The organism is Heyndrickxia sp. NPDC080065, assembly GCF_050281185.1.
Classification (GTDB): domain Bacteria; phylum Bacillota; class Bacilli; order Bacillales; family Bacillaceae_C; genus Heyndrickxia.
On the sequence record NZ_JBNNWS010000008.1, the window covers coordinates 1 to 57671 of the forward strand.

Here is a 57671-nt window from a genome sequence, read left to right on the forward strand (position 1 = left end):
TCGTGAGATACGCTGATGACGCTCTCATCTTTGTAAGGAGTGAGACAGCAGCACACAGAGTGATGAAATCAATCGTGAGATTTATAGAAGAAAAACTAGGATTAATAGTCAATGTGCAGAAGAGCAAAATCTCTCGCCCAAAAGATTTAAAATTCTTAGGATTTGGGTATTATTACGATACTAAAAACATGAGGTATCAAGTAAAACCCCATCTCAAGTCAATACAGAAGTTTCAAAGGAAGCTTCGAAAATTAACAAAGCGAAACTGGAGTGTTCCGCTAGACTTCAGAATTTTAAAACTAAAACAAGTCATATTTGGGTGGGTTAATTACTTTAGAATCTCGAATATGAAAAAAGCAATGAGTGGAATAGATAAGAAGCTTCGCTCCAGAATTAGAGTCATTATCTGGAAGCAATGGAAGGTACCAAAGAAACAAATAAAATCGCTTATTCAATTAGGGATTCCTGAGGAAGAAGCGAAAGGATTAACCTTCTGCCGAAGAGGTTACCGGTACATTGGACTATCAAAAGTTGTCCAAAGAGCAATCTCAAACAAAAAACTAAAGCAGAGGGGACTTCCCTCCGCCTTAGAACATTATCTAAAAGTACACACTGTAATATAAATTGAACCGCCGTATACGGAACCGTACGTACGGTGGTGTGAGAGGGGCGAAAATAATTAAATTATTTTCCCTCTACTCGATTTTGACTTACAGCAGTCAAGAATAAAAAGTTATAAATTGATAAAACATAAAAAAAAACAAAAAAGGGGATCTAGTCATTGAAGAACTTTAAACCCATACAATTTAATTTTTTAAATAAAAATTCAACTAAAGAAAAATTGACATCTGCTGAAATGGGGAAACTTTGGGCAACTTATATGGGAAATAGTATGTCCAGAAATGTTCTTAAATATTATCTTAAACATATTGAGGATCAAGATATCAAAAATATTTTAGAGTTAGCCTTAAATTTAAGTGAGTCATTCGTGTCAACAATTAAAGAAATATTTATTGCGGAAAGCTTTCCGATCCCAGTCGGAATTACCGAGGATGATGTCGATTTAGATGCCCCAAGATTATTTTTTGATGAGTTTTATCTTCATTACTTGAAATATGCTGGTAAAGCCGGCCTTAGTATATATTCAATTGCCATTCCCTTAGTTACAAGAGAAGATGTAAGAGACTTCTTTATTTACTGTCTTAACTCTACAGTAAAACTTTTAACTGAGGTCAATATTTTATTAATGGAAAAAGGATTTTTAATAAAGCCTGCACCTATTCCTATTCCAGAAAAAGTAGAATTTATAAAAAAACAAAACTTTTTCAAAGGCTTTTTTGGAAACATTAGACCTCTTCATGCTTTAGAGATTGCACATCTTTACGATAATATTGAGAATGATGTTACAAGCAAAGCGTTAATTATAGGGTTTAGTCAAGTAGCTAAAGACAAACAAGTTCGCCAATTTTTTTTAAGAGGAAAGGATATAACTAACAAACATGTTGAACTCTGTTCAGAGCAACTGCATAAGGAAAACTTACCATCTCCTATATTCTTGGATCATTTAGTGAGTACTTCTACTACTACCCCATTCTCAGATAAATTGATGTTATCTCATAAAATTGACATGTTTTCAATGAAAGTAAGATCCTATGCGAATGCCCTATCCCTTAACGGAAGACTTGATTTAGCTGGAATGTATTCAAAATTTTTGATGGACAATGGACTATATGTTGAAGATGGAACAAATATTATGATTGAACATGGATGGTTTGAGAAACCGCCGGAAGCCGTGGATAGAGATAACCTTTTTGAATGACGACAGAAAGCAAGGATTTTAGTTTAACGGGTTCGGTTGATGGGGAGAAAAATGCTATTAACTATGTAAATAACAAGCTAATTAGCATATATTTCAACAGTAAATTGATAATAAAAATGGAAAGTAAAAACGCTCAGATTTTTCTGAGCGTTTTTTGATACTTTTTACCAAAATAAACTAAGAGAAGCGAGAGAAAAACGGATGAGGTCAAAAAAATACAGTATGTGTTTGCATTAAAATATTGCTTGTTAACGTGTATGGACATAAAAGAAGTGATGCTATCAATATACTGCCAGTCTATAAAACCATAATCTTTTTTGTATGTTTCTGCCAAAACATTTTTATATCTTAGAAATGAACTCCTTTGATAAAGAATTGAAATCACCAAGTGAATTAAGGTAGCTAGAATTCCAACTAATAATACAACAGGTTTAATATTATGATAATTAAAAATTTTTGTCCATAAATATACTAGACAGCAAAACATAATAACAATAATACCCAATAATAAAATTGCTGGGTTCCCATTCCCTGATGTTTTACCAGGTTCGGGATTCATTAAATTACATATCCAAAATATCGGTATCGCTATGATGATTATTCCTATTATGAAAAATATTTTTCTTTTTATAAAAAGCCACCCCCATATCCCTTTATACGTCTAGCCTGCTTCGTTTAAGAACATCATTTCATATTTTAACACGAATTTTCCAATTTCCTTTTAAAAATAAGTTCGCTTGATAAAGGGAACTACCTTGGACAACCCAATCCACAATAGTTTTAGCATGGGTTTTAACAACACCGCATAAATTTATGCGCTGGCATCAATTTGTATGCGTGTTGAAGTGTTAATTATTATGTTAAATTCGTTTTATCGTTGTTATAACAACAAAAAGGGGGACACCAATTCATATACGAATTGTGTCCCCAATTAGGTTGTTAATTAACGTTTTCTCCCCAATAACCGAACCCGTTAATTTTAGTTTCTTGCTTTTTTTTATTTTGAATGATAGTATTCTAAGCAATTAAGAGAAATGAAAAATGGCGGGTTGTTATTTTGAGGATAGAAGACTGCCAAAAATAAAAATGGAAAAAACTTGATTAACAAAAAAATTGATAAACATTAAAAATTAAATAAATTATCCTTCGGGGCAGGGTGAAATTCCCTACCGGCGGTGATGAAGCTCAAGCTTCTTAGTCCGTGACCCGGTTGACATTTGTCAAACGGTGGATCTGGTGAAACTCCAGGGCCGACAGTTAAAGTCTGGATGGGAGAAGGAAAAATAAAATGCAATTGGTATAGGACCATAGTCTCTACCTTTATTTACTTATGCATGAAAAATAAGGATTGATATACGTCAATACCTCTATTTTGTTATTCATGAATAGTGATAGGTGAAGTCTATCTTCAACCTTTATTTAATTATTGCCTTTTTAAGAACCCCTGAAGTGAAATGATTTTTACTTTAGGGGTTTTTTGTATTTTAAATACTTTGTAAGGAGTACAAATGATGAATGATCAATATTATATGAAGCTTGCTTTAGACCTTGCAAAGAGCACTCTCGGACAAACAACTCCAAACCCAGTTGTGGGAGCGGTAATTGTCAAAAACAATCAGGTAGTTGGGATGGGTGCCCATTTAAAAGCTGGTGAATCGCATGCTGAAGTTCATGCGTTACAAATGGCAAAGGAAAATGCTATCGGCGCCACCATGTATGTAACTCTCGAGCCTTGTAGTCATTTTGGGAGAACTCCGCCGTGTTCTGATTTGGTGATTAAATCCGGCATAAAAAGAGTGGTAGTGGCAACAACGGATCCCAATCCAAAAGTAGCAGGAATGGGAATTGATAGAATGCGAGCGGCAGGTTTAATTGTGGAGGTAGGATTGTTCAAGGACGAAGCGGATCAATTAAATCAGATATTTTTCCATTTTATTCAGACGGGCTTACCTTTTGTAACATTAAAATCCGCTACTAGTTTAGATGGGAAAATAGCTACTAGAGAAGGAAAAAGCAAGTGGATAACTGGTAAAGATGCAAGGGATGATGTTCATTATTTTCGACATACACATGATGCGATTTTAGTCGGAGTGAACACAGTTTTAAAAGATAATCCTAGTTTAACAACAAGACAAACAGGTGGAGGGAAAAGTCCTGTAAGAATCATACTAGATACCAATTTGCGAACCCCTCTTGATTCGAAAATAATCGAAGAATTGCAGGCGGAAACATGGATTGTCACTGGTTCAAATGTTGATGAAAAAAGGCTGGTTCCATATAAAACGAAAGGAGTTCATATTTTGAAAATGGTTACTCCATCCATCGAAATAAAAAGTATGTTAAAAAGAATTGCTGAAATGGGTATCAGCTCTATATTTGTTGAAGGTGGAGCAGAAATTCATGGAAGTTTTTTGAAGGAGCGTGCATTTCAACAGGTAATTACTTATATCGCTCCCAAGTTGATAGGTGGCCGGCTTGCTCCTACCTCATTTGGTGGGGAGGGGATCGCTGAAATTGATGATGCCATCCAATTAGAAATTAAAGAAATTAAGGTCATTGGCAAAGATATACGATTAACAGCAATACCTTTGTAAAGGTGGTGAGAAGTACTTGTTTACAGGAATTATTGAAGAAGTAGGGACAATCAGCAGTATTAAGCAATCTGGAAACGCAATTGAATTAAGGATTTATGCAAAAAAAATTCTAGAAGATGTTCAGTTTGGAGATAGTATTTCGGTTAATGGTGTCTGTTTAACGGTTACTACATTTTCAAAAAGCGAATTTCAGTTGGATGTAATGCCTGAAACAATCAAATCAACTAGTTTAAAACAACTAAAAAATGGTTCTAAAGTTAATTTAGAACGTGCGATGTCAGCGAAAGGTAGATTTGGCGGACATTTTGTTTCAGGACATGTGGATGGAATTGGAATTATTAAAAGAATAAGGCAAGTAGATAATGCGCGCTACTACGATATTGAAGTCGAAGCAGCATTGCTTAAATATATGATACTAAAAGGTTCTGTTGCGGTTGATGGTACTAGTTTAACTATATTCGGGGTTAGTGATCAGTCATTTACTATATCCTTAATACCCCATACATTATCCGAAACCATCCTTAATGAAAAAGGTCTTGGTGAAGTGGTGAATATCGAGTGTGATATGCTCGGAAAATATATGGAGCATTTCCTTCACACCCGCCTCACCAATTCTCCAAAAGTTAATAATGCTTCAATTTCTTATGACATGTTAAAAGAAAATGGATTTGTTTAAGGGGGTATTTCAACAATGTTTGATTCAGTAGAAGAAGCTATAGCAGAGTTAAAGGCAGGAAAAGTGATTATCGTTTGTGATGATGAAAATCGTGAAAATGAAGGCGATTTTATTGCATTAGCAGAAAAAGCAACTCCTGATGTGATTAATTTTATGATTACACATGGCAGAGGACTTGTTTGTGTTCCAATAGAAGAACAGCTATCAAAAAAACTCCAACTAACTCCAATGAATGATCATAATACCGATCAATTTGGAACAGCTTTTACCATTAGTGTGGATCATATTTCAACAACTACTGGAATTTCAGCATTTGAACGTTCTGCAACGATAAAGCAGCTAATGAACGAGGAGTCCAGAGCTTCTGATTTTAAGCGGCCAGGTCATATTTTTCCCTTAATTGCGAAAGAGGGTGGTGTGTTAATTAGACCTGGACATACTGAAGCTGCAGTTGATTTAGCTAAACTGGCTGGAGCATCGCCTGCTGGTGTTATTTGTGAAGTAATTAATGGGGATGGCACAATGGCCAGAGTACCTGATTTAAAATTGATTGCAAACAAGTTTCATTTGAAAATGATTACGATCCAAGCTTTAATTCAATACCGAAAAGAAAAGGAAAGTATGGCAAGTTCTAACTAAAAACATATCAAAGGAGAAATAAAAATGGGAAGCATATATGAAGGAAATTTAGTAGGTACAGGACTTAAAATAGGCATTGTCGTAGGAAGATTTAATGAATTTATAACAAGCAAGTTACTCGGTGGTGCTTTAGATGCTTTAAAAAGACATGGTGTGAATGAAGAAAGTGTAGATGTTGCTTGGGTTCCAGGTGCATTCGAAATTCCTTTAATCGCCCAAAAGATGGCGAAATCAGACCGGTATGATGCGGTGATTACTTTAGGGACAGTGATAAGAGGTTCAACACCGCATTTTGATTATGTTTGCAATGAGGCGGCAAAAGGTGTGGCAGCTATTTCATTAAATACTGGGATTCCAGTGATTTTTGGCATATTAACGACTGATTCAATCGAACAAGCCATTGAAAGAGCTGGAACAAAAGCGGGGAATAAAGGCTGGGATGCCGCTGTTTCCGCGATAGAAATGGCTAATATTACTAAATTGGTTTGAAATATGAATTTCTAAAATATTTTTATTAAACTCCTCAAGTTAACTTGGGGAGTTTTCTATATAATTTCATAAAAGTCCTTTCATACTAGAAAAATTGTGGAATTCGAAAACTGTAACTTCTTTGTCACCCTTAATATTTGTTAGTATTCTATACTCATTATTAGATTAATTACAGCAGAGGACGAGTCACAAAGATGCAGAGGTTAAAATGAAGGCGGTTTGTGATAATTATTACATTCATTATTATAGGATTTCAGTTTCATAGTTATTCTTTACATATGGCTCTTTTCTTATACTATGTTGCTATTTGTAACAAAGTAAAAATCGGCAGTAGGATTTTTACGGTTGTTTTTGCGTTTATATAATTAGTATGGGATGAAGAAAAGAGCACGAAACCAATTTAGTTAAGTATTGAGCTATTTACGAAAAGCAACAATCTTTACGAAAATAGCCTTACATAACAATTAGCAAAAGTGGTCGAACCTGTGGAAATTTAAAAAGGGAGTGTCAAAATGAGCAAGAAATCTATAAATTCCTTATTATGTATATTATTATTATCAACTGTTTTGTATGTAGGCTGGGTTTATGTATCAGTAAAAAATGCTGTTTCAACAATGATTGGACCAGTTGGAAGTGATTATCAAGTTGGATTTTTAGATAAAAATACTGATATGCACTTGAAGAAAAAAGGATGAAATTATATAATTTTACAAAACACTAATTGTAAAAATTTAATAATCTACCCCCATTTAAACCTCAGATAAGCAGCTAGAATTTTAGGTTAATGGGGGTAGTTCGATTTATTTAATCATATATTTAGTGTAAAAAACAACAGGAGGTTTGCTATGCCTTCCATTCTATTATTAGAGGACGAAATGTCTATTCGAAGCTTTATCAGCTTAAATCTTAAAAAGGCTAATTTAACGGTCTATGAAGCAGAGACAGGAGAAGCTGCACTAGACATTTTTCAAAAACATAAAGATATTGATATTGCCCTTCTAGATGTTATGCTGCCAGGGATTGATGGATTTGAGGTTTGTAAAGAAATTCGGAAGCATGATAAACGTATGGGTATTATTATGTTAACTGCAAAAGCACAGGAAGACGATAAAGTTAATGGACTTGACACTGGTGCTGATGATTATATTACCAAACCTTTTAGTATTCGGGAATTAGAAGCAAGAATTGGCTCATTATTAAGGAGACTAAAAGCAGTAAAACGTTCTGTACCTGAACAACAGGTCATATCAACCCCTCCATTTTCTTTAGATATAAAAAAGAATACACTATCTAAAAATAATCAAATAATTAATTTGACCCCAACTGAATTCGATTTAATAAAATATTTAATGGAAAATGAAAATCAACCAATTTCAAGGGACCAATTATTGGACCAAGTATGGGGAAAAACATTTGTGGGAGATTTGAAGATTGTGGATGTTAACATCCGTAGAATCAGAAAAAAAATTGAAGAATGTCCATCTGAACCAAAATTTTTAAAAACATATTGGGGAGTAGGATACATATGGAAGTACGATAAAAAACTTTAAAATTAATGAAAATTAAACCTAAATATATATTGGATTAATGCTATTTTTGAATAAATATAGTTGTGGTATATCTTTTTTTCTATTGTTTTTAGTGATAGACCTAATATTTATTTTCTATCGTCTCAAAGCCTAGTATCTCTTTAATAAAGATCTAGGCTTTTGTGTTTTTAGTAACTTAATATAAAATAGTTACTTAGGTGATCGTTCTTTGCTATACTGCAATATAAATGGACAGAAAAAAGGTGACTTAAATGAGTAATAATCATAAATCAGATTCTGCAAAGAAAATACAATCAAGTCGGCTTTGGCTTGTGATTGTCTTAGGTGCATTATCTGCTTTCGGACCTCTCTCTATTGATATGTATTTACCTGCATTACCAAAATTAACAACAGAATTAAGTACGAATACATCGGTTGCTCAGCTAAGCCTGACAGCTTGTCTGATTGGGCTTGCATTAGGGCAACTTTTTGTAGGCCCACTAAGTGATGTTCGTGGACGAAGAAAGCCTCTTATTTTAGCTCTTGTCATTTATTCTATTGCTTCATTGCTATGTGCTTTTAGTCCATCTATATGGATGCTTATTGTTTTACGTTTCATCCAAGGTGCTTCTGGAGCAGCTGGGATTGTGATTTCAAAAGCTTCTGTGCGTGACATGTATTCTGGATCAGAGTTAACGAAGTTTTTTTCGTTATTAATGTTAGTTAATGGAGCTGCACCAATTCTAGCACCCATCGCAGGAGGACAACTCTTAAGCTTTGTTTCCTGGCGTGGAGTATTTATTGTACTTTTTATTATTGGAATCCTAATGTGGTTAGCCGTTACAATTGGGTTGCCAGAAACATTGCCAAACAATCGTCGATCAAAGGGGGGGCTTAATCAAACTCTTTCGACCTTCCGTATCTTAGTGACTGATCGGGAATTTATGGGATATGCAATGTCTCAAGGCCTCGTTTCTGCAGCGATGTTTGCTTATATATCGGGTTCACCATTTGTATTGCAGGAAATATTCGGAGTTTCACCCCAAATGTTTAGTATTATTTTTGCTATAAATGGGATAGGGATAATCATTGCCTCACAAATTACGGGCCGGTTGGCTGGAAAAGTTTCTGAATTAAAGTTATTTATCGTTGGCATTAGTTTGGCTGCAGTAGGTGGGGGTGTACTGCTTCTCGTAGTAACATCCGGAGCAGGTTTAATAGCAGTTATTCCATCCCTTTTCATAGTTGTATCAAGCGTAGGTGTAGTGGGGACAACATCATTTTCATTAGCTATGCAAAATCAAGGAGAATCTGCAGGTAGTGCTTCGGCATTACTGGGCTTGTTACCGTTTATTTTCGGAGCGATTGCGGCACCATTAGTAGGTTTAGGGGGAAGTCATACAGCATTGCCAATGGCCATTGTTATAGCAGTTTGTGATATTGGAGCTTTGGTGTTTTATGCTCTATTGATTAGGAAGAAAAAAGAGAGAACGGTTCATCAACATTCTCTTTAACTAAAGCTTTCTAATAAAAATATGAGTCTCCTGAGTGAGGCTCTTTTTTTTAATGTAGGAAAGAATAAAATTTACTAAGGTTACTAGACGTGAAAAGTGTCTGCTGTGTCTAGCTCTAGCGCTTGCACTTTTCTTATTCGAACATTTCAATAAAATTCTTTGCACTTTTTGATAAGTAGCGATCCTTATTCCATATTAAAGCAGATTCTCCTTTGATTGTGGCATCTTCAATATCAAGTATTTTTACATTTGGTGTTTGAAAAGAAAATAATGTGTATTTTGGAATGATGGTTGCACCGACTCCTGTAGAAACGAGAGATAAAATCATGGAGACATCCGGGCATTCGCAAACTACCTTTGGATCAAACCCATGACGCCTGCATTCATCAACTACTAATTCATACTGACCTGAACCTTGGATACGATGCAATAATAAAAGAGGAATGTCTTTTAAGTGTTTCATCACAATCTTTGAATGGGAAAATTCGGATTTATTTCCCCATTCCTCTGGAATAACTGCTACATAAGGATCCTTCGATAGACGGATGAAGGAAAAGTCGGTTAAATCCATTGGTAAACGAATGATACCAACCTCAATCTCCATATTTTTTAATTGCTGACCGATCACAAATGAATCTCCTTCTCTTAACTGAAGAGTTACAAGTGGAAATTTCTTTAAAAAAGCACGTATTCTTTCTGGGAAAAATGAAAAGCATGATTTAGATGCACCTAAGGCCAGAACCCCTCTTATTCCTTCTTCTGTTTCCTGGACTTCAGTAATTGTTTCTTCAAATTGACGTAATAGCTTTTTCGCATTTTTATAGAGAACGATTCCAGGCTTGGTTAATTCTAACTGTTTTCCGTTTCTTTCTAATAAAGTTACACCAAGTTCTTGTTCGAGAAGCTTGAGCTGATGACTTAAAGGAGGTTGGGCCATATGGAGTTTTTTTGCTGCACGAGTAATTTGCCCCTCCTCAACAATGGTTGAAAAGTAACGTAGCTGCCTAATATCCAATTTCAAAACCTCCATTTTTTAATCATGCCCTTATACTAAGCTCTGCCTGATTAAAAAGTACAAAAGACATTCATACTTTTTAAATATGGAAATCAAATTTTTAAAATATTATAAATATATTCTAACATATGCTACATTCAAATTGTAAGGGTTTTCAATATAGGGATAAACATTAAAAAATAATTAAGGAGTGTTGTAGACATGACATTGCTAGACGAGGCGAAACAAAAATTAAGAGGCTCAATCGCACCGATTGTTACCCCTTTTCATTATGACTATACGATTGACTTTGAATCATTTGAAAACCTTATAGATTGGCATATTGATAGTGGGACTCACGCAATATCTGTAACAGGTACAACAGGGGAGCCCAGTTCATTATCGATAGAAGAGCGAGTTCGTGTAATGGAGACTGCAGCGAAAAAAATTGGCGGAAGGGTGCCTTTTGTTCCTGGAACAGGATCCACTAACCATCAAGAGACTCTTTATTTAACGAAAAAGGCTCAAGAAATCGGTGCAGATGCAGCACTAGTAATTGTTCCATACTATAATAAGCCGTCACAGCATGCGCTTTATAAGCACTTTAAAACAGTCGCTGATTCAGTTGATATCCCCATCATTGTGTATAACATCCCCGGAAGAACAGCTACAAATCTTCATGTAGATACACTTGCGAGACTAAATGAAGACTGTCCTAACATCATCGGCGTAAAAGAATCCAATAAAGATTTTGAACATGTAAACCGAGTTTTATTGAAGTGCGGAAGAGATTTTCTTCTCTATTCTGGAATTGAACTATTATGTTACCCAATGCTGGCAATCGGCGGGGCTGGACATATAAGTGCAACCGCAAATGTCGTTCCCGGAAAAATTGCAGAATTGTATAATTCCTGGACAAAAGGGGATATGAAGGAAGCTTTAGACCTTCATTTTGAATTAATGAAGCTAAATGATGTCCTATTTAAAGATACGAATCCAGCCCCATTAAAGGCTGCATTAGGAATGATGGGAAAAATCAAACCAGTATTGCGAATGCCTATGGATTTACCTACAAAAGAATTGCAAGACGAAATTCGTGAAGTATTGCAACAACATGTAACCTTACCAGATGAGATAGTGGCAAAGGGATAGGAGGATAGAAATGAATTCAGTAAATAATATCCAGCTTTATATTAATGGTGAATTTGTAAATGCGGCATCTGGAAAAACATTTGAAAATATTAACCCGTATACAAATGAAATAATTAATCATATTGCAGAGGGGGATGCAGCAGATATCCAAGCAGCTGTGAAAGCGGCAAAAAATGCTTTCCATGGTGATTGGGGCAAACTGAAGGTAAGTGAGCGCTTATCGTATATTAAAAAAATTGCTGATCTAATTGATGAACATATTGAAGAAATCGCCCCCTTAGAATCATTGGATACTGGGCTTCCAATCAGTCAAACAAAAAATATGGTAGCTCGCTCCGCACAAAATTTTCGATTTTATGCGGAAATGGTTTCGAATCGTTTGGTAGGTGAAGCTTATCAAGTTGATGGAGAATTCATCAATTATACCATTCATAAACCTGTGGGCGTAGCAGGTCTGATTACTCCATGGAATGCCCCTTTCATGCTTGAAACATGGAAAATTGCCCCTGCTTTAGCAACTGGAAATACGGTTGTTTTAAAGCCTGGTGAATGGTCTCCATTAACAGCGAACCGACTGGCTGAAATTATTGATAAAGCAGAGCTTCCAAAAGGTGTATTTAATATTGTCCATGGCTATGGAGAAACAGCAGGAGCAGCACTTGTTGCCCATCCTGATGTGAAATTGATTTCGTTCACGGGAGAAACAACCACTGGTTCAGAAATTATAAAAAATGGTGCTGATACATTAAAACGTGTTTCAGCAGAACTAGGTGGAAAATCACCAATTATTGTTTTTGAAGACGCTCACTTCGAACGTGCACTAGATGCGTGTACATGGGGGATTTTCTCTTTTAATGGTGAAAGATGTACTGCTAATTCAAGACTTTTTATTCAAGAATCGATCTATGAAAAATTTGTTGAAGCATTAAAAGAAAGAGTTCAACAGATTGTAGTCGGTGATCCATTAGACAAACAAACAGAGGTAGGACCGTTAATACATGTAGACCATTTAAATAATGTAAAACAATATCTTGAAATAGCGAAACAAGAGGGTGCAGAACTATATAGTGGTAAGATTCCCGAGCATTTGAAAAATGGAAATTTTGTACCGCCAACATTACTTTTAAATGTTACAAATGATATGAAAGTAGCCCAAGAAGAAATATTTGGTCCAGTCATGGCGGTTATGAAATTTAAGGACGAAACAGAAGTAATTAAATTAGCAAATGATACGAAATATGGACTCGCTGGCTATGTTTGGACAAATGATCTTCAACGTGGACACCGTGTAGCACAAGGTATTGATGCAGGGATGCTTTGGATTAATTCGCAAAATGTTCGTGATTTACGTATTCCATTCGGAGGAAGTAAATATAGTGGAATGGGTCGAGAAGGGGGACACTACGCTTTTGATTTTTACACCGAAACACAGGTAATCCATGTTGCCCTTAGTGAACATCATATTCCACAGTTTGGAAAAAAGAAAAATTAGAGGAGAGACGATAGATGCCGGCTAAAACAGGAAAAGAATATATTACACGATTAAAACAGGCTAATAACAATATTTATATCCATGGTGAGAGAGTAAAAGATGTGACAGAACATCCATCATTTAAAAATGTCATTCAATCTATGGCACGATTATATGATCTTCAATATGAAAAAGCAGATCAAATGCTTTATACGTCTCCAACTAGTGGAAATAATGTGGGGATGACCTTCCTTCAACCAAAGACCATCGATGACTTAATAGCTAGACGAGTAGCAATTACGGAGTGGGCAAAAGTCTCGGGAGGAATGATGGGGCGTTCACCAGATTACTTAAATGCCGAGGTAATGGCAATGGGCGCAGCATATGATTTTTTTGCTGAAGCCGATCCGAGACTTGTTGAAAACGCAAAAAATTATTACGAATATGCCCGTGAAAATGACATCAGTTTGACCCATACGTTGATTCATCCTCAAGTGAATCGTGCGAAAGCACAACATGAACAGAAGGATGCAAATGTAGCTCTCCATTTAGTAGAGAAAAATAAAGATGGAATCATTGTTGATGGAATACGACTGCTTGCTACACAAGGTGGAATCACAGACGAAATTCTTGTCTTTCCTTCCACCGTTAAAAAAGCAGGAGAATTGGATGATCCATATTCTCTAGCGTTTGCGATTCCGAATAATACACCAGGCTTGAAGTTTATAAGCAGAGAGTCATTTGATTATGGGAAAAATCAATGGGATCACCCGCTGTCATCTCGATTTGAGGAAGGAGATGCAATTGTATCATTTGAAAATGTCTTTGTACCTTGGGACCGCGTTTTTGTCTGTGGCAATTCCTCGATTTGTAATCGAACCTTTCGGGAAACAAATGCGGTTGTCCATATGGCTCACCAAGTAGTAGCAAAAAACATAGTGAAAACTGAATTTCTTCTTGGATTAGCTCTTTCGATAATGGATGCAATAGGAATTGACCAATTTCAGCATGTTCAGGATAAAGGAACAGAAATTATGCTTGCTCTTGAAACGATGCGCAGTCATTTATACAGAGCAGAGCATAATGCTAAACCCGATAAATGGGGAACGATGACACCTGATTATGCTGCACTTGATGCGGCACGAAATTGGTATCCAAGAATGTACCCGCGACTAGTAGAGATTTTACGTATTCTTGGAGCATCAGGATTAATGGGAATTCCAACACAAGCAGATTTTCAAAATGAAGATATTGGTGCTTTAATTCATAGAGGTTTACAAGGCAAAAACCTTGAAGGTTATGAACGTGTTCAATTATTCAGGTTGGCATGGGATATGACGATGAGTGCCTTTGGAAGCAGACAAATGCATTATGAATATTATTTCTTTGGAGATCCAGTTCGAATGGGAATGACATATTTTGATGGATATGAGAAAGAGTCATATAAGGAGATCATCCGAGAATTTCTTGGTCAAGGAAATCTGGGCAAATCAAATATTTTAAATGTTTAATAACGGGGTGATGGATGTTGAATTTTAATATTATTCGTACTGCCAGAGCAATACTGAATGTTACAAATTTAGAAGAGTCCAGGCGTTTTTATGTTAATGCTCTTGGATTTGTTGAAACTGAAAGCGATGATACTCATATTTATTTACGCGGGCTTGAAGAGCATGTTCATCATAGTTTAGTACTGAAAAAAAGTGATCACCCTAGTGTAGAGGTGATTAGTTATAAAGTATTTTCTGAGGAAGATTTAGAAGCATTATCTGTTTTCTTTAATAAAAAGGGATTAAAGACAAAATGGCTAGAGCCAGGTGTTCAACATGCGATAGGAAGGACATTAAGGGTTCAAGATGTGTCGGGGTTACCTGTAGAATTTTTTGCGAAAATGGAGACGGTTGATCGATTACTTCAGCGATATGATTTATATAAAGGAGCGAAGGTTCAACGAATTGACCATTTCAATTGTGCAGTGACAGATGTTGAGAAAGCTTACAATTTTTATATTAAAGAATTGGGATTTGCTTGTTCAGAATACACAACAGCAGATGATGATAAGATTTGGGCTGCATGGCTGCATCGTAAGCCAACGGTTCACGATGTAGCTTTTATGAATGGAGTAGGTCCACGATTACACCATATAGGCTTTTGGTTAAGCGATCCAATGAGTGTTATTCATACATGTGATGTACTAGCATCAATAGGCTATGGAACAAGTATAGAAAGAGGTCCTGGACGTCATGGCCTATCAAACGCATTTTTCCTTTATTTGCGTGATCCAGATGGGCACCGAATTGAACTTTATAATGGTGATTACTTAACAAGTGATCCAGATTTTAAACCTGTTCGATGGGATATCGATGACCCGATGCGGCAAACATTTTGGGGACATGCAGCACCAGATTGTTGGTTTAATGAGGCATCAACTGTATTAGATGTTAATACCGGAAAAGTAGTCGATACAAGTGATCCTCTTTTAGAAAAGAAAAAACCATCGATCATCATTTAAATAATGGTTATTTTAATGATTATTGTTGATAAAATCGCCTGTAGGGTAGGCGTGAAGCGATTTCTATACGGAGTATAACTAGCTGAACGCATACCCTACAGGGCTTTTTCAGAAACAACAACATTGTCTAACAAAGCCTAAATAAAAAGGAAGTGGTGAGATGAATAAAATACGGTTCAAGCTCCGCGGCAAACAGTCGTTAGAAGAAGCAACTATAGATGATCAAGGATTTTCTCTCCTAATCAATGAATCTAGTTACAATATACATCAGCTGCCGTGGGATGTTCCCGTTGATGGAACAATTTATGGAACTTTATATAATTATAAGGAAACCCTTAAATCACAAGCTGACCAATTTTATGAAGAGCCTTACAAGGTTCCACCGAAAGCACCAATTTTATATATTAAGCCAGCGAATACATTCATCGGCTATAACATGCCAATACCGCTTCCGAAAGGCGTGCAAGAACTAGAAGTAGGGGCAGCACTTGGGATTGTTATCGGCCGGACTGCTAAAAAAGTAAAACAGGATAAGGCTTACGACTATATATCTGGTTACACAATTGTGAATGATATTAGCATTCCTCATAAAAGCGTATATCGGCCAGCTATAAGTCAAAAATCAAGAGATGGATTTTGTCCGATAGGGCCATGGATTGTTGAAAAACAAGAGGAAGTCAATCCAGATAATATGGGAATAAAGGTATTTATTAACGAAGAGCTGCGTCAGGAAAATACAACAGCTAATTTGGTTCGCAATATACCATGCTTAATTGCTGATATTACAGAATTTATGACATTAAATGCTGGTGATACTTTATTAGTCGGAATACCGCCAAGTCCACCTTTAGTTAAAGCAGGAGATCGAATTAGAATCGAAATTGAGCATATAGGTTACTTGGAAAACACAATTGTTCATGAGGATGAGTTGGTTTTGGGGGTGAAAGTGTGAAAAGGGCACGGGTCGCATATATGGGTTCTGTCCATGATGCTTATGAAAAAGATGGGGAACTTAGATTAGATGATGGAAGAATTGTTTTCCAACATGAAGTGGTTTGGCTCCCGCCAATTATCCCAAAAACAATATTTGCTCTTGGTTTAAATTATGCAGATCATGCAAAGGAACTTGACTTTAAGGCACCTAGTGAACCATTAGTTTTTCTAAAAGGTCCAAATACATTAATTGGTCATCGGGGACAAACCCGACGTCCTGCCGATGTCACCTTTATGCATTATGAATGTGAGCTAGTAGCGGTTATAGGAAAAAGGGCACGAAATGTAGAAACTAAAGATGCTTATGAATATGTTGAAGGATATACAATCGCTAATGATTACGCCATTCGCAATTATTTAGAAAATTACTATCGTCCAAATCTACGCGTAAAAAATCGAGATACATGTACACCGATTGGACCATGGCTTGTAGATGCTGCAGATGTCGAAGATCCAATGAATCTTATCTTACGAACATATGTAAATGGTAAACTGACACAAGAAGGATCAACAAAAGATATGATTTTCAGCATCCCTTATCTAATTGAATATTTAAGTAGTTTTATGACGTTAAATCCTGGAGATATTATTTTAACCGGAACACCTAAAGGAGCTGTTGACACGAAAGTTGGGGACGAAGTTGTGACGGAAATTGAAGGTATTGGACGTCTGGTTAATACAATTGTAGATGAAGATGAGGCACATTGATATAACGGTAATTTATATACATGTGGGGTGAAGAAGCAATGCCACATTTCATTATCGAGTACACTGATAATATTAAAGCTCAGACCAACATACATGATCTGCTAAAGAAAATAAATGGTGTATTAATTTCAAGAAGCGACATTTTTCCAGTCGGTGGAATCCGCTCAAGAGCAGTCGAACTGCATGATTATGTAATTGCGGATGGGGGCTATGATGATGCGTTTGTTCATGCATGTTTAAAAATCGGTGCGGGACGATCTCAGGAAGATAAAAAGGCAGTTTGCAATGAGATTTTTGAAGTAATGAAATCGCATTTTGCACAATTGTATCAAGAAAGGTATTTAGCTTTATCTCTTGAGTTGATTGAATTTAGTGAAACAGGAACATATAAATATAATAATATTCATTCGCGATATAAGAAAAGCGGAGGCGCCTTGCCCATCGACGTACGGACTGGAGGGACTTCGACTGAGATAAAGGAAACACGATGAGGCCGTGAGGGCGAATCGATGTTGACTTATCGTAGGGAGGAGTCCTGAAGTACGCTAGTCGATAGGCGCTGGAGCTAGACATAGCAGATACTTTTCTTGTCTAATATCCATAGTATACTTAATACTTTCTTACCTTATAAGAAATAAATAAGCCTCCATCAACTAAAAAATAGCTTAAAATCACCTGTATGGTATGTGTGAAGCGATTTCTTTACGTAGTAAAACTAGCTGAACGCATACCATACAGGATTTTATTAGAACCAACACCATTGTTTAACAAAGCCAAAGAATAAAGGAGGGCAAAAAATGGATGATCGAGTATTTCGAACGGCAATGGGGAAATTTGCAACAGGAGTAACCGTGATTACTACCGCTACTAATGAAATAGTCCATGGAATGACAGCAAATGCATTCATGTCAGTATCGCTTAATCCAAAATTAATCCTCATTTCCATCAATAACAAAGCAAATATGAAACAGTTTATAGAAGAATCGGGGAAATTTGCAGTTAATTTTTTATCAAAAGAACAACAAGATGTTTCAAAGTGCTTCGCAGGTCAGTTGATTGAAAAAAAAGAAATAGAATTTCAATGGCTCCATGATATACCAATTCTTCCCGATTCTCTAGTAAACATTGTCTGCAGTTTATACGATACCCACCAAGGGGGAGACCATACGCTTTATATCGGAGAAGTAAAGGATATATGCATCCAAGAAGGTACGCCACTGACATTTTTTGAAGGAAAGTACAATTCTATAGCTTAATATAAGAAAAGCGCGAGCGCCGCAGCTCTAGCGTACGGATTTCGTAGTCTTCTACTGAGATAAAGGAGACACGGCGAGGGACGAGTCGATGTTGACTTATCGTAGGGAGAAGACGGAGAAATCCGCTAGCCAATAGGCGCTGGAGCTAGACACAGCAGACACTTTTCATGACTAATACCCTTAGTAAATTTTATACTTTCTTACCTTCTAAAAAATCCTTGAGTATATAGCTACTCAAGGATTTTTTACCTAAATAATGGATTAAGCAGATGATATTTCCTAATTTCTATTCTAATTGGAGTTTTATTAACAAGATAAGCCATAAAAGCATTTAAATTACTATTCTTGAAAACTATTTTAATATAGTAAATTCAGGCGGCGTAATTATTTTTTGGAAGTTACTAAGTTTAAAGAATGAGGATTAAAAGTGGTTTATTAGTCTTGTTCAAAAGGTAAACTCTATTATGAAAGTTTGCAATTTTGCTTTTTCTAAAAATTTGGTTGACTATCTAATTATTTTTAAATTATGATATTTTTATACTGAAATAATTATATCAGACTAGGGGGAGAAAATGTGGACACAACTTTAGAAAATCAACTAGCGTCCAAAAAATCAAAAAAGCACCCACCTGGATTATACTTGTTATTTTTGACAGAAATGTGGGAACGTTTTAGTTACTTTGGTATGAGAGCTATTCTTATTCTTTATTTAACTAAATCATTAGTTAATGGTGGTTTAGGAATGAACGGAAGTACTGCACTTTTGATTTACGGCTATTTTACAGGTATGGTTTATTTAACACCACTTATTGGTGGATATTTATCTGACCGTTTCTTAGGACAAAGATTAGCAATCACTATTGGTGGGATAACAATGGCGCTGGGAAATTTCGTATTGTTTGCTCATCAAAGCTTAACAGCTGTTTATATTGGTTTAATCTTATTAATTATCGGTAACGGTTTCTTTAAACCAAATATTTCTACTGTTGTTGGTGGATTGTATTCTGAAGGTGATAAACGTCGTGATGCCGCATTTACGATTTTCTACATGGGAGTAAACATTGGGGCCTTTTTCTCACCATTAATCATTGGACTGATTACAGATAAATGGTTTGCTATTCAAGCAAATGGTGTAATCGAACATGGTTATAAATATGGTTTTCTTGCTTCTGCTATTGGAATGGTCATCGGACAAATATTTTTTAATGCATTAGGAAATCGATATCTTGGTGATATTGGTAAAAAACCAACTGGCAAGCCTGCTGTATCAGCTGCAGGAAAAAATGTGAAAACGAAGTTAACAAAGAGAGAAAAGCAAAGAGTTGGAGTAATTTTTATTCTTGCAGCATTTGTTGTATTCTTTTGGGCAGGATTTGAACAAGCTGGTGGGGCAATGAGCTTATACACTGATAAGTTTGTTGATCGTTCTATCTTCGGATGGGAAATTCCCACCTCTTGGTTCCAATCGGTAAATCCGTTATTTATCGTTTTATTAGCACCACTTGTTTCGATGCTGTGGGTCAAGCTATCTAATAGAAAAAAAGGTGATTTGGCTGTCCCAACTAAGATGGCTTTTGGTATGATCCTATTGGGATTAGGTTATATAGTTTTATTATTGGCAATTATGAAAACAGGCAGTAATGAAAGTAATATCACTGCAAAAGCAAACATTTTATTTATTGTGTTTACTTACCTATTCCATACAGTTGGAGAACTCTTCTTATCTCCAGTTGGATTGTCATTTGTCAGCAAAATTGCACCAGTAAAATTTGCATCACTATTAATGGGGGTTTGGTTAGGAAGCTCAGGTGTTGCAAACATATTAGCTGGCCGTCTAGGTGCATATACAGAATCAATGGGATATTTTGAAGTCTTTGGTTTAATTGGACTTGTAGCTATTGTCCTCGGTTTATTGCTACTCTTAATTTCCAGAAAACTTGTGAAAATGATGGGTGAGGATGAGCTAGAAAACGAGACAAAAGAACAAGAAGATAACGTCAAAGATGGTGTTTTAGGAATAAACTAAAAATTGATTTAATAAGGGGTGCTCTTTAAGAGCATTCCTTTTTTTGATGTTGGTTTCACAATAATCTAAATTGAATGTAATTTCCGAAAAAACAATTGACAACATTTAAAGAGAAAGTTATTCTGAAATTAATATAACGTAAATATGTATCTACGAGATAAAAACGTCATATAAAGTAAAGATATGTTTTTTACAATCTAGCGCAAGGAGGAATTTATGATTGAATCTGAAGATCGTTCAATAATTAAACTTCAACAGCTGCAAGGTTTGAAAAACACAGTTAATCGGGTTTATGAGCAAGTACCATTTTATCAGCAAAAATTTCTCGAACATCATATCACACCTCAAGATATACAATCCTTAGATGACATTCAAAAACTTCCCTTTACAACGAAACAAGACTTGCGTGATCACTATCCATTTGGACTATTTGCAACAAGTCAACACGAAATAGTTCGCCTCCATGCCTCATCAGGAACTAGCGGGAAACCGACAGTGGTTGGGTATACGAAAAAGGACATCGCTGATTGGTCTTCCATGGTTGCAAGAGCCATTTCTATAGCTGGAGGTAAATCTGGTGATATACTTCATAATGCTTATGGGTACGGCTTATTTACTGGTGGACTTGGCCTCCATTATGGCGGGGAAGAATTAGGTGTTACAGTTATCCCGATTTCTGGAGGAAATACCGATCGACAAATTCATATGATTCAAGATTTAAAACCAACAATTCTTTGCTCTACTCCCTCATATGCACTAAATATAGGAGAGAGAATGCTTGAACTTGGTTACAATCCTCGGGAAACTTCATTAAAGATTGGTATTTTTGGTGCAGAGCCGTGGTCGGAGAAAATGCGGACAAAACTTGAAGACTTATTTAATATAAAGGCTTGCGATATATATGGTCTTAGTGAAGTTGTTGGACCTGGTGTTGCAATGGAATGTTATGAAGGTCAAAATGGACTACATATTGCAGAGGATCATTTTCTAGTTGAAGTCATTAATCCAAGCACTCTAGAGCCGGTTCCTGAAGGTACAGAAGGCGAATTGGTTTTTACAAGCACACAAAAGGAAGCGCTTCCAATTATTAGATACAGAACCGGAGATATCGCAAGTATTACCACTGAAAAGTGTATTTGTGGCCGTTCGACGACAAGAATGTCCCGAATAAAAGGCCGTATTGACGATATGATAATCATCAGAGGGATAAATGTTTTTCCTTCAGAAATAGAACATCATCTTATTCAAATAAAAGAAATTGCACCACATTATCAAGTACATCTTCTTAGAACATCCTCATTAGATGAAACCCAGCTTCACGTTGAAATAAATGAAGACCTGTTTCAAAAATCATCCCAGAATCTTCAACATCCTTTAATACAAACACTTCAAGCAGAAATATACGAAAAAATGAAATCTCATTGTCTAGTATCTATGAATATAATCATTCATCCCCCAAAGGGGATTCCAAGATCCGAAGGAAAGGCGGTACGAGTTGTTGATCATCGCAAAAAGCTTCAAGAAAGGAGATAGTCATGAGTATTGTTGATATAAACAAATTGACAGAAGAAGAAAAGCTAGAACAGTTTATGGGAAAAATAAACAATGGTGAGAAAATTGAAGCCGACGATTGGATGCCAGATGATTATCGGATGGTGTTAATTAAACTGATTTCCATGCATGGTATAAGTGAAATTATGGGAGCATTGCCGGAAAAAGAATGGGTACCGAAAGCACCTTCATTACGTAAAAAGCTTGGCATTATGGCGAAGGTTCAAGATGAGATGGGGCATGGACAGCTTTTACTTCGTGTTGTAGAGGATCTCCTTCAGCCGTTAGGTAAAACCCGAGAAGATATCATGGAAGATTTATTTACCGGTAGATTGAAATTTCATAACGTTTTTCATATGGAGGCACCAACATGGGCCGATGCCGGAATGATCGCCTGGCTCGTTGATGGAGCTGCGATTATGACACAAACAAATATGCTTCAAGCATCCTATGGTCCATACGCAAGAGCTTTGCAAAGAATTTGTGCAGAGGAAGTATTTCATGCCCAGCACGGTGAATCCATTATTATGGCACTTGCGGAAGGGACTGAGCAGCAAAGAGAGATGCTGCAGGATTCTTTAAATAGATGGTGGGATTCTCTTTTAATGTTTTTTGGTCCTGCAACTGCACAAACAACAGGATCATCTAAACAAGATCTTACGATTAAATACAAAATACGTACAAAAACAAATGAACAATTACGCCAAAATTTTTTTACAAAATACGTTCCAAGAGTCCTTGCACTCGGTTTGAAGCTTCCAGATGAAACGATGCACTTCGATCAAGAAGAAGGTGTATGGATATATCGACAACCAGACTGGAATGAATTCAAAAAGATCATATCAAATAATGGTCCGAAATCGAAGTCTCGACTCGAACTCCGACTAATGGCATATGAGAATAATCGCTGGGTGCGTGAGGCGTTAGGTTAAAAGATATTAGTTTGAAAATAAAACTGTAATTGGTTTTAAGATAAGAAAGTTAATTCTGTCTAGCGCAAGCAGCCATCGGCTAGCTGATTTCTTCGTCTTCTCCCTACGATAAGCGGGCATCGGCTCCTGAACTACCTCGCCGTGTTTCCTTTATCTCAGTCGAAGACTACGAAGGTGAAATTGGTACTTCAAATTTCACTCATCCGTACGCTAGAGCTGCGGCGCTTACGCTTTTCTTATAAGGAGTGATTCATTTGCACGAAAAGCACAATTCCAATGACTTTTATGAGGTGTTTGAAGTTTTTAGTAGACGCACCTTTAAGTCAGATATGCTACATCAATTTAGTTTGCTTGCACCGAACCAAGAAATGGCCTTTGTTATGGCACAAGAAAATTTTATGCGTCGCGAACCAGTTGTAGACATTTGGGTAGTGAAAAGATCCGATATTCGGAAAGCCAGTGCCGAGGAAAAAAATTCTTTTTCGCGGATAGATAATAAGGATTATCGATTAACTAAAGGATATGGCTATTTAAAAAAGAAATGGCGTCAATATGAGCAACAAATATTAGATGAAAAGGAAATTATGTCATGGGGAGGAGACCAGCGTGGATCGGCAGAACGTAAATGAAAATAATGAATACAAAAGCGTACTAATCGAACTTTTATACCAATTAGCCGATGATGATTTCATTCTAGCATATCGAGGGTCTGAATGGCTCGGGCTAGTTCCGCATATAGAAGCAGATATTGCATATGCATCTATCAATCAGGATACAATGGGTCACGCTGTTATGTATTATGAGCTGCTAGAATCTCTAGATGAAGGATTAGCAGATGAACTTGCTCATTCTAGAAAAAGTGCTGAACGAAAGAATGCTATTTTACTTGAAATGGCAAATGGTACAGGAACGTACTTAGAAAAGCCAAAATATGATTGGGCATTCACTGTAGTGCGTCATTATTTCTATGACACTTATAAAAAACTAAAACTTGAAGCTCTAAAACAATCATCCTATGAACCTTTATCCCATGCTGCGATGAAAATGAAAATGGAGCAATATTATCATATTATGCATTGGAAGGTATGGTTTAATCAGCTTTGTTTAAGCAAAGGAGAAGGGAGAACGAGAATGCATGCTGCCATTCAAAGGGTATGGGATGAAATGGAAGGACTGCTAACATACGGTCCGAAAAGCAAATTAATGTCGGAATTTGGACTAATTGAAGAAGAGAGTTTGTTTAAACAACGCTGGGAAGTAGAAATGAGGAAGGTGTTTGAGGAAGTATCCCTACCTTATCCAGGGGAACCCCAAATGAAAAAAGGAAATGGAAGGGATGGATACCATACTGAGGATTTAAACCAGGCTCTATCAACTTTAAGTGAAGTGTATGAATTGGATCCACAAGCATCTTGGTAAGGGAGGAGGCAGCTTTGCTCCTAAAAAACGAATTATTTTTAAAAGTGGAAAATTGTTTGAGAAATGTAAAGGATCCTGAGATTCCGTCGGTCAGTGTGATCGATTTAGGAATGGTTGAAGAAATCAATATTCAGGATAACAAAACGGTTCTAATAAAGGCTTTGCCTACATTTTTAGGATGCCCTGCATTAGAAATTATTAAAAAAAATATCATTGAAGAGGTTCAGAAATTAACTGAGGTAACTGCTGTTGATGTGGAGTTTATTTATCATCCACCATGGACTTCCGATCGAATTACAGATGAAGGAAAAGAAAAGCTAAAGTTATTCGGTATAGCCCCACCGCCGGAGTTTATTGTTCAAAGTAACGAATGGAAAGTTGAATGTCCGTATTGCGGCTCGTATTACACAACGATGGAAAACCTATTTGGACCGACCGCTTGCCGAAGTATTTTGTATTGTAAAATTTGCAAAAACCCATTTGAAGCAATGAAACCAATTTCTAATTTAATGTAAATGAGAGGAGAATGCACAATGTACAAAATGATCGCTTTATATAAAAAACCAGAGGACACAGCAAGCTTTGATGAACATTATTTTAATAGTCATATTCCATTATCGAAGAAAATACCAGGACTGAAGAAGGTAGAAGTTACAAAAATGTCTAGTTCCAGTCCGTATTACTTAATGTGCGTTATGTCCTATGAAAGCAAAGAGGCTTTTAAAGAAGCTTCAAAGACACCTGAATCAAAGGCATCTGGAAAAGATGTGATGGAATTCGCTGGGGATCTAGTAACATTTATGTTTGGTGAAGATACGAATGATTAATTATCAACACATTCAGGTTGAACAGTTTGAAAAGATTGGAACGATACGTTTAAATCGACCGAAAGTATTGAATGCATTGAACCGAAAAATGGTTCATGAAATTGTCAATGCGTTTATAGAAATGGATCAGGATGATGATGTGAAGGTCATTGTGTTATTCGGAAATGGGAAGGCATTTGCCGCTGGGGCGGACATCGGTGAAATGGCTCAAAATGATGCGGTTGATCTTGAATTGTTAAATCAATTTGCCGATTGGGATCATCTAGCATTAATAAAAAAGCCAATCATCGGAGCAGTGCATGGTTTTGCATTGGGTGGAGGTTTTGAGCTAGCACTAGTCTGTGATCTTCTATTTGCAGCAGAAGATGCGAAGTTTGGATTTCCCGAAATTAATTTAGCGGTTATGCCGGGTGCTGGGGGGACACAGAGATTAACGAAATTAATGGGGAAAACAAAAGCGTTAGAGTGGCTTTGGTCCGGTGAAATGATGTCGGTAGAAGAAGCCGTTCGTTTTGGGATTATTAATAAGATCTTTCCTAAGGAGTTAGTAGTAGAAGAAACGATAAAGTATGCGAAAAAGCTAGCGGAAAAACCTGCACTTTCAGTACGCTTTATCAAAGAAGCTGTTAATAAAGCTATCGACTATTCTCTTTATGAGGGAATGCAATATGAGCGTAAAAATTTTTCACTATTATTCTCATCAGAAGATCAAAAAGAAGGCATGAGAGCATTTCTTGAAAAAAGAAAGCCCGAATTTAAAGGGAGATAAGGGGGATTACATGTACGAGACAGTAGTATATGAAGTGAAAAATCGTGTAGCTTGGCTTACATTAAATCGACCGGAAAAACTAAATGCATTTAACGAACAAATGAAAATAGAGGTAAAAGAAGCTCTTAAAGAAGCAGCAAAGAATACAGAGGTTCGAAGTATCGTGATTACTGGAGCTGGTCGTGCGTTTTGTGCAGGCCAAGACCTTCAATCAGTAAAGGAAGATACAGACTATGGTGATCTGTTAAGAAAGTATTATAATCCGATGGTACAACAAATGGCGTCAATTGAAAAACCTATAATAGCTGCTATTAACGGAACAGCTGCTGGTGCAGGGCTAAGCTTAGCTCTCGCATGCGACTTTCGTCTAGCCTCTGAGAAGTCTAGCTATATTGAAGCATTTATCCATGTTGGTTTAGTGCCTGACTCAGGTAATATGTATTATCTTCCTAGAATCGTAGGCCATGCTAAAGCGTTGGAACTGGCGATATTAGGTGAGAAAATTTCAGCAAATGAAGCTAAAAATGTTGGTCTTGTAACACAAGTCATATCAGTCGAATCATGGGATGAGGAAGTTACAGCTTTTGCTGAAAAGTTAGCCAGTATGCCTACAAAAACAATTGGATTAATCAAGCGCTATTTAAATCAAAGTTGGGATTCTAATTTACAAGAGGTTTTAGAAAAAGAAGCATATGCACAAAAGATTGCCGGCCAATCCTCCGATCACAAAGAAGGAATTGCCGCCTTTTTAGAAAAAAGAAAACCTCTTTTTAAAGGGAATTAAAATGTTTATAGCGGGTATTTGTGAACAATATCCGCATCTCTCAAAAAAGAATTTACCGAGAGGATGGTTGGATTGATTCAAAATATTGCGGTTATAGGTTCAGGGGTTATGGGCAGGGGGATTGCTTATGTTGCAGCACTGGCTGGGTTTTCGGTCCATTTATATGATATAGATGAAAAATCATTAGTAACAGCTAGAGATGAGATCGGGAATATTTTTCAAAAAGGGATTGCTAGAAAGAAAATAACTCCGCAAGATAGACAAAGTGCTGAAAATAGGCTCGTTTATGTACATGATTTAGGGGAGGCAGTAAATAAAGCTGACCTAGTAATTGAAGCTGTCCCTGAAAAAATAGAAATAAAGAAAAGTATTTTTGAAGCGATTGATCAATTATCTCCAGCACATTGTCTTTTTGCTACAAATACTTCAACGATGAGTCCAACAGAAATTGCATCCTTTACAACACGACCGCAAAAGGTTATTGCTATGCATTTTTTTAATCCTGTACATAAAATGCCATTAGTCGAAATAATTAAGGGCTTAGAAACGGATGATGAAACTGCAGAAATTATTAGGGGAATTGCTGAAAAAATGGGGAAGGAAACCGTTGTTGTTAATGAATTTCCCGGATTTGTAACAAGCAGAATTAGTGCATTAGTTGGGAATGAGGCATTTTATATGCTGCAAGAAGGGATCGGCAAACCAGAGGATATTGATAAAGCAATTAAGCTTGGCTTGAACTATCCTATGGGGCCTTTCGAATTAGCTGACTTAGTGGGTCTTGATACAAGATTGAATAACTTAAATTATTTATATCAAACATTAGGTGAAAAATATCGTCCAGCACCACTTTTGGTTCAATATGTGAAATCTGGTAGACTTGGAAGAAAGACTGGGATTGGTGTTTATGATTACACCTCTGGAGGTGATTCACGATGATTACCGTTGTCATAGTTGATGCAGTCCGTACACCAATAGGAAGATATAAAGGGACATTGAAAAATGTTCGCCCAGATGATCTTGGTGCCGTTGTTATTAAAGCCTTACTGGAAAGAAACCCGAACATTCCAATAAATGAGATTGAAGAGGTTGTATTTGGAAATGCCAATCAAGCTGGAGAAGATAATAGAAATGTTGCGAGGATGTCTACACTTCTTGCTGGACTGCCAGTCGAAACCGCTGCAACAACGATTAATCGTTTGTGTGGGTCTGGTTTAGATGCGGTGAACTATGCAGCTAGAGCGATAGCTGTAGGTGAAGGAGATATTTTTATCGCTGGAGGCACGGAAAGCATGTCAAGAGCCCCTTTTGTCATGGCGAAACCGGAGCAAGAGTTTCCGAGAGGGAATATGGAATTGTTCGATACAACGATTGGCTGGCGTTTTATTAATCCTCGTTTAAAAGAAATGTATGGAACTGATTCGATGCCTGAAACGGCTGAAAACGTGGCCAAAAGATATCAGATTACTAGAGAAGAACAGGATCGATTTGCATGGTTAAGCCAAATGAAAGCAAGCAGAGCAATGGAACAAAATATTTTCGACCGAGAAATTGTACCTGTCCCAATCGTCGATCGAAAAGGAAATGTTACTGAAGTTGTTAATGATGAACATCCGAGGCCCAATACATCCATTGAAGCTTTAGGGAAATTAAAACCATTATTTATGGATGGAACCGTAACAGCAGGAAATTCATCGGGAATTAATGACGGAGCTGCAGCTTTGCTCATGATGAGTGAAAAAAAGGCAAAGGATCTCGGATTAACAACTTTAGTTAAATATAAAGCAACAGCTACTGCAGGACTTGAACCAGCTGTAATGGGTCTCGGTCCGGTTTATGCTACTAGAAAAGTATTAGCACGAACAGGGTTGACTATTAAGGATATCGGTTTAGTTGAAATTAATGAAGCATTTGCTTCGCAATCAATAGAATGCATTAGACAGCTAGAACTTAATCAAGAATTTGTAAATGTTAATGGTGGAGCAATCGCATTTGGTCATCCGCTGGGTGCCAGTGGAGCCAGAATTTTAACAACATTGATTTATGAAATGAAACGAAGGGGTACAGAAGTTGGTTTAGCGACTATGTGTATAGGTGTTGGCCAAGGGATTGCCACGATTGTTGAAAATGTTTAGCAGCTGTTCACCAAACATGAAACATACAAAAAAAGGAAGGTAGTTTTTAGATGAACAGCAGTCTTAATACAAGATCGATGATTTTTACAATATACGGGGATTACATTCGGCATTATGGTAATGAGATTTGGATCGGTAGTTTAATTAAATTATTGAAAGTATTTGGACATAACGAGCAATCTGTCAGAGCAGCTGTATCAAGGATGAGTAAACAAGGCTGGGTTGAATCAAGAAAAGAAGGAAACAAAAGCTACTATTATTTAACACCCCGCGGTGTCGATCGTATGGATGAAGCAGCAACCCGGATTTTTAAATTAAAACAGGAAAAATGGGATGGGAAATGGATAATGCTTACCTACTCTATTCCAGAGGAGAGACGGACTATTCGTGATGAATTAAGAAAGGAGCTAATATGGAGTGGCTTCGGTGCAATTGCGAATAGCTGTTGGATTTCCCCTAATCATTTAACTAAACAAGTAAATACGCTTATAGAAAAATATGAAATCAGTGAAAATGTTCATGTATTTTTGACGGAATATCAAGGCCCGCATGAACATCAAAGGCTTATCCAGGAATGTTGGGATATAGCCGAGATTAACTCCCAGTATAAAAGATTTATAGATGGATATCAGGAAAAATATGAAATAGCAAAAATAAAAATTCAAAGTGGAAAAATGACACCTGCTGATTGTTTTGTCGAAAGAACAAAGCTTGTCCATGAATATAGAAAATTTTTATTTATCGATCCAGGATTACCTGAAGAATTACTTCCAGAAAAATGGCTTGGAAATCAAGCAGCCCTACTATTTTCTGATTATTACAGGGAATTAGCAGAACCGGCAGGAGAATTTTTTGAAACGGTTTTTAGAGAAGGAAATGAATTGAAACGGAAAAATAAAAAATATGATATTTTCCAGCATCCTTTAATATTGGAAGATTAGCGAAAAAAAGAGGGGACAAAATGAATACGCTAGTAGAACTACTTGGAATAGACCTTCCTATCATACAAGGAGGGATGGGAAATATAAGCAATGCTAAACTTTCTTCATCAATCTCTAATGCAGGTGGTCTTGGAACAATCGGAGTAGGTACGTTAACTCCTGATGATGTAGAAAAGATGATTAATGAAATACAAGGACTTACTAATAAACCTTTTGCTGTTAATCTTCCTATAAAAGTAACTCCATTTATCCATGAAATGGTTGAACTGATATTAAAATATAAGGTGCCAATCGTCTCATTATCTGCTGGTAATCCGGCACCTTTCATCTCAAAATTACATGAACATGGTGTGAAGGTAATGGTTGTTATTGGTGCAGTAAACCAAGCGGTGAAAGCAGAACAAGCAGGAGCGGATGTCATTATTGCTGAAGGTTATGAAGCCGCAGGGATTAATTCACCATTTGAAACAACAACCTTAACATTAATCCCTCAAGTTGTAGATGCAGTAAAAGTTCCTGTTATTGCAGCGGGAGGTATTGCAGATGGAAGGGGGCTTTTGGCTGCATTAGCACTTGGTGCCCAAGGGGTTCAAATGGGAACTAGATTTGTGGCTACACAGGAAGCACCTTTTTCAAAAGAATATAAAAACAAAATAATAAATGCAAATGATCATAACACACTTATCATTGGTCGATCTCATGGACAGATAAGGAGAGTGTTAGAAGGAGATTATGCATCGAACCTCTTAAAAAATGAAGGAGAGTATTCTAACCAAGAATTTGCAGAGTCTACCAGTGAAAAACATCATCTACTAGGAGCTATTGAAGGCGACGATAAAAAAGGCTTTATGAATAGCGGCCAAATTGCAGGACTAATCAGTAATGAACCAACCATAAGTGAACTTTTTGAAGAGATTATGCAGGACTGTCGAAAAAAGTTGAAAAACGTAGTAAATCAAATCAATTTATAAGCAGGAACATATAGCTAATTTGAAGAAATTATCACAGTGAATCGACAGTTGTAGAAATTTCGGAACATTTTGAAAATGCGATCTCAAGTACTGTAACGATTCGATTTTTTACAAACACATTTTTAAGGAGGTATCAAATGATAATTAGGTAAACAGAAATTCGTATTTGTTTTTACTTTGTTTGTTATTTTGAAAGAAGATTATGGGGGGAAATGGGATGAAAATAGGTTGGAAAAAAAGTGCTATCGTTTTATTTAGTGCAATTTTATTAACTGCATGTGGCACACAAAATGATAAGAAACCTGCTGGAGGAGAAGCGAATGGCGATTCAAAGCCTTCTGAGAAGACGTATAAGATCGGCGTTACCCAAATCGTTGAACATCCTTCCTTAAATGCAGCTTTTGATGGCTTTAAAAAAGCGATTGAAGAATCCGGCTTAAAAGTGGAATACGATATTCAAAATGCACAAAATGAACCGAGTAATAATTCTACCATTGCCAATAATTTAGTCAATTCAAAAGTGGACCTCATCTTTGCTAATTCAACACCAAGTGCCCAATCAGTTGCAAGTGCCACCAAAGACATACCAATCATTTTTACCTCAGTAACAGACCCAGTTGGTGCTGAACTTGTTTCCTCAATGGATCAGCCCGGAGCGAATGTCACTGGAACAATTGATACTCACCCAGATGCAATTCCAAACACATTAAAATTTATGAAAGAACAACTTAATATTAAAAAAATAGGAATGGTTTTTAACTCGGGAGAACAGAATTCTCGCGCTCAAGTAGATAATGTGAAAAAGCTTGCTAGTGGCTTAGGTTTAGAAATTAAAGAAGCTCCTGTTGCCTCGTCGGCTGATGTGAAACTAGCAACTGAATCACTTGTTGGGAAAGTAGATGGATTATATATTATTTCTGATAATACAGTTGTATCTGCACTCGGATCAGTCGTATCAGTTGCTAATGAAAATAAATTGCCTATGATGGCAGCGGAATTTGATTCGGTGAAAGGGGGGGCACTTGGTGCATTCGGTTTTGAATACTTTGATATCGGCTATGAAGCAGGTCAAATGGCCGTCAAAGTTTTAAAAGGAGAGAAAAAGCCGTCAGAAATGCCTGCTCAATTACCTCAAAATTTAAAATTGGTGATCAATCAGGAGACTGCTAAAACCATTGGAGTTGAGGTCAAGGAGGATTGGAAAGCCGAATATAGTAAGTAATAGGAGATGATTCAATGTTTTCGTTTTCGACCATTTTTAGCTCAGTAGAGCAGGGAATCATCTATGCAATCATGGCACTTGGTGTGTATCTTTCATTCCGAGTGCTTGATTTTCCAGATCTTACAGTGGATGGTAGCTTTGTAACCGGTGGTTCAGTAGCGGCAACAATGATTGTCTTAGGCTACAATCCGATTCTAGCTACTTGTATGGCCATCGTTGCTGGTTTTATTGCAGGATGTATAACTGGGATATTACATACAAAAGGGAAAATTAATCCTCTGTTGTCTGGAATTTTAATGATGATCGCTCTTTACTCCATAAATCTACGGATTATGGGTACGTCCTCTAGTACTTCTGTGGGGAGGCCTAATATTCCTTTATTAAATTCAGAAACGATTTTAACAAAGTTTATTCACTTTTGGCAGCCTTTAGGCATTGATCAATGGCTGAATCATGTTATTGGCTTAATAGGTGTTCAAAATATACCTACAACATGGGGAATTGCGATTTTAATGCTAATTATTACTTTGGTCATCAAATTGATTACCGACCGATTTTTACAAACGGAAGTAGGCCTTGCATTAAGAGCAACTGGGGATAATCAAAGAATGATTCGTAGTTTTTCAGCGAATACGGATTCATTAATCATTTTAGGCTTAGGTATTTCGAATGCGCTGGTAGCCCTGTCAGGGGCATTAATTGCCCAATATGGAAAGTTTGCAGATATTAATTTGGGAATCGGGATGATTATTATTGGTCTTGCCTCGGTTATTATCGGTGAAGCGATTTTTGGCACGAAGACGGTAGTTCGTACCACTTTTGCGGTAATTGTTGGAGCAATTATATATAGAGTGATCCTAGGCTTAGCATTTCAAATCAATATTTTAGATACAGGTGACATGAAATTAATTACTGCTATTATTGTAACCTTAGCATTGATCATACCGAAAATTCTTGAAAAGCGAAGGGAAAAACGAAGAAAAGCCAAAAGATATGCTGATCGGATGTCACAGATGCTCGTGAAAAAGGAGGATGATCATATTGCTCCGCCTCGAACAGATTAACAAGATTTTTAATGAAGCAACACCAGATGAGAAAGTGGCATTAGATCAAATAAATTTAACTTTAGATAAAGGGGATTTTGTTACTGTTATTGGGAGTAATGGTGCTGGTAAATCGACATTAATGAACATGATTTCAGGTGTATTAACACCTGATGTTGGAACCGTCAAAATTGATAACAAGGATGTTACGAGATTACCAGAATTTAAGCGCTCGAAATTTATCGGCAGAGTATTTCAGGATCCGATGGCTGGTACAGCTCCATCAATGTCTATTGAGGAAAATCTAGCAATGGCATTTTCCAGAAATAAATCTCGTTCGCTTAGGAAAGGAGTAGATAAGAATAGGAGGGAGTTTTTTAAAGAATCATTGAAAACTCTCCACCTAAATTTAGAAAATCGCTTAAATGCTAAAGTGGGTTTATTATCCGGAGGAGAACGTCAAGCCCTTTCATTGCTAATGGCCACTTTTACTCAGCCATCCATTTTGCTTTTAGATGAACATACTGCTGCACTTGATCCTTCTCGGGCAAGGTTGATTACAGACCTGACAAAACAATTAGTAGAGAAGGATCATTTAACAACCATTATGGTTACTCATAATATGCAGCAGGCCCTTGACCTGGGGAATCGCCTTATTATGATGGATAAAGGTCAAATCATTCTCGAAGTTAAGGAAGAAGAAAAAAAGAAATTAACGATTGATCAATTAATGAAGGAATTCCAAAAAATCCGTGGTGAAAGCTTGATGAGTGATAAAACACTTCTAGCGTAAATTCTACGAAAAGTGATAGTTCTATTGCTTACACTAATAACTAACGAGACAGCTGATGAGGAAGGTTAACATTAAACCTTCCGCAGCTTTTAGTCAAAGTAGTCGCAGCTAGATGACGAAAGAAGAATGGAGTGATGAAATGAAAGAAGGAATGGAGATCGGGCAAACAGCAATGATAGAATTTGAGGTTACACCTGAGATGTTTGCTGGGTTTGAAGGGAATGTCGTTCATGAGGCATATTCGACGGTTTCAATGGTATACCATATGGAATGGGCATCTAGAAAAATCATCTTTCCTTACTTAGAAGAACATGAAGAGGGGATAGGCGGTGCAGTTAATGTTAAACATATCGCACCTACAACTGCCCACACAAAGGTTCAGGTAAAAGCTACATTAATAGAATTAAAGAATAATATTGTAATTACAAAAACAGAAGCTTGGAATGAAAAAGGACTAATTGGCCAAGGGGAAGTTAAGCAAGTAATTCTTCCAAAGGCAAAAATTAAACAAATGTTAAATGCATCAAAAAAAGAAACTGAATCTGAGATTAACTTCTAGTAAGGGAGACTCTAAAATGGACATATTTAAAGAGATATATGATCATGAACAAGTTGTCATTTGTAACGATCCAAAAACCGGTTTAAAAGCGATTATTGCAATACATAATACAACTTTGGGACCAGCTACTGGGGGCTGCCGAATGTATCCGTACCAAACGTTTGAGCATGCTTTAAATGACGCACTTCGACTGTCTAAAGGAATGACCTATAAATGTGCAGCAGCTGACGTTGATTTCGGTGGCGGGAAAACGGTAATTATAGGGGATCCAGCCAAGGATAAAACACCTGAATTATTTCGGGCATTGGGGCAATATATCGATTCATTAAATGGCCGTTATTATACAGGGACAGATATGGGAACTACTCCAGAGGATTTTGTTCATGCAATGAAAGAAACCAATTGTATTGTTGGAATACCAGAAGAATATGGAGGAAGTGGAGATTCTTCAGTGCCAACAGCCCAAGGAGTCATATACGGAATAAAAGCAACAAATGAAATACTCTATGGAACCAATCAAATTGGGGATAAGACCTATTCGATTCAAGGATTGGGTAAGGTGGGTTATAAAGTAGCTGAAACACTACTTGAAGAAGGAGCATCATTGTATGTTACCGATATTAATTCCGAAGCAATCGACGCCTTTTTACATCGGGCAAAGGAAATTGGTAATACTCACGTAAAAGCTGTCTCAGGAAATGATATATATGGTGTGGATGCTGATGTATTTGTGCCTTGTGCACTTGGAGGTATCATCAATAATGAAACAATTGATGTGTTGAAGGTAAAAGCGGTGGTTGGTTCAGCAAATAATCAGCTTTTAGAAGATCATCATGGTGATATACTCATGAACAAACAAATTCTATATGCTCCAGACTATATCGTAAATGCAGGTGGACTTATTCAGGTATCTGATGAATTATATGGTCCTAATAAAAAGAGAGTGATGGAAAAAACCAAAGCAATCTATAATTCTTTGTTAGAAATATACCGTTATTCCGAAGATGAAAATATATCAACTGTAGAATCTGCTAATCAATTTTGTAAACAGCGAATAGAATCTAGAAAGCATAGGAACAGCTTCTTCTCACACCAAAAACGTCCTAAGTGGGAAGTGAGGCATTAAAAAAGCAATAACTAAAAGGCGGTGGGAATTTTGGATTGGTGGATGATCTACTCAATATTAAGCTGTTTACTTGTTCTTGTTCTTGTCCTTACCTATCAAAAAAGGAAACGAGAAAATAAAAAATTCCCAAAAATACAATTTGTAATATCTTTGATTGTTGGGATAGGAATATTTGTTGTTATCTTGAGCAATCTCTTATAGCAAATGTTAAGATTTCTTTTCGCCTCGAGTGACTAGGCATGGAAGCAGGACAATAATAATCACTAGGAGGGAGTATAGAATGGAACAATTTCAACTGATTCGTTATCTTGATGAAAATGGGAATCTTTTAAATAACGAAGTTTCGGAAGCGCTTTCATATGGATTTATTAAAGAATTATATGAAAGGTTAATCCTAGTTAGGACATTTGACCGTAAAGCGATTAGTCTTCAAAGGCAAGGGAGATTAGGAACTTATGCTCCATTTGAAGGACAGGAAGCTGCACAGGTTGGGAGTGCACTTGCATTAAACGGTGATGACTGGCTTTTTCCAACTTACCGTGACCATGCAGCAAGCATTACGTTTGGACACTCATTAAAAACGATTTTTCTATATTGGAATGGAAGATTAGAGGGCTGTGTACCACCGGAAGGGAAGCGAATTTTTCCACCAGCAGTACCAATTGCGACACAATTGCTCCATGCTACAGGTGCGGCAATCGCAGAAAAAAGAAAAGGCACCGATAATGCAGCGATTGCTTATTTTGGTGATGGGGCAACCTCTGAAGGGGATTTCCATGAAGGATTAAATTTTGCAAGTGTATTTAAAGCTCCGGTCGTGTTTTTTAATCAAAATAATCAATTTGCTATTTCAGTCCCAATTGAAAAACAAATGAATTCAGAAACAATTGCTCAAAAATCAGTTGCTTATGGAATACCGGGTGTTCGTCTAGATGGAAATGATATATTAGCTGTTTATTTTGAAACGAAGAAGGCATTAGACCGTGCAAGACGTGGGGAAGGACCTACCCTAATCGAAGCGGTGACATGGAGATATGGTGCACATACTACAGCAGATGATCCGACAAAATATCGAAATCAAAATATAAGTGATATCAAACGGCAAAATGAGGATCCACTTTTACGTTTGGAAAAATATATGAAAAACGAAGGGATTTGGGATGAAGAGTGGAAAGAGGAAGTATCTCGAGCTGCAGTAATAGAAATTGAGAAAGCAGTAGAAGAAATGGAGGCATTTCCAAAACCAAACATTGATGATTTATTTGATCACGTATTTGCTGAGCCGACCTGGACAATAAAAGATCAAAAAGAGCAATACTATGAATTTTTAGGAGGCGCTAGTAAATGAGTGTAATTGCAGAAAAAACGCAAAAGTTATCCCTAGTGCAAGCAGTGACAGATGGCCTCCGTACCGTGATGAAGGATCAGGAGGAAGTCATTGTGCTAGGTGAGGATGTAGGAAAAAACGGTGGCGTATTTCGAGCAACAGAAGGACTCCAGCAGGAATTTGGTGAGGACAGAGTCATTGACACCCCATTAAGTGAAGCCGGGATTGTTGGTACAGCAATTGGCTTAGCTATTAATGGCTTTGTTCCAGTGGTTGAAATGCAGTTTTTAGGCTTTATATATCCAGCATTCGAACAAATCATGAGTCATGCAACGAGAATAAGAATGAGGACGATGAGTCGATTTCACGTTCCACTTGTCATTCGTGCCCCGTATGGAGCGGGGGTGAAAGCTCCAGAAATACATTCTGATAGTGTTGAAGTTTTATTTACCCACATGCCGGGAATTAAAGTCGTTTGTCCATCTAATCCTTATGATGCAAAGGGACTTTTGATATCGAGTATAGAGGATCCCGATCCGGTTTTATTTCTTGAGCCAATGCGTTCCTATCGAGCTTTTAAGGATGAGGTGCCAACCGACAAATACACGATTGAAATCGGTAAAGCAAATCGTTTAAAAGAAGGAGAAGATGTCACATTAATTGCATGGGGAGCGATGGTTCCTCTAGTAATGAAAGCTGCAGAGAAAATAGAAGAAAAAAATATTCAGTGCGATGTAATTGATCTACGAACCTTATATCCGTTAGACAGAGAAATGATTTCAGAGTCTGTTCAAAAAACTGGAAGAGTCGTTATCGTCCATGAGGCACATGCAACAAGTGGATTAGGCGCTGACATCATTTCTTTAATTCAAGATACATCATTTTTATATTTGAAAGCACCTATCCAACGAGTGACCGGTTTTGATGTCCCAGTTCCATTTTATACGTTAGAAAAGCACTATTTACCAAATGAAGATAGGATCATTGAAGCAATTAATAAGGCTGTGTTTTTCTAAAAAAATAGTCGTTGATACCGCCCAGAAAACCGCGAAAAGAAGTAGATCAAGCTGGAAACCGGAACGAGATCTACCAGAAAACTGTGGAAAGAAGTAGATTAAGATGGAACCCGTAATAAGATCTACCAGAAAACCGTGGAAAGAAGTAGATCAAGCTGGAACCCGCAACAAGATCTACCAGAAAACCGCGGAAAGAAGTAGATTAATATTAAAACTGCAACAAGATCTACCAGAAAACCACGGAAAGAAGTAGATCAAGAGGGAAACGGCAACAAGATCTACCAGAAAACCGTGGAAAGAAGTAGATCAAGAGGGAAACGGTAACTAGATCTACCAGAAAACCGCGGAAAGAAGTAGATCAAGAGGGAAACCACAACAAGATCTACCAGAAAACCGCGAAAAGAAGTAGATCAAGCTGGAAACGGCAACTAGATCTACCAGAAAACCGTGGAAAGAAGTAGATCAAGAGGGAACCAGCAACAAGATCTACCAGAAGACCGCGGAAAGAAGTAGATCAAAAAGGAACCCGCAACAAGATCTACCAGATAAGCGCGAAAAGAAGTAGATCAAGCTGGAACCCGGAACAAGATCTACCAGAAAAGCGCGGAAAGAAGTAGATCTAGAAGGAACCCGCAACAAGATCTGGTAGTAGAGTCTAAGAGGAAAAAGGTTGACACGCCTATTTTTCCATTCTAATTTCTAGAAAGTAGGTGACAAAATTGGTGGAAGTAAAACTTCATGATATTGGTGAAGGAATGACAGAAGGAGAGATTTTAACATACTTGGTTAAGGTAGGTGATCAGGTTCGAAGTGATCAACCTTTAGTAGAAGTTCAAACAGACAAAATGACTGCGGAGCTTCCCTCTCCAGCAGCGGGAACTGTAAAGGAAATTCTTGTTAATGAAGGTACGAATGTGTCTGTAGGTACAACCTTGTTAATTATTGAAACAGAGCAATCAAATCCAATAGAAAAAGTGGTTATCCCAACAGTTAATCGCAACAAAGTAGAACATTCTAAACGAATTACTTTAGCCTCCCCATTTACTAGAAAAATAGCACGTGAGTTAGGAATTGATATTGAAAAAATTAAAGGGACCGGACCAGCAGGAAGGATTATGGATGAAGATGTATATAATTTTATAAATAAGCTTGAGGAACCGGTTGAAATAGTTCGCCACGATAAAACAGAAGCCGTCATCGAAGAAATCCCTTTTAATGGTCGCAGGAAGCAGATTGCTTCTCTCATGAGTAAATCATTATATACGATTCCTCATGTTACACATTTTGAGGAAGTAGATATGACCAATTTATTGGAATGTAAAAAACAATTAAAGAAGGATGGTGTGAATCTTTCGGTTGCCGCATTTTTTATAAAAGCTATACAGTTATCATTAGCTAAATTCCCTATTTATAATTCTGTTTTAGATGAGGAGCAAGGGATAATAAAGTTAAAAAAAGAGTATAACATCGGCGTAGCGGTCGATACAGCAGAAGGGCTAATTGTTCCAGTCATTCGAAATGTAGAATCAAAAACTTTGAAAACCATTCATGAAGAAATGAAAGGTTTGATTGAGAAAGCTCAAAATAATTCATTGACCAAGGAAGATATTTCTAACGGCACCTTTACAATTAGTAATGTCGGTCCATTAGGTGGTATTGGAGCAACCCCAATTATTAATTATCCGCAAACCGCATTGATTGCTTTTCATAAAACGAAAAAGAAACCAGTGGTAATCAATGATGAAATTGTTATTAGGAGTATGATGAATCTATCTATGTCCTTTGATCATCGTGTTGCAGATGGCGCTACAGCTGTTGGGTTTACTAATCAATTCGTACACTTGCTTGAACATCCAACAAGAATGCTATTGGAGTTGAAATAGAATGGTTGTCGGAGAAATTGCACAGGAAAAAGAAGTAGTTGTAATTGGTGGTGGACCAGGAGGTTATACAGCTGCCATTCGAGCAGCCCAATTAGGCAAGGATGTTCTATTAATTGAACAGGAAAAGCTTGGTGGAATTTGTTTAAATGAAGGCTGTATTCCTTCTAAAACATTTGCCCATGCAGCTAAACAAGCAAATAGATGGAGACATTTAGAAGATATAGGCTATCAATTTGAAATGAAAAACTTCGATTTTGCATCATATACATCTTATAAAGAAAAAATAGTTAACCAGTTAAAAGCGGGTGTCGAATCATTATGTAAGGCTAATAAAATTGAAGTAATGTATGGCTGTGCTTCTTTTATTTCTGAAAATAAGGTTGGAATTGAAAATGGTCATCATTATGAAGTAGTAAATTTTGAACATGCAATCATTGCGACAGGTGTAAAGCCGGCTAATCAGATGAGTGGTTCTAAGTATCAGCTGAATTCCAGGCAATTATTTAATTTAGACGATTTACCTGATCGATTAATACTAGTAGGTTCAGATTATATTGTTTTAGAAGCAGCGTTTGCCTATAGTTTACTAGGGACAGAAGTCTCAATTATTTTAGAGAAAAATCATTTTTTTTCCTTTGATAAAGATATTGAAAAAGAATTACGAAGGCAGCTAAAGAAAAGGAAGATTCCTTTATATTTAGATGTGACAGACCTCTCCTTTTCTGAAAATGAGGATGGAGCAGAATGTTCTTTTATTAATCAAAAGGAAGAAAGTGTTTCTATCTATGCAAAAGCTTATTATATTCAGGAATCTTATATCGGAAATACAAAAGAGCTGGGATTAGAACGACTGGGCTTATCTGAGGACAAAGATCATTTTATTTATTGTGATAAACAAGGGAAAACAAAGTTGAATCATATTTTTGCCGTAGGAGATGTTTCTGGAGGGCCATTCTTAGCAATGAAAGCTATTAAGCAAGGAAAAGCAGCTGCAGAAAGGATTTGTGGGAAGCCAAGTGAAGTCGATCTCACCTGGATGTCGGAGGTTGTTCATTCTGAGCCGCCAATTGCATGTGTAGGCTATTCTGAGGAACAGGCAAAAGAAGCAGGATATTCGGTGAAAACAGGCCAATATATGCTTCCTGGAAATGGCTTTTCTATGCTAACCGGGAATCGGGAAGGATTTATTAAAGTAATAATCAATGAAGAAACCCAACAGCTTTTAGGAATGCATATTATAGGAGAGGGAGCCATTGAGCTTATTTCAACCGGTGTTATTGGTGGGGAGATGATAGCTAGGGACGAAGATTTCCTATTCCCATCCTATCCGCACCCAAGTATAAATGAGGGAATTCTCGAAGCCATGGAAGATACAATAGGTCTTTCCATTCACCAATCACCAAAGCGAAGTGGAAGTAAAGAAAAGGTAGTAATTAGATAGTAGAGATATAAAAAACGTCTATGTCATAGTGGCATAGACGTTTTTTTTAAAAGGTAAGAAAGTATAAAATTTATTTACTAAGGGTATTAGGCATGAAAAGTGTCTGCTGTGTCTAGCTCCAGCGCCTATCAGCTAGCGAATTTCTCCGTCTTCTCCCTACGATAAGTCAACATCGACTCGTACCTCGCCGTGTTTCCTTTTTCTCAGTCGAAGCCTACTAAATCCGTACGGTAATAAGCAAGGCACTTCCGCTTTTCTTTTTTAATGTGGTAAAAATGCAAGCTGAATGAAAAACAGTATTGCGAAAAAATAAACGAGTAGATGAACTTCACGCCATTTTCCTTTAAAAACTTTTAATAGAGGATAGGAAATAAAGCCCAAGGCAATTCCAGTTGCGATACTTGAAGTTAAAGGCATACTGAGAATAATAATAAATGCTGGAAATGCCTCGTCAAGCTCATTCCATTTAATATGAGCAACGCTTCCGATCATTAAACTTCCAACAATAATCAGCGCAGGTGCAGTGATAGCAGATAGCCCTGAAACAGCACTTACTAAAGGTCCAAAAAATGATGAGATGACAAAGAGAATGGCAACTGTAACTGTTGTTAAACCTGTACGTCCACCAGCAGCTACACCAGATGTCGATTCAACAAATGCGCTTGTTGGACTTGTCCCAAAAATAGACCCAATAGTAGTAGCAATGGAGTCTGCAAGTAATGCTTCACGTGCACGCGGCATGGTTTTTCCTTTCATAAGACCAGCCTGTTCTGCCACTCCAACCATCGTTCCGGTTGTATCAAAAATTGTGACAAGTAAAAAGGAAAATACGACCGCATAAAGACTATGGGTGTATACATCACTAAACGCAGATATAGGATTATGAATAACAAACTCTGGTAAGTGAGGTACCCCTATAATTCCTTTATTAAAGGATAATTGACCTGTAATAAGTGCAATAATGGCAGTAATAATCATTCCAATAAAGAGTGCGCCATGAATATTTCTGACCATTAATATTAATGTAATAGCTAGTCCTACTAAAGCTAATATCGTTAAGGGACTATGAAGATTGCCTAACTGAACTAAGTTACTTTTACTTGCAGTGATGATACCGGTTTGCTTTAATCCAATAAAAGCGATAAATAATCCGATACCTGCAGTAATACCATGTTTTAGGTTTTCTGGTATAGCTTCAATTAATTTTTTTCTAAAAGGTGTAAGCGACAAAATGATAAATATTATACCAGCCACAAAAACTGCAGAAAACGCAGTTACATAGTCAATATTGCCATGACTTCCGACAACTGAATAGGCAAAATATGCATTCATACCCATACCAGGTGCAATAGCAATTGGATAGTTAGCAAAGAGTGCCATCCATAAAGTACCAATAACTGCTGCGATAATGGTAGCCATAAATACTTGATCAAACGGAACACCAGCATCAGCAAGAATAACAGGGTTTACGATGACGATGTAGACCATTGTTAAAAATGTTGTTAGACCTGCAATAATTTCTGTTTTAGCATTTGTGCCGTTTTCTTTCAACTTAAACATGAGAAAATTCCTCCAAAAAAACGAACGTTTTTAAATCACAAATAATATATTATTCGTTATTTACTTGAATGGCAACCCTTTTTTTGATATCTTTAGTTTTGTGAATCTGGGGAAATCGTGTTCAAAAGGTTAATATTAGCTTGACCAGTTAATGATAAATAATAATGTTTTTTTATAATAATATTTAAAATTGGAAGTGGGGTCTGTCATCAAATGAAAGGAAACAAAGAAGAAAAAATCCTAGTTATTGTAATGATGGTTGTTGCCCTTTTTTTGTTGGTAAGTAGTTTAAGAAAGTATCTTTTTTAAAAATCCCTAGTTACAGAAAAACAAAAAACTTCGCTCTAATCCAAAAGCGAAGTTAAACATCAATAAATATTTTATTTTTTTAAAGAATACTGTTTAAAAGAAGATAAATTAATCCTGCTAATGTGGCAGAAATAGGCAATGTAATGACCCAAGTAATAATCATTCTTTGAGCAGTATCCCATTTAACGCCTTTGACTCTATGTGAGGTTCCAACCCCTAATATTGATGAAGAGATAACATGGGTTGTACTGACAGGTAAATGTATATAAGTTGCACCAAAGATAATAAAAGCAGAACTCAAATCGGCCGCAACCCCATTGATAGGTTTAATTTTCATAATTTTTCCGCCAACAGTTTTAATAATTTTCCAACCGCCAATTGAAGTTCCAAGTCCCATTGCGGTAGCACAAGAAGCCTGAACCCAAAGTGGAACATCATTTGTTGTAACATAATTGTTAGCCATTAATGCCATCGTAATAATACCCATCGCTTTTTGGGCATCATTTGTACCGTGAGTATATGCTTGTAGTGCGGCAGTGAAAATTTGGACGATGCGAAAACGCTTATTTGTTTTTCCTAAATTAAAGTTTTTAAAAACTACTTTAAAAATACTATACACAATGAAACCAACTGTAAAAGCGATAATTGGTGATAAAATTAGTGCCTCAATAATTTTTATAAATCCTGTATAATTTAATGATGCAAAACCTGCTGCAGCTATTGCTGCTCCTGCAATTGCTCCGATGATTGCATGTGAAGAGCTGCTTGGAATTCCGAAATACCATGTAATTAAATTCCATGCAATAGCGGCAATTAACGCTGAAAGTATTACGATTGATCCATTTGGTAGTGTAAAAGGATCAACAATATCTTTTGTAATTGTTTTTGCAACACCAGTAAAGGTCATGGCTCCTAAAAAGTTCATAATTGCTGCGAGTAGTATGGCATGTCTGGGTTTTAAAGCTTTTGTAGAGACAGCAGTGGCAATTGCATTCGCTGTATCATGAAACCCGTTAATAAAATCAAAAGCCAACGCGCAAACAACGATAAGTAATGTAATGATAAGTACACTATCCATAAAAAGACTCCTTATGCGTTCTTCATAATAATGGTTTCTAAAATGTTTGCAACACTTTGGCAATAGTCAGCGATTTCTTCTAAATCTTCATATACTTCCTTATATTTAATTAACCGGATTGGGTCCTTTTCTGTTTTGAAAAGCTCTTTAATTGAATCCCGTAAAACATCGTCACAAATAGATTCATACTCCTTGATCTTAATTGCGTGTGGACGCATGCTAGGGAGTTTTTTACTGAACATAAGATCAATTGCCTTTTCAATTTCTATAGTCGCATTACGAATTGCATCGACAAATTTATACATATAGTCATCAGCAGCAGTAATATTATATACCTCAAAAATATATGCACAGTGCTCAAGGCCATCCAATATATCATCAAGGCTATTGGTAAGAGTTAATAAGTCCTCCCTTTCAATTGGAGTGATAAATGTATCATTAAGCTCCAAAATCATTTGATGAACATATGTATCCCCTTGTGATTCATATTCCTTCATTTTTTGAGCAAAGATTTTTAAATCACTAGAATTATTTAGCTTGTAATCAGCAAAATAATTCATGCTTTCTCTTAAATTTGTCGAAATTTCCCCTAACAATACAGCAAATTTGTCCTTCTTGTTTTTAAATACCATTAAAGAGCCTCCTAAAAGCTTTGGTTTATCAAACGTTTATATTTTATATGATTTTTTGAAAAGAGAAAAGAAATATGTCGAAATTTTTCATGAATACGCTTCCATTTTTGACTCTATTTTTTCACAATTTAATGAAAATATTTAGGACTTATGTATATTATCTATTGTTTTACAAAAGGGATGAAATTATTAATATTTTATCTCGGAGTTGAGATTTATCATTTTGATTTAATTTGAGAAGATTCAATAGGGTTATTAGATTTTTAGTTGAGCAAACTAAATGTGTCCTGGGTGGCGGAGAATAAAAATTAAAACGACTAAAGGAGAGTTCTTCATATGACAAATGTTAAATTAGCCATTATTTACTATAGTTCAACAGGAACGAACTATCAGCTTGCCAAATGGGCAGAGGATTCAGCAAAAGAAGCTGGCGCGGAAGTGAAAATATTAAAAGTTCAAGAGTTAGCACCGCCAGCAGCGATTGAATCAAATCCTGCTTGGAAGAAGCATTATGATGAAACTCAAAGTGTTCCTGTAGCCACAGGAAATGATATCGAATGGGCAGATGCCATTATCTTTAGCGCCCCGACTAGATTTGGTAATATTCCTTCTCAAATGAAACAATTTTTTGATACATTAGGTGGGCTATGGGCACAAGGAAAAACTGTAAATAAAGTTGTGAGTGCAATGTCCTCAGCAGGTAATTCAAATGGCGGCCAAGAACAAACCATTCACACGATTTACACATCAATGATGCATTGGGGAGCAATTATTGCAGCACCGGGGTATACTGATCCCTCTATCTATGCAGCAGGAGGAAATCCTTACGGAACTACTGTCACAGTTGGACAAGATGGAAGCATGGTGGAAGATGTTGAAGGCGCAGTAAAACATCAAGCAAAACGTACTGTTCAAGTAGCTGAATGGGTGAAAGCTGGCCTACAATAATATTAATGTCTTTTTGTATTAGAAATTTATTCATTTAAGTATTCACAAATTATTAGGAATATAGTAAAATATCTGTAATATAGCATTAATAAGTTCCTTTGACCTGAACTAACCTTTAGGCAATTACAGGAATTAGTATTAAAAATTTTATTATTGACTGTTAAGTCTGTTTACATTTCTTACCGAAATGGTTTCAACAGATTATAAGCCAGTCTTCCATTTTAGTGTTTATTCACAAATGGAAGTCTGGCTTTTTTGTTTAATAGGAAATTATAAAATTTAACCCTGTGGATAATTTTTGAATAAATTGTCTACGTCTAGCTTCAGCGCCTATCGGCTAGCAGATTTCTCCGTCTCCTCCCTACGATAAGTCAACATCAGCTCGTGAACTACCTCGCTGTGTTTCCTTTATCTCAGTCGAAGACTACGAAATCCGTACGCCGATGAACAAGACGCTTACGCATTTGTACTTTGAAAGGGGGGATATAATTGACAGAAGCATTAAGTGGGATAAAGGTTTTGGATTTAACAAGGGTATTAGCAGGGCCTCTTTGTACAATGGTTTTAGGAGATTTAGGTGCAGAGGTGATTAAAATTGAGGCTCCCGGAGGTAGTGATGACACAAGAACCTGGGGTCCGCCTTTTAAGAATGAAGTAAGTGCCTATTATCTTTGTGCAAATCGAAATAAAAAAAGTTTAACAGTCAATTTAAAATCTGAAGAAGGAAAAGAAATTATAAGAAATTTGATTAATGAATGTGATGTCCTTATTCATAATTTTAAAACAGGGACCATGGAGCGTTTAGGGCTTGATTATGAAAGTCTATCAAATATAAATAAAGGACTTGTCTATTGCTCCATAACTGGCTTTGGTGAAACAGGTCCGTATAAACACTTGCCTGGTTATGATTACATTATTCAAGCAATGTGCGGCTTAATGAGCATAACAGGCGATTCAGAATCGGGCCCGCAAAAAGTAGGAGTGGCTATAACCGACATATTAACAGGGTTATATGCATGTGTAGGGATACAAGCGGCATTAATTGAGAAGAGCAAATCTGGTACAGGTCAAAAGTTGGATATTTCCTTGTTTGATGCAGGAGTGAGTTCTCTTGTAAATATTGCAAGTAATTATTTAATGTCTGAAAAAATTCCTGGTCTGCTCGGTAATGTTCATGCCAATATTGTCCCTTATCAAACATTTGATACATCAAATGGAAAAATGGTCATTGCAATAGGGAATGACCGTCAATTTGAAAAGTTTACGCACATAATAGGAAGTGAATCTTTAATTACTGACCCTTTATTTATTAATAATGCGAAAAGGGTGGAGAACAGAGATCTTTTAATACCTATACTGCAGCAAGCCCTGGGTGCTAAGCCAACTGAATATTGGCAGGAATTATGTAATGAAAATGGAATTCCATGTGGACCTATAAATAATCTTGAAAAGGTATTTCAAAATGAACAAGTACTTGTGAGAGAGATGGTGATTGAAAAAGAACATCCAGAAGCAGGAAAAATAAAGCTTGTCGGCAGTCCACTTAAATTATCTAAAACACCTGTACAAGTAAAACAGCATCCGCCTCTTCCAGGTGAGCATACAAATGAAATACTGAAGGGTTTAGGGTATACAGAAGATCAAATTATTGAATATAAAAACAAAAATATTGTTTAGGAGAGTGGAGACATGAATTTTGATTTTTCAGAAGAACAAAAAATGTTAAGATCAACCGTACGAAATTTTGTAGATAAAGAAATTATGCCATATATTGGTGAGTGGGATTCGGAAGGACTTTTTCAGCCAAGTATTATGAAACGATTAGCAGAGTTGGGCTTAATGGGAGTATGTATTCCTGAAAGCTATGGTGGAAGCGGAATGGATTATAATTCATTAGCGATTGTCTGTGAAGAATTAGAAAGAGGGGATACAGCCTATCGGACTGCAGTTTCTGTGCATACTGGGTTAAATAGTTTGACTTTATTACAATGGGGAACAGAGGAACAAAAACAAAAGTATTTAACACCGCAAGCAAAAGGGACTAAAATAGGTGCCTTTGGACTTACAGAACCAGGGGCGGGTTCAGATGTTGCAGCATTAAGTACAACAGCTGTTAAAGATGGAGACTATTATATTTTAAATGGACAAAAAACATGGATTTCCTTATGTGATGTTGCTGATCATTTCTTAGTTTTTGCTTACACAGATAAGAGTAAGAAGCATCATGGAATCTCTGCATTCATCGTTGAACGAACAATGCCAGGATTTTCGTCTAAAGCAATTAAAGGTAAACTGGGAATCCGTGCAGGAAATACGGGAGAGATCTTTTTTGATCAAGTAAAAGTTCCAAAGGAAAATTTACTTGGAAAAGAAGGAGAAGGATTTAAAATTGCTATGTCTGCTTTAGATAATGGTAGATTTACAGTGGCTGCTGGAGCTTGCGGATTGATTATGGCATCACTCGAGGCAAGTGTGAAGTATTGCCATGAGAGGAAAACATTTGGAAAAGAGATTGGCAAGCATCAGCTTGTTCAGCAAATGATTGCTAATATGGAGGCAGGTTTGCAAATGAGCCGGTTCCTAGTATATAGAGCTGGCGAATTAAAAAATCAAGGGAAACGCAATACGCGTGAAACCTCACTTGCAAAATGGCAAGCTTGTGATTTTGCCAATAAAGCGGCAGATGATGCTGTGCAAATCCATGGTGCATATGGATATTCTAACGAATATCCAGTAGAAAGATATTTGAGGAACTCAAAGGCGCCAGTCATTTATGAGGGAACTCGTGAAATCCATACGATTATGCAGGCGGAATACGTTTTAGGATACCGTGAAGATAAACCTTTAAATGAAATGCTACCTTCTTGGCCATTTAAGGTAGATTCCAATCTACCTGTGTAAAATAAAAAAGAAATCGGCTAACTCGCCGATTTCTTCTAATACAGCCACTACCATGTAGAGAAGATTTTCAGTCTTCTCTAATTTTTCGCTTAGGAAATTATAAAATATTCGCACTGTGGATAACTTTATGAAGAGCGAGGTTTACGTCTAGCGCAAGCAGCCGTCGGCTAGCGGATTTCTCCGTCTCCTCCCTACGATAAGTCAACATCGGCTCGAAAACTACCTCACCGTGTTTCCTTTATCTCAGTCGAAGACTACGAAATCCGTACGCTAGAGCTACGGCGCTTACGCTTTTGTTCCTAAAATCAGCTGATATTGTTTATGTAAATCTTTTAGAGCTGATGATAATGCGTTGTATGCTTTACCAAAATAGCAATTCTTTAATTCGTTAAGTGGTGCCTCAATACCATCTATTAAACTGTATCCTTTTAATAAATGAGCTATAAAATCACGTCCGTGTTCGGTAGCTAACGTACAGGTTGCTTCTACAATTACTCCATACTTCCGGTCTATTTCAGCGGTAATCGTCAGAGTCTCATATATACTTTTCGCAGCCATACCAGCAGGAAGCTTCGCATGTCCAGCGATGAATAGTGTGTTCATATGTATTCTCCCTCCACTTATGTATTAGAAAATTAAGAAAAATCTATCTAAAACTAGTATATAATATTATGAAAAGTACAACAAACACAAGGAATCAGTTTCCATGTGTTTGTTCAGAAAACTTTTGAAGGATAGGTGGATCATCATTGAATGGGGCGATGATTTCCAAGCATTCTTCAGAAAACGGATGTGTAAAAGTAAGTTTTCCTGCATGAAGAGCTTGTCTTTTAAAAATTGGTTTTCCTCCATAAAGGATGTCTCCAATAAGAGGATGCCCGATCGAACTAAGATGAACTCTAATTTGGTGAGTTCTCCCAGTTTCAAGGGAACATTGTATAAGTGTCATTTTCTCTTTCGTAAATGTTTTTAACACTTTTACCTTAGTAATTGCTGGTTGACCTGATTTTGAGACCCTTCTTCGAGTGGGGTGGTGTCGATCTCGTCCAATAGGTTCGTTAATAATCATAGAAGAGGAATGTATAACCCCATGTACTAATGCATAATAGGTCCTTTTTATCCTTCTTTCATTTAGCAATCTGTCTAACATAACATGACTTAAAGCATTCTTTGCAAAGATAAGAGCACCTGATGTATCTTTATCAAGACGATGGATATGTCGAACCCGATGGTACTCATTTTTTTGCTGATAATGAAAAGCAACTCCGTTAGCTAATGTATTCATTTGTCCTTCGGCGTTAGGATGTGTCTCAATCCCTGCTATTTTATTTATTACTAATAGATGATCATCTTCATATAAGACTTCAATTGATAGATCTTGAGGAATGACCCCATAGTCTTCATTTCGGAAAATAGCTATTTCAAAAACTGAGCCTGAAGATAGCGGTATTGTCCAATTGATAAATTCTCCATTTATCCGAACAGCTTTTTCCATTCGAAATTCATGCATTAATTTTTTTGGAACCTTCCACTTGTCTTTCAGAATGGATTCTATAGAAAGATTATCCCATTCTAAGGGAACGATAAATTCTAGCCATTTTCCATTTCTATTTGTCTGCATAATTTGTCCTTTCACACGGTTAATAATGGCAGCCTTGATTTAACAAAAGTGGTCCATTAATGAGGACCACTTTTTTATCATAAGGTAAGAAAGTATAAAATTTACTAAGGATATTAGACACGAAAAGTGTCTGTTATGTCTAGCTCCAGCGCTTGCGCGTTTCTTATTTTTTAGTCATTTTTTGAAAGCTTAAATACAATAATACTTGATATAAAAATAATAATGAAAGCGATCAATGCTAAAAAAGGAATGGTAATAAATCCTAACCAATTTATATATTCACCTGTACATGAAATCGGGCCACATGCAGGTGCATGGCTACTAAGAAACGGAACTTTTTGGATTGAATAATGATAAAGAGATGTTATCATACCGATACCAGATAAGACAGCAATATAAATTGATATGCGATAATCTCTTCTAAAAACTGACATCCCAATAATTATCGTCAAAGGATACATAAGTATTCGCTGGTACCAACAAAGTTTGCATGGGTTAAAGTGACGAACTTCTGAAAAATATAGGCTGCCTAACAACGCTATTATCGACACTGTCCAAGCGAAAAGCCATAAGTTATCACGTATTTTATCATTTTTATGCATAGTAAAACTCCTTTAACATAAAACTTAATTAGTTAAAATTATAGTATTACTAAACGATAAAAGTAAATAAAATGGATTGTTATAAATACTTAAAATTTGATAAGTGTTTCACATTTTATATGAATTTTAGTAAAATTTATCAATAAGGTTCTTTTTTGTATATGATCCGTAATTTTAAATTAAAAGATTTAATACAAATGAAAAGAGCATAGATTCGGGTGTTAAGCTTTTTTCGTAAAGAAAGGGAAGATTTAGTATGTGGAGAGAAGAATATGATCGTTGGAACAAGCATCACGAATTAGATGATGAAATGAAAAATCAATTAAATACTATATCAAAAGATGAAAAGCTCTTAGAAGATGCTTTTTATAAAAATTTGGAATTCGGAACAGGTGGTATGCGTGGTGTTATAGGACCTGGTACAAATCGAATGAATATATACACAGTACGAAAAGCGTCTGAAGGTTTGGCAAGATACATAGAGGAAAAGGGAGAAGAAGCAAAATGCAGAGGAGTTGTTATTGCTTACGACTCACGCCATAAATCTCCTGAATTTGCAATGGAAGCAGCAAAAACACTAGCAAGTCACGGAATAAAAACATATGTGTTTAAAGAACTGCGCCCGACTCCAGAGCTATCATTTGCTGTTCGCTATTTACACGCATTTTCAGGAATTGTCATTACTGCTAGCCATAATCCACCAGAATATAATGGATATAAGGTTTATGGCGAAGATGGGGCACAACTTTCACCTAGTATTGCAGATGAAGTCATTGCAAAGGTGAATGAAGTAGACAATGAGCTGCAAATAAAAGTGCTGACTGAAGAAGAATTGAAAGCAAACGATCTAATCACAATGATTGGTGAAAATATTGATAAAGTGTATGTTGAGAAATTAAAAACAATAAGTGAAAATCCTAATGTAAATTCAGATATTCGAATCGTTTATACACCTTTGCACGGGACAGGGAATAAACCTGTAAAAGATGGATTACAAGCATTTGGATTTAATAATGTAATGATTGTTAAAGAACAAGAACAACCGGATTCACAGTTTTCTACAGTAACATCACCTAATCCTGAGGAAAAGGCTGCATTTACATTAGCTATTGAATACGGTATGAAAAGTGATGCAGATATTTTGATTGCAACAGATCCTGATGCAGATAGACTAGGTATTGCCGTTAAAAATCAACAGGGAGAATATGTCTTATTGACTGGTAATGAAACAGGTGCCATTCTTTTAGAATATGTTTTGTCCCAAAAACGATCAAAGGGTACCCTACCGAGTAATGGAATTGTTTTCAAAACGATCGTTACTTCTGAAATTGGACGGAAAATTGCTGGGAGTTATCAAATCCCTACAGAAGATGTATTAACAGGATTTAAATTTATTGGTGAAAAAATTGCTCAATATGAGAAAACAAAGGAATTTCAATTTTTATTTGGCTATGAAGAATCATATGGTTATTTAATCGGTGATTTTGCTCGTGATAAGGATGCTGTTCAAGCAGCACTATTAGCTTGTGAAGCATGTGCATATTATAAAAAAGCAGGGAAAACTTTATACGATGTGTTGTTGGATATTTATAAAAAGCATGGATTTTTTAAAGAAGGGTTAGAATCGTTAACTTTGAAAGGAAAAGAAGGTGCTGAACAAATAAGCAACATACTTAACTCGTTCAGAAACGATCCTTTGACTCATATAGGTGATATAAAGGTTGTAGCGTCAGAGGATTACAAGAATCAATTAAGAACTGATATTAAGAGCGGCAAAACGAGTTCTATACAACTTCCTAAATCCAATGTTCTTAAATATTTCTTGGAAGATGGTTCATGGGTATGCTTACGCCCATCAGGTACCGAACCAAAAATTAAATTTTATTTTAGTGTAGTTGGGGAAAACTTATCCGATAGTGAACAAAAACGAACTGATTTAACAAAACAATTTATGAGCATTATCCATCAAATGCTTTAAAAAAGCTTTGTAATTGTTTAACTTTCTTGAGCGATTTCTAAACGAAGTATAATTAGCTGAACGCATATGAAATTTTAACATTGTTTACCAAAGCCTAAAAAGAGGGTTACCTAAAAGTTTTTAGGCTGCCCTCTTTTTTTGTTTGGTATTGCTTTGAATTATATTTTGGTATAGTGAATAGCATCAGCACTTATTACATTAGTTGAATCGATTGATTCATTCATTTCATGTGCATGATCTATATACCGCAGAAGAGAATATAGTTTACGTTCAATCACTGTATAGTCATGCGAGAAATGATAGGCGTGAAGAAGATGTTCAATTCTTTTGGAAAGCATATTGTCTTTTGTTCGTACCATTAAAATTAGCAGATTATCCCATTGGGATCGATGGGCATAATAAAGGGCACGATCATAATCAACACTATTCAAAGCAAACCCCTCCTTTTAAACGTTCAACAAAGGAACTCGTTAGTGTATGAAAACACTTTAAGGAGTTGTATGTAGTATATGCAGCTCAACTAGAAATTGCCGCAGAAAAACTTGGGTGTCCTTCTCCTATCTAGTTGCTTTATTTTTACATGAATAATTGTTTTTTTAGGTCTAAAGAAAATAAAAAAGAAAAGGGATTAATATTCACAGGGTATATTCGGAAAACAAATCCATAACCTTGAATAATAGAAGGGGGAGAAGTAGTGAAAACAAGTATTTATCGTTATTTATGGCTTGGAAATTTACTATCTACATATACAGAGATTTTCTATTTGTTTGCTGTAATTACGATCGTTTATAGAAAAACTGAATCAGCTTGGCAATTAGCGATAATTACTTTTTTAATAATCATCGGTAAATTTATTGGAAATACTTTAAACTCAATTATGTTTAAAATGAAAGCATCTGTTTTACAATTTGTTAAAACGATTTTGTTATTAATCTTAGTGTTTTACGATTCATATCAATCAGTTTCACTTTTTTTCATTCAATTTGTCACATTGCTGGTATTAGTTTTAAATGGATTATTGCAACAACATTCAAACATTCTTCATTCTTTTATCTCAAATAGGGAAGATTCAATGGAGTCTGCTGGCTTTCTATCCTATTTGGACCAAGCAATCTTATTAAGTGGATGGTTTATTGCGGGAATGCTTTTTGAAAAAATAAATTCTGAAGGGATACTGATCGTAACTTGTATTTTGTCTTTAATATGTTTAATTATTTTTTTCAGTGTACCGCAGAGGAAAAAATCAATTTATCAAAAAAGTTTTATGGATCGAATGATAGGAGTTAAAAAATATTTTCATCTTACAAAATTTCATTTTATTTACGTTTTAGAAACTATCATTAAAATTGTATGGATTGCATCCATTCTCTATCTATTCGTCCATTTAGAGCTAAAAAAGGGAGAATTCTGGTGGGGGATAGTAAATGCAGTATTTTTTATTGGAATGGTATTAGCACATTTCATTCAAAAGAAATTTCATTCGACTTTGGTCAAATTTCAATATCAAATGATTTTTATTTTTTGCAGCGTCATATCAATTGTACTTCTTTTATTGGCGATTAATCGAAGCTTGATTATAGTATTGTTTCTTTTTTTAGTAGCAAGCTTTTGTAATCAATTAAAAGAAAATTTGGTCTATTCAGCTTTTATTGAAAAGATTAATCCAAATAAGCTAACTAGTATTTTGGATAGTCAAGGTACTACTATGACCATTCTCATGGCTATTAGTGTTTTAGTAACAGGTTATATTGTAGAACAATTTGGAGTTCAATTGGTCTACTTCATAGCTTGTGTTTTTTCTTTTATTACCATTCCCATTTATTATTTTGGAAAGATTATTAAATAAGGCTGTTTTCGTATAAATTGTTGTTTTTAGACTATAAACTTAGTCCGTTGATTTCCACTCCAGACACTTGCTTTCCGCGGGGAGGGATGGGAGCCTCCTCGGCGTTACCGCCTGCGGGGTCTCCCACTTCCCTCTTTTTCCCGCAGGAGTCAAGTGTCCTCCGCTACAATCAACTCAGATTTGTTAATAAAATATCACTAAAAAAGCAACAAACTTTACGAAAACAGCCTTAAATAAAAAATGCTGTATGAAAACAAAATCATACAGCATTTTTATCTTTCGTCTTTTTTCTTAGCTTGGGTTATCTGCTCTTTCTCTTTTTGCTGCATAAAAAAACCACTGAAAAAAACAATTCCTGATGAAAAAAAGAGTCCCATTGTCAACATCATCCAACTAAGAGTGATATCAATACTAGGTTCCAATTTTTTTGCTCCGAAAACATATATAAGTCCGGAAATTAAAGCGATACTGAAAAATAAAGCAAAAGGTAAGTTCTTTAATGGATGTTTTTCTTTATATAATTTTCTTGAATATTTAATTCCAATAATGGCTGCGAGAATTAAAAGGATGAAAACCCCAGCTAATAAGTAAAAACCCATGTTCGTCCTCCAATCTAATGTCTTTATTCTAACACAACTTTCAGCAAAAAAATGGGAATGAAATCAGTCGTTTTTTCGAAAATTATAAGAAAGCTTTAAAAAACTTTGTGTGAATTCTGGTACAAATTCAACTACATGACACATACATTGTGTTAAGAGGAAAAAAACAGTTGGAATACCCGCCTGTCAAAATATTCACGATTAAGGGGGAGTACTGGATGAATCATGAAGATCAAAAAACATTAGAATATGCAATCTCTGAAATAACTGAAATTGCTACTGGATTTGGTTTGGATTTTTATCCGATGCGTTATGAAATATGTCCAGCCGATATCATTTATACCTTTGGTGCTTATGGAATGCCTACACGTTTCTCACATTGGAGCTTTGGGAAACAGTTTTTCAAAATGAAACTCCATTATGATTTAGGGCTTAGCAAAATCTATGAACTAGTTATTAATTCGAATCCATGTTATGCCTTTCTTCTTGATTCTAATTCCTTAATACAAAACAAATTAATTGTCGCTCATGTTCTAGCTCATTGTGATTTCTTTAAGAACAACGTTAGGTTTCGAAATACAAAGCGAGATATGGTTGAAAGCATGTCTGCAACCGCTGAGAGAATTCGAGCATATGAAATTAAATACGGAAAAAGCGAAGTAGAAAAATTTATTGATGCTGTTCTAGCCATCGAAGAACATATTGATCCTTCGCTCATGAGACCGAACTTATCATGGACGGAAGAGGATGAAGAGGAATGGGAGGAAGAAAAAACGTCCACCACTCCATATGATGATTTATGGTTACTAGATGAAAAGAATAAAAAACCGGAAAAAAAGAAAAAGATAAAGAAATTCCCACCACAGCCTGAAAAGGATGTCATGCTATTTATTGAACAATATAGCCGTGAATTATCTGACTGGCAAAGAGATATTATGACGATGATACGTGAGGAAATGCTCTATTTCTGGCCACAGCTTGAAACGAAAATCATGAATGAAGGCTGGGCATCATTCTGGCATCAAAGAATCCTTCGAGAAATGGACTTAACTAGTGATGAAGCAATTGAGTTTGCTAAGTTAAATGCAGGTGTCGTTCAGCCATCTAAAACGGGAATAAATCCTTATTACCTAGGGGTGAAAATATTTGAGGATATTGAAGAGCGTTGGAATAATCCAACAGACGAAATGATTAAGCGAGGAGAAAAGCCAGACTCTGGTCGCGAAAAAATATTTGAAGTAAGAGAAATAGAAGGAGATATTTCCTTTTTACGCAATTATTTAACGAAAGAACTAGTTACCCGTGAAGATATGTATTTATTCCAAAAGCAAGGTCGAGATTATAAAATTATCGACAAAGAATGGAAAGAGGTTCGTGAGCAATTAGTTAGCATGCGTGTAAATGGAGGATTTCCGTATATTACTGTAAATGATGGGGACTATATGAAAAACGGTGAACTTTACTTAAAGCATTGGTATGAAGGGATTGAATTAGATTTAAAATATCTTGAAAAAGTACTGCCCTATCTTCACCAGCTTTGGGGTAGAACGGTACATTTAGAATCAATTGTAGAAGGCAAGGAAATGCTTTTTAGCCATGATGGGCGCAGTGTACAGAGGAAGTATTTATAGAGAGGCTTTTATGTGACACTTTCCTGTTGGGAATATGGATAAAAGATGAGCTGCAGATATTGTAACTGCAGCTTTGCTCATTTTTTTTAAAAGAATTAAATTCCACCTAACTTCATACCTAGGAAAGCAAGTAAGATTCCTAGACTATAACTTACTCCTAAATATATCATTAGGAATTTCCAATTTCTTTTTTCAATCAATTGTACATTCTCTAATTTAAATGTTGAAAACGTAGTATAGGCGCCCAGAAATCCAGTACCGAATAGAAGCGTTAAGGGCCCGCTTGTTCCCATTCCATAAATATAACCGAGAAGGAAGGAACCTGTTAAATTAACAAATAATGTTGCAATAGGAAAAGAAGGGGAGAGTTTGTTCTTTACCAAAATACTAATTGCATAACGTACGACTGCTCCAAAAAAACCTCCAATGGCAACGAGAAAAGCATTAATGAGCATAATTACTCTCCCCCTTCATCAGATTTTAAGAAAGAAGCAACACTTTGTTTTCGAAACCATTTTTTGCCCAATCGATACCCGAAAAAAGAAAACGATAAACCACCCCAAAGACTGAATAAAACATAAGCTGCAGCAGTACCCCATAAAGAGAGTTGAATTAAATGGACAGTTTCATAACTAAAAGTAGAGAAGGTTGTAAAGGATCCAACAAGACCAGTACCAAATCCAGTTAATATAAAGGGATGTATCTTTTTAATTTTGGATAAATAAGTTGTAAGCCAGCCAAGAATAAAACATCCAATCATATTGATAATAAAAGTTCCCAGAGGAAACGGAAAACTCCACCAATTACCTACACTAAAACCTAAATAATAACGTAGAAGGGCACCAATCATACCGC

54 protein-coding genes, 2 pseudogenes and 1 riboswitch (1 of these 57 running past the window's edge) are annotated in these 57671 nt (G+C 36.3%); of the genes and pseudogenes, 45 read left to right on the forward strand and 11 right to left on the reverse strand.

The window, feature by feature from the left end; all coding sequences use genetic code 11:
* The 9 genes and pseudogenes from ACQKP0_RS10650 to ACQKP0_RS10690 all read left to right on the forward strand — a co-directional run.
* The coding region (locus tag ACQKP0_RS10650; protein ID WP_427405825.1) for a group II intron maturase-specific domain-containing protein at positions 1-623 on the forward strand (623 nt) is incomplete at its 5' end.
* 158 nt (positions 624-781) lie between these two features.
* A complete protein-coding gene (locus tag ACQKP0_RS10655) occupies positions 782-1819 on the forward strand; it encodes a DUF3231 family protein (RefSeq protein WP_427405826.1) in 1038 nt (345 codons plus the stop codon).
* 1138 nt (positions 1820-2957) lie between these two features.
* Positions 2958-3103: riboswitch (FMN riboswitch) on the forward strand.
* A 227-nt stretch (positions 3104-3330) separates the two neighbouring features.
* Positions 3331-4413 (forward strand): bifunctional diaminohydroxyphosphoribosylaminopyrimidine deaminase/5-amino-6-(5-phosphoribosylamino)uracil reductase RibD, encoded by a 1083-nt coding sequence (gene ribD / locus ACQKP0_RS10660; protein WP_427405827.1) that lies wholly within the window; start codon positions 3331-3333, stop codon positions 4411-4413.
* 16 nt (positions 4414-4429) lie between these two features.
* Entirely contained in the window at positions 4430-5089 is a 660-nt protein-coding gene (ribE, locus tag ACQKP0_RS10665; protein WP_427405828.1) for a riboflavin synthase, read from the forward strand.
* A gap of 15 nt (positions 5090-5104) precedes the next feature.
* A pseudogene (gene ribB, locus ACQKP0_RS10670) lies at positions 5105-5713 on the forward strand (3,4-dihydroxy-2-butanone-4-phosphate synthase); the annotation flags it as partial.
* Between the two features lie 39 nt (positions 5714-5752).
* A complete protein-coding gene (gene ribH, locus ACQKP0_RS10675; RefSeq protein WP_427405829.1) occupies positions 5753-6217 on the forward strand; it encodes a 6,7-dimethyl-8-ribityllumazine synthase in 465 nt (154 codons plus the stop codon).
* A 512-nt stretch (positions 6218-6729) separates the two neighbouring features.
* Positions 6730-6912 carry a hypothetical protein gene (locus tag ACQKP0_RS10680; RefSeq protein ID WP_427405830.1) on the forward strand — a complete coding sequence of 61 codons (183 nt, stop codon included), beginning with the start codon at positions 6730-6732 and terminating at the stop codon, positions 6910-6912.
* 150 nt (positions 6913-7062) lie between these two features.
* Positions 7063-7767, forward strand: a complete 705-nt coding sequence (locus ACQKP0_RS10685) for a response regulator transcription factor (RefSeq protein WP_427405831.1) — start codon at positions 7063-7065, stop codon at positions 7765-7767.
* 251 nt (positions 7768-8018) lie between these two features.
* Positions 8019-9260, forward strand: coding sequence for a multidrug effflux MFS transporter (locus ACQKP0_RS10690; RefSeq protein ID WP_427405832.1), 1242 nt, complete (start codon positions 8019-8021; stop codon positions 9258-9260).
* A gap of 133 nt (positions 9261-9393) precedes the next feature.
* Here ACQKP0_RS10690 and ACQKP0_RS10695 read toward each other — a convergent pair whose 3' ends face one another.
* Positions 9394-10275 (reverse strand): LysR family transcriptional regulator, encoded by an 882-nt coding sequence (locus ACQKP0_RS10695; RefSeq protein ID WP_427405833.1) that lies wholly within the window; start codon positions 10273-10275, stop codon positions 9394-9396.
* A gap of 201 nt (positions 10276-10476) precedes the next feature.
* Here ACQKP0_RS10695 and hpaI point away from each other — a divergent pair, with 201 nt between their 5' ends.
* The 30 genes and pseudogenes from hpaI (at position 10477) to ACQKP0_RS10845 (ending at position 41111) form a co-directional block, all read left to right on the forward strand.
* Positions 10477-11406, forward strand: a complete 930-nt coding sequence (gene hpaI, locus ACQKP0_RS10700) for a 2,4-dihydroxyhept-2-ene-1,7-dioic acid aldolase (RefSeq protein ID WP_427405834.1) — start codon at positions 10477-10479, stop codon at positions 11404-11406.
* Between the two features lie 10 nt (positions 11407-11416).
* Complete coding sequence (hpaE, locus tag ACQKP0_RS10705) at positions 11417-12898, forward strand: 5-carboxymethyl-2-hydroxymuconate semialdehyde dehydrogenase (RefSeq protein ID WP_427405835.1); 1482 nt, start codon at positions 11417-11419, stop codon at positions 12896-12898.
* A 14-nt stretch (positions 12899-12912) separates the two neighbouring features.
* Positions 12913-14388, forward strand: a complete 1476-nt coding sequence (gene hpaB / locus ACQKP0_RS10710; RefSeq protein WP_427405836.1) for a 4-hydroxyphenylacetate 3-monooxygenase, oxygenase component — start codon at positions 12913-12915, stop codon at positions 14386-14388.
* A gap of 17 nt (positions 14389-14405) precedes the next feature.
* The gene (gene hpaD / locus ACQKP0_RS10715; protein WP_427405837.1) at positions 14406-15389 is read left to right on the forward strand and encodes a 3,4-dihydroxyphenylacetate 2,3-dioxygenase; all 984 of its coding nucleotides are present in this window, start codon (positions 14406-14408) and stop codon (positions 15387-15389) included.
* 160 nt (positions 15390-15549) lie between these two features.
* Complete coding sequence (locus ACQKP0_RS10720) at positions 15550-16341, forward strand: fumarylacetoacetate hydrolase family protein (protein ID WP_427405838.1); 792 nt, start codon at positions 15550-15552, stop codon at positions 16339-16341.
* Complete coding sequence (locus ACQKP0_RS10725; RefSeq protein WP_427405839.1) at positions 16338-17090, forward strand: fumarylacetoacetate hydrolase family protein; 753 nt, start codon at positions 16338-16340, stop codon at positions 17088-17090. The genes ACQKP0_RS10720 and ACQKP0_RS10725 overlap by 4 nt, the downstream gene beginning before the upstream one ends.
* Positions 17091-17128: 38 nt before the next feature.
* Entirely contained in the window at positions 17129-17581 is a 453-nt protein-coding gene (locus tag ACQKP0_RS10730) for a 5-carboxymethyl-2-hydroxymuconate Delta-isomerase (protein WP_427405840.1), read from the forward strand.
* 306 nt (positions 17582-17887) lie between these two features.
* Positions 17888-18346: a flavin reductase family protein gene (locus ACQKP0_RS10735; RefSeq protein ID WP_427405841.1), complete on the forward strand. Its 459-nt coding sequence runs from the start codon at positions 17888-17890 to the stop codon at positions 18344-18346.
* Positions 18347-18920: 574 nt separating this feature from the next.
* Positions 18921-20297 (forward strand): annotated as a pseudogene (locus ACQKP0_RS10740) (peptide MFS transporter); the annotation flags it as partial.
* A 291-nt stretch (positions 20298-20588) separates the two neighbouring features.
* Positions 20589-21905, forward strand: a complete 1317-nt coding sequence (locus ACQKP0_RS10745; protein ID WP_427405842.1) for a phenylacetate--CoA ligase family protein — start codon at positions 20589-20591, stop codon at positions 21903-21905.
* Between the two features lie 2 nt (positions 21906-21907).
* Positions 21908-22855 (forward strand): 1,2-phenylacetyl-CoA epoxidase subunit PaaA, encoded by a 948-nt coding sequence (gene paaA, locus ACQKP0_RS10750; RefSeq protein ID WP_427405843.1) that lies wholly within the window; start codon positions 21908-21910, stop codon positions 22853-22855.
* Positions 22856-23109: 254 nt separating this feature from the next.
* Positions 23110-23484, forward strand: a complete 375-nt coding sequence (gene paaB, locus ACQKP0_RS10755; RefSeq protein ID WP_427405844.1) for a 1,2-phenylacetyl-CoA epoxidase subunit PaaB — start codon at positions 23110-23112, stop codon at positions 23482-23484.
* A complete protein-coding gene (gene paaC, locus ACQKP0_RS10760) occupies positions 23426-24274 on the forward strand; it encodes a 1,2-phenylacetyl-CoA epoxidase subunit PaaC (RefSeq protein WP_427405845.1) in 849 nt (282 codons plus the stop codon). The genes paaB and paaC overlap by 59 nt, the downstream gene beginning before the upstream one ends.
* 14 nt (positions 24275-24288) lie before the next feature.
* The gene (gene paaD / locus ACQKP0_RS10765) at positions 24289-24789 is read left to right on the forward strand and encodes a 1,2-phenylacetyl-CoA epoxidase subunit PaaD (protein WP_427405846.1); all 501 of its coding nucleotides are present in this window, start codon (positions 24289-24291) and stop codon (positions 24787-24789) included.
* An 18-nt stretch (positions 24790-24807) separates the two neighbouring features.
* The gene (locus tag ACQKP0_RS10770) at positions 24808-25101 is read left to right on the forward strand and encodes an EthD family reductase (protein WP_427405847.1); all 294 of its coding nucleotides are present in this window, start codon (positions 24808-24810) and stop codon (positions 25099-25101) included.
* Positions 25094-25870 carry an enoyl-CoA hydratase-related protein gene (locus tag ACQKP0_RS10775; protein ID WP_427405848.1) on the forward strand — a complete coding sequence of 259 codons (777 nt, stop codon included), beginning with the start codon at positions 25094-25096 and terminating at the stop codon, positions 25868-25870. The genes ACQKP0_RS10770 and ACQKP0_RS10775 overlap by 8 nt, the downstream gene beginning before the upstream one ends.
* 10 nt (positions 25871-25880) lie before the next feature.
* Entirely contained in the window at positions 25881-26654 is a 774-nt protein-coding gene (locus ACQKP0_RS10780) for an enoyl-CoA hydratase-related protein (RefSeq protein ID WP_427405849.1), read from the forward strand.
* Between the two features lie 72 nt (positions 26655-26726).
* A complete protein-coding gene (locus tag ACQKP0_RS10785) occupies positions 26727-27593 on the forward strand; it encodes a 3-hydroxyacyl-CoA dehydrogenase (protein ID WP_427406085.1) in 867 nt (288 codons plus the stop codon).
* Complete coding sequence (locus tag ACQKP0_RS10790) at positions 27590-28789, forward strand: acetyl-CoA C-acyltransferase (protein WP_427405850.1); 1200 nt, start codon at positions 27590-27592, stop codon at positions 28787-28789. The genes ACQKP0_RS10785 and ACQKP0_RS10790 overlap by 4 nt, the downstream gene beginning before the upstream one ends.
* Positions 28790-28839: 50 nt before the next feature.
* Positions 28840-29730 carry a phenylacetic acid degradation operon negative regulatory protein PaaX gene (paaX, locus tag ACQKP0_RS10795; protein WP_427405851.1) on the forward strand — a complete coding sequence of 297 codons (891 nt, stop codon included), beginning with the start codon at positions 28840-28842 and terminating at the stop codon, positions 29728-29730.
* Between the two features lie 20 nt (positions 29731-29750).
* The gene (locus tag ACQKP0_RS10800; RefSeq protein WP_427405852.1) at positions 29751-30701 is read left to right on the forward strand and encodes an NAD(P)H-dependent flavin oxidoreductase; all 951 of its coding nucleotides are present in this window, start codon (positions 29751-29753) and stop codon (positions 30699-30701) included.
* 217 nt (positions 30702-30918) lie between these two features.
* Complete coding sequence (locus tag ACQKP0_RS10805; protein WP_427405853.1) at positions 30919-31923, forward strand: ABC transporter substrate-binding protein; 1005 nt, start codon at positions 30919-30921, stop codon at positions 31921-31923.
* A gap of 14 nt (positions 31924-31937) precedes the next feature.
* Entirely contained in the window at positions 31938-32987 is a 1050-nt protein-coding gene (locus tag ACQKP0_RS10810) for an ABC transporter permease (protein ID WP_427405854.1), read from the forward strand.
* The gene (locus ACQKP0_RS10815) at positions 32965-33759 is read left to right on the forward strand and encodes an ABC transporter ATP-binding protein (protein ID WP_427405855.1); all 795 of its coding nucleotides are present in this window, start codon (positions 32965-32967) and stop codon (positions 33757-33759) included. Before ACQKP0_RS10810 ends, ACQKP0_RS10815 begins: the two co-directional genes overlap by 23 nt.
* Before the next feature lie 139 nt (positions 33760-33898).
* Positions 33899-34318 (forward strand): thioesterase family protein, encoded by a 420-nt coding sequence (locus ACQKP0_RS10820; RefSeq protein WP_427406086.1) that lies wholly within the window; start codon positions 33899-33901, stop codon positions 34316-34318.
* A 16-nt stretch (positions 34319-34334) separates the two neighbouring features.
* Positions 34335-35444, forward strand: a complete 1110-nt coding sequence (locus ACQKP0_RS10825) for a Leu/Phe/Val dehydrogenase (RefSeq protein WP_427405856.1) — start codon at positions 34335-34337, stop codon at positions 35442-35444.
* 280 nt (positions 35445-35724) lie between these two features.
* A complete protein-coding gene (gene pdhA, locus ACQKP0_RS10830) occupies positions 35725-36792 on the forward strand; it encodes a pyruvate dehydrogenase (acetyl-transferring) E1 component subunit alpha (protein ID WP_427405857.1) in 1068 nt (355 codons plus the stop codon).
* Positions 36789-37787: an alpha-ketoacid dehydrogenase subunit beta gene (locus ACQKP0_RS10835; RefSeq protein ID WP_427405858.1), complete on the forward strand. Its 999-nt coding sequence runs from the start codon at positions 36789-36791 to the stop codon at positions 37785-37787. The genes pdhA and ACQKP0_RS10835 overlap by 4 nt, the downstream gene beginning before the upstream one ends.
* A 719-nt stretch (positions 37788-38506) precedes the next feature.
* Complete coding sequence (locus ACQKP0_RS10840; protein ID WP_427406087.1) at positions 38507-39670, forward strand: dihydrolipoamide acetyltransferase family protein; 1164 nt, start codon at positions 38507-38509, stop codon at positions 39668-39670.
* A gap of 1 nt (position 39671) precedes the next feature.
* Positions 39672-41111 (forward strand): dihydrolipoyl dehydrogenase family protein, encoded by a 1440-nt coding sequence (locus ACQKP0_RS10845; RefSeq protein ID WP_427405859.1) that lies wholly within the window; start codon positions 39672-39674, stop codon positions 41109-41111.
* A gap of 261 nt (positions 41112-41372) precedes the next feature.
* On the opposite strand, the gene ACQKP0_RS10850 is transcribed toward ACQKP0_RS10845, so the two are convergent.
* From ACQKP0_RS10850 to ACQKP0_RS10860, 3 genes are all read right to left on the reverse strand, one after another.
* On the reverse strand, positions 41373-42671 hold the full coding sequence (locus ACQKP0_RS10850) for an NCS2 family permease (RefSeq protein WP_427405860.1): 1299 nt from the start codon (positions 42669-42671) through the stop codon (positions 41373-41375).
* A gap of 388 nt (positions 42672-43059) precedes the next feature.
* The gene (locus ACQKP0_RS10855; RefSeq protein ID WP_427405861.1) at positions 43060-44058 is read right to left on the reverse strand and encodes an inorganic phosphate transporter; all 999 of its coding nucleotides are present in this window, start codon (positions 44056-44058) and stop codon (positions 43060-43062) included.
* A gap of 11 nt (positions 44059-44069) precedes the next feature.
* Positions 44070-44690, reverse strand: coding sequence for a DUF47 domain-containing protein (locus ACQKP0_RS10860; protein WP_427405862.1), 621 nt, complete (start codon positions 44688-44690; stop codon positions 44070-44072).
* Between the two features lie 336 nt (positions 44691-45026).
* On the opposite strand from ACQKP0_RS10860, the gene wrbA reads away from it, so the two are divergent.
* The 3 genes from wrbA to ACQKP0_RS10875 all read left to right on the forward strand — a co-directional run bounded on the left by wrbA (position 45027) and on the right by ACQKP0_RS10875 (position 48539).
* Positions 45027-45638, forward strand: coding sequence for an NAD(P)H:quinone oxidoreductase (wrbA, locus tag ACQKP0_RS10865; RefSeq protein WP_427405863.1), 612 nt, complete (start codon positions 45027-45029; stop codon positions 45636-45638).
* Between the two features lie 489 nt (positions 45639-46127).
* A complete protein-coding gene (locus ACQKP0_RS10870; RefSeq protein ID WP_427405864.1) occupies positions 46128-47315 on the forward strand; it encodes a CaiB/BaiF CoA transferase family protein in 1188 nt (395 codons plus the stop codon).
* 12 nt (positions 47316-47327) lie between these two features.
* Positions 47328-48539 (forward strand): acyl-CoA dehydrogenase family protein, encoded by a 1212-nt coding sequence (locus ACQKP0_RS10875; RefSeq protein WP_427405865.1) that lies wholly within the window; start codon positions 47328-47330, stop codon positions 48537-48539.
* A 285-nt stretch (positions 48540-48824) separates the two neighbouring features.
* On the opposite strand, the gene ACQKP0_RS10880 is transcribed toward ACQKP0_RS10875, so the two are convergent.
* The 3 genes from ACQKP0_RS10880 to ACQKP0_RS10890 all read right to left on the reverse strand — a co-directional run bounded on the left by ACQKP0_RS10880 (position 48825) and on the right by ACQKP0_RS10890 (position 50762).
* Positions 48825-49142, reverse strand: a complete 318-nt coding sequence (locus ACQKP0_RS10880; protein WP_427405866.1) for a DUF3870 domain-containing protein — start codon at positions 49140-49142, stop codon at positions 48825-48827.
* A gap of 94 nt (positions 49143-49236) precedes the next feature.
* Positions 49237-50160, reverse strand: coding sequence for an RluA family pseudouridine synthase (locus ACQKP0_RS10885; protein ID WP_427405867.1), 924 nt, complete (start codon positions 50158-50160; stop codon positions 49237-49239).
* A 170-nt stretch (positions 50161-50330) separates the two neighbouring features.
* Positions 50331-50762 (reverse strand): disulfide oxidoreductase, encoded by a 432-nt coding sequence (locus ACQKP0_RS10890; RefSeq protein WP_427405868.1) that lies wholly within the window; start codon positions 50760-50762, stop codon positions 50331-50333.
* 256 nt (positions 50763-51018) lie between these two features.
* Between ACQKP0_RS10890 and ACQKP0_RS10895 the strand changes: the two genes are divergently transcribed.
* Positions 51019-52740 (forward strand): phospho-sugar mutase, encoded by a 1722-nt coding sequence (locus ACQKP0_RS10895; protein ID WP_427405869.1) that lies wholly within the window; start codon positions 51019-51021, stop codon positions 52738-52740.
* Between the two features lie 158 nt (positions 52741-52898).
* On the opposite strand, the gene ACQKP0_RS10900 is transcribed toward ACQKP0_RS10895, so the two are convergent.
* On the reverse strand, positions 52899-53171 hold the full coding sequence (locus ACQKP0_RS10900; protein ID WP_427405870.1) for a YhdB family protein: 273 nt from the start codon (positions 53169-53171) through the stop codon (positions 52899-52901).
* 263 nt (positions 53172-53434) lie between these two features.
* Between ACQKP0_RS10900 and ACQKP0_RS10905 the strand changes: the two genes are divergently transcribed.
* The gene (locus ACQKP0_RS10905) at positions 53435-54586 is read left to right on the forward strand and encodes a hypothetical protein (RefSeq protein ID WP_427405871.1); all 1152 of its coding nucleotides are present in this window, start codon (positions 53435-53437) and stop codon (positions 54584-54586) included.
* 272 nt (positions 54587-54858) lie between these two features.
* Here ACQKP0_RS10905 and ACQKP0_RS10910 read toward each other — a convergent pair whose 3' ends face one another.
* Complete coding sequence (locus ACQKP0_RS10910; RefSeq protein ID WP_427405872.1) at positions 54859-55185, reverse strand: hypothetical protein; 327 nt, start codon at positions 55183-55185, stop codon at positions 54859-54861.
* Between the two features lie 218 nt (positions 55186-55403).
* On the opposite strand from ACQKP0_RS10910, the gene ACQKP0_RS10915 reads away from it, so the two are divergent.
* On the forward strand, positions 55404-56816 hold the full coding sequence (locus ACQKP0_RS10915) for a SpoVR family protein (RefSeq protein WP_427405873.1): 1413 nt from the start codon (positions 55404-55406) through the stop codon (positions 56814-56816).
* 95 nt (positions 56817-56911) lie between these two features.
* Here ACQKP0_RS10915 and crcB (ACQKP0_RS10920) read toward each other — a convergent pair whose 3' ends face one another.
* Positions 56912-57271, reverse strand: coding sequence for a fluoride efflux transporter CrcB (gene crcB, locus ACQKP0_RS10920; RefSeq protein ID WP_427405874.1), 360 nt, complete (start codon positions 57269-57271; stop codon positions 56912-56914).
* Between the two features lie 2 nt (positions 57272-57273).
* Positions 57274-57671 carry the 3' portion of a fluoride efflux transporter CrcB gene (gene crcB / locus ACQKP0_RS10925; RefSeq protein WP_427406088.1) on the reverse strand. 25 nt of this gene lie beyond the right edge of the window, so 398 of the gene's 423 nt are visible here — the last part of the coding sequence; its start codon lies beyond the right edge, outside the window; its stop codon occupies positions 57274-57276.

What these genes read in the sequence shown, in the direction of transcription:
- paaC (WP_427405845.1), top strand. Translation starts at nt 23,426, where the DNA reads ATGAAAAGGAAATTATGTCATGGGGAGGAGACCAGCGTGGATCGGCAG.
- ACQKP0_RS10690 (WP_427405832.1), top strand. Translation starts at nt 8,019, where the DNA reads ATGAGTAATAATCATAAATCAGATTCTGCAAAGAAAATACAATCAAGT.
- ACQKP0_RS10810 (WP_427405854.1), top strand. Translation starts at nt 31,938, where the DNA reads ATGTTTTCGTTTTCGACCATTTTTAGCTCAGTAGAGCAGGGAATCATC.
- pdhA (WP_427405857.1), top strand. Translation starts at nt 35,725, where the DNA reads ATGGAACAATTTCAACTGATTCGTTATCTTGATGAAAATGGGAATCTT.
- ACQKP0_RS10825 (WP_427405856.1), top strand. Translation starts at nt 34,335, where the DNA reads ATGGACATATTTAAAGAGATATATGATCATGAACAAGTTGTCATTTGT.
- ACQKP0_RS10820 (WP_427406086.1), top strand. Translation starts at nt 33,899, where the DNA reads ATGAAAGAAGGAATGGAGATCGGGCAAACAGCAATGATAGAATTTGAG.
- ACQKP0_RS10855 (WP_427405861.1), bottom strand. Translation starts at nt 44,058, where the DNA reads ATGGATAGTGTACTTATCATTACATTACTTATCGTTGTTTGCGCGTTG.
- ACQKP0_RS10780 (WP_427405849.1), top strand. Translation starts at nt 25,881, where the DNA reads ATGTACGAGACAGTAGTATATGAAGTGAAAAATCGTGTAGCTTGGCTT.
- ACQKP0_RS10915 (WP_427405873.1), top strand. Translation starts at nt 55,404, where the DNA reads ATGAATCATGAAGATCAAAAAACATTAGAATATGCAATCTCTGAAATA.
- ACQKP0_RS10835 (WP_427405858.1), top strand. Translation starts at nt 36,789, where the DNA reads ATGAGTGTAATTGCAGAAAAAACGCAAAAGTTATCCCTAGTGCAAGCA.
- ACQKP0_RS10680 (WP_427405830.1), top strand. Translation starts at nt 6,730, where the DNA reads ATGAGCAAGAAATCTATAAATTCCTTATTATGTATATTATTATTATCA.
- hpaE (WP_427405835.1), top strand. Translation starts at nt 11,417, where the DNA reads ATGAATTCAGTAAATAATATCCAGCTTTATATTAATGGTGAATTTGTA.
- ACQKP0_RS10735 (WP_427405841.1), top strand. Translation starts at nt 17,888, where the DNA reads ATGGATGATCGAGTATTTCGAACGGCAATGGGGAAATTTGCAACAGGA.
- crcB (WP_427405874.1), bottom strand. Translation starts at nt 57,271, where the DNA reads ATGCTCATTAATGCTTTTCTCGTTGCCATTGGAGGTTTTTTTGGAGCA.
- ACQKP0_RS10805 (WP_427405853.1), top strand. Translation starts at nt 30,919, where the DNA reads ATGAAAATAGGTTGGAAAAAAAGTGCTATCGTTTTATTTAGTGCAATT.
- ACQKP0_RS10875 (WP_427405865.1), top strand. Translation starts at nt 47,328, where the DNA reads ATGAATTTTGATTTTTCAGAAGAACAAAAAATGTTAAGATCAACCGTA.
- ribH (WP_427405829.1), top strand. Translation starts at nt 5,753, where the DNA reads ATGGGAAGCATATATGAAGGAAATTTAGTAGGTACAGGACTTAAAATA.
- ACQKP0_RS10720 (WP_427405838.1), top strand. Translation starts at nt 15,550, where the DNA reads ATGAATAAAATACGGTTCAAGCTCCGCGGCAAACAGTCGTTAGAAGAA.
- ACQKP0_RS10850 (WP_427405860.1), bottom strand. Translation starts at nt 42,671, where the DNA reads ATGTTTAAGTTGAAAGAAAACGGCACAAATGCTAAAACAGAAATTATT.
- ACQKP0_RS10895 (WP_427405869.1), top strand. Translation starts at nt 51,019, where the DNA reads ATGTGGAGAGAAGAATATGATCGTTGGAACAAGCATCACGAATTAGAT.
- ACQKP0_RS10880 (WP_427405866.1), bottom strand. Translation starts at nt 49,142, where the DNA reads ATGAACACACTATTCATCGCTGGACATGCGAAGCTTCCTGCTGGTATG.
- ACQKP0_RS10790 (WP_427405850.1), top strand. Translation starts at nt 27,590, where the DNA reads ATGATTACCGTTGTCATAGTTGATGCAGTCCGTACACCAATAGGAAGA.
- ACQKP0_RS10800 (WP_427405852.1), top strand. Translation starts at nt 29,751, where the DNA reads ATGAATACGCTAGTAGAACTACTTGGAATAGACCTTCCTATCATACAA.
- ACQKP0_RS10890 (WP_427405868.1), bottom strand. Translation starts at nt 50,762, where the DNA reads ATGCATAAAAATGATAAAATACGTGATAACTTATGGCTTTTCGCTTGG.
- hpaI (WP_427405834.1), top strand. Translation starts at nt 10,477, where the DNA reads ATGACATTGCTAGACGAGGCGAAACAAAAATTAAGAGGCTCAATCGCA.
- ACQKP0_RS10910 (WP_427405872.1), bottom strand. Translation starts at nt 55,185, where the DNA reads ATGGGTTTTTACTTATTAGCTGGGGTTTTCATCCTTTTAATTCTCGCA.
- ACQKP0_RS10685 (WP_427405831.1), top strand. Translation starts at nt 7,063, where the DNA reads ATGCCTTCCATTCTATTATTAGAGGACGAAATGTCTATTCGAAGCTTT.
- ACQKP0_RS10730 (WP_427405840.1), top strand. Translation starts at nt 17,129, where the DNA reads ATGCCACATTTCATTATCGAGTACACTGATAATATTAAAGCTCAGACC.
- hpaB (WP_427405836.1), top strand. Translation starts at nt 12,913, where the DNA reads ATGCCGGCTAAAACAGGAAAAGAATATATTACACGATTAAAACAGGCT.
- ACQKP0_RS10775 (WP_427405848.1), top strand. Translation starts at nt 25,094, where the DNA reads ATGATTAATTATCAACACATTCAGGTTGAACAGTTTGAAAAGATTGGA.
- wrbA (WP_427405863.1), top strand. Translation starts at nt 45,027, where the DNA reads ATGACAAATGTTAAATTAGCCATTATTTACTATAGTTCAACAGGAACG.
- ACQKP0_RS10845 (WP_427405859.1), top strand. Translation starts at nt 39,672, where the DNA reads ATGGTTGTCGGAGAAATTGCACAGGAAAAAGAAGTAGTTGTAATTGGT.
- ACQKP0_RS10860 (WP_427405862.1), bottom strand. Translation starts at nt 44,690, where the DNA reads ATGGTATTTAAAAACAAGAAGGACAAATTTGCTGTATTGTTAGGGGAA.
- ACQKP0_RS10745 (WP_427405842.1), top strand. Translation starts at nt 20,589, where the DNA reads ATGATTGAATCTGAAGATCGTTCAATAATTAAACTTCAACAGCTGCAA.
- ribD (WP_427405827.1), top strand. Translation starts at nt 3,331, where the DNA reads ATGAATGATCAATATTATATGAAGCTTGCTTTAGACCTTGCAAAGAGC.
- paaX (WP_427405851.1), top strand. Translation starts at nt 28,840, where the DNA reads ATGAACAGCAGTCTTAATACAAGATCGATGATTTTTACAATATACGGG.
- ACQKP0_RS10885 (WP_427405867.1), bottom strand. Translation starts at nt 50,160, where the DNA reads ATGCAGACAAATAGAAATGGAAAATGGCTAGAATTTATCGTTCCCTTA.
- ACQKP0_RS10770 (WP_427405847.1), top strand. Translation starts at nt 24,808, where the DNA reads ATGTACAAAATGATCGCTTTATATAAAAAACCAGAGGACACAGCAAGC.
- paaA (WP_427405843.1), top strand. Translation starts at nt 21,908, where the DNA reads ATGAGTATTGTTGATATAAACAAATTGACAGAAGAAGAAAAGCTAGAA.